The following is a 54,432-nucleotide window of genomic DNA, read 5'->3' on the forward strand; positions in this document are numbered from 1 at the left end:
ATGCGAGACAGTTCAAGCTTGATGGGAAACGGGATAGGGCCTATCCACGTGCGTTAAAAATGAGTAAAAACAAGTATCCCATTAAGTCTAAGAAAAATGCCGTTCACACTAAGTGAACGGCATTACGTTAACGCCGGTTTATCGATTACAGCCGTGCTTTAATGGCCGCGGTGATCGGGCTTTCGCCGTGACCATTAGCATCGGCCCAACTTATCACGTCGAGGCCATCGGATTCAGTCTGCACTAAGGTACTGGAAGATAATCGTTTCGCAATAAATTCACCAGTATCGTTTGCGCCAGATATCATCGCAAAACGCAGTAAACTCTCGCCATCACAGACAATACTCTCATAGATATTTCGCAATTTTATCCGGCTTTCTTTGAGCTTTTCTCGTAAACGACTACTGTCATCCATTTGCACATATTGGCAAATGTTACTAGCTAGCATGGTGTCAGCTTTCACTGGGAGGGCAAGGCTAGCCACCAGCAAGGTCGCCGTTAAGGTTACAGGTAAAACACGCATAGGATACTCCATTAATATTATGTCGCGGAGTATCTCAGTACTCCGTCCGCCAATGTCAGAAAAAATCAACGGCTACATTGGCAAACGGTAATTTAACATTTCCTTATCAGATTGATAAACTTATATTTTAAGCCATTTTCATTCTGATGTTGCTGCTCAGACTCCAGCAACCACTGCGACGCCTGCCAGTCAGGAAAGTGGGTATCGCCCTCGACATCAAGGTCAATCAAGGTTAAATAGAGCTTATCGGCTTGAGGTAAAAGCTGGCGATAAAGCTCACCACCGCCAATCACCACCAGTTCCTCACAATCGGCGACCAGAGCTTTGGCCGCTTCAACCGTACTGACGCGACTCACCCCAGGGGCTTGCCAACTCTCATTGCGGGTCATGACGATATTTAATCGACCAGGAAGCGCCCTGCCGATCGATTCATAGGTTTTTCTCCCCATTAAGATGGGCTTGCCTAGGGTCATGGCCTTAAAGTGCTGTAAATCCTCCGTTAAGTGCCATGGCATGGTATTGTCTTTGCCGATGACTCGATTATTGGCCATTGCCGCTATCATGGCTATCTGCACACTAAGCTCCTTAGATGATCGGTCGAGTTCGATAGTAGAGTAAACTGGGCAAGGCTAAGCCAACCGACAGTGCTCCAAGAATAAATACGGTTTTAAGCCCATTGGCAACCGAGGTGGCGATTAACTCAGGATTGACGTCGGCAGTCGCCGACAGTTGCACCAAAGCAATCACGGTATTAAACGCATAGGTGCCAGGGATCATAGGAATAATCGCCGCAACCGCATACATTAAGGGCGGCGCCAAATGTCGCTTTGCAAAGCCGATGGTCATAAAGCCAATTAACGCCGCAGCTAGAAAACTGGCCCATTCTATCGGCACGCCCCAATCGATCATTAAGGTGCGACTAGCATGGCCAATGGCACCGGCAATGGCGCAATAGCCCAAATAGCGTTTGGGCACATTGAAGACCATAGCAAATCCCACGGCAGGCACCGCCGAAAAGATGGCATCTTGCAGTAGTTGAGTCCAAATAGTCACAATAATAAGCCGCCCATTTGCATCGCCATCGTAATACCGATCACTGAAGATACTGTCAATAATGTGGCTTGCGCCCAGCGGGATATACCCACATTAATATGACCTTTTACCATATCAGAAATAGCATTAATCATTGGGAAACCAGGGACTAACATCAGCACACTTGCAGCCATGACCAAGGTGGGAGTTTGACTCAGAGGAAACACATAGGCTAGTTGCGCCACTAAGCTTATGACAAATGCCGTCACCGCAAAATTAACCAGAACATTAAAGTGGCGTTTGGCGAACCATAGACGCACGGCCATACCGATAGATGAGGCTAAAAACGTCATGACAAACGCCATGTTATCGCCCCCAAACAATTGGCAAAAACAAGCGCATGACAAGCCAATCATGGGGATAAGTGCCCAGGCGGGGTAGGTGCTGGGACGAATCGCGGCCACTCGACGCTTTACGTCATTGGCACCATAAATCCCTTTCTCTGTCAGGAGGCAAATACGCAGTAATTCACATACCACGGTCATATTGAGCCCATGCTCGCGTAAACGACGGGTAGTGGTGACGCAGCGCCCATGCACAAGACTGGTTAACACGAGGGAATTAGAGGAGATAGAAAGCTCGACACTTTCAAGCCCTAAGGCGTGCCCAAGGCGCTGACTAATATCTTCAACTAGTTCAGAATCAGCGCCATAGGCTAAAAGCAGTTGTGCAACGCGCACAACCTGCCGGGTAATATCGTTTTGAGTATCTGCGTACACTTTTCATCGACCTGGCAGGTTAGGACTAACGTTGGTAGATGACCTCTACATCGTAGTCATCTTCATCCCAATCTTCATCATCGAGATCATCTTCATCGATAATATCGAGATCTGATTGGTGATAGTTGTCCCACTTAAATTCAACTTCAGCATCGGGATCTTTGCGACGATCCTCGACTGGCAGCGTATTGATGTAATCCATCAACTTTAAGCTTAACTCTTCCGTACCGGTGCGCGTAAAGGCAGAGATAGTGAATACTTCACCTTGCCAATCAAGATCACGAACGATTTGATTAACCTTCTCTTGCAACTCTTCTTCGAGCATCAAGTCAGACTTATTCACCACTAACCAACGAGGTTTCTCAGCGAGTTTAGGCGAATATTTTTCAAGTTCCGCCACGATTGCGCGCGCAGATTCAACCGGACAGCTACCATCAATCGGCTCAATGTCCAAGACATGCAGCAGGATACGACAACGCTCTAAATGCTTGAGGAAGCGGATCCCTAAACCAGCACCGTCAGCCGCACCTTCAATCAGGCCAGGAATATCGGCAATCACAAAACTTTGGCCAGGGCGAGGATTAACCACTCCCAAGTTGGGAACCAAGGTCGTGAATGGATAATCAGCTACTTTTGGCTTAGCACGAGATACCGCACGGATTAAGGTCGACTTACCCGCATTAGGCATGCCCAGCAAACCCACATCAGCCAATAACAATAATTCTAATCTTAGGCTACGCACTTCACCTGGAGTACCTAAGGTCTTCTGTCTAGGAGCACGGTTAGTACTGCTCTTAAAGCGAGTGTTACCTAACCCGTGGAAACCGCCCTTGGCAACCAATAATTTTTGGCCATGGGTGGTTAAATCACCTAAGGCTTCTGCTGTTTCTTCATCAACAGCACGAGTACCGACAGGAACTTTTAAGAATAAATCTGCACCACCACGGCCGGTACAATCACAGCTGCTGCCATTTTTGCCACGCTCAGCCATATGGAATCGTTCAAAGCGATAGTCAATCAAGGTGTTGAGGTTTTCGTCGGCTTCTAAATAGACATTGCCGCCATCACCACCGTCGCCACCGTTAGGACCACCATCTGGAACATATTTTTCACGTCTAAAGCTAACACAACCGCTACCGCCGTCGCCCGCTTCAACTCTGATTACTGCCTCATCGACAAACTTCATATCTATTCCAATACCGTTAACTAGCTATGCATAAGGCGGTAATCCTGGCAGCGACATGAAAAGCCCATGCTGCAAAAACCACGCCTTTAAGTGACGGCCGCGCCGCCCACAATCACGAAATTATACTGCTATCTTGTCAGGAGCGCCAAAGCTATCGCTTTTTTTGACTCCAGCAAAACAAAAGCCCCACCAATGGCGGGGCTTCAATCGTTCAAGCAAATTCGACTATTAGTCTTCGATGCTAACAAACTTACGGTTGTTAGGACCTTTAACTTCGAACTTAACTTTACCGTCAGTCAGAGCAAACAAGGTATGGTCACGACCTAAACCTACGTTTACACCGGCGTGGAACTTAGTACCACGTTGACGAACGATGATGTTACCAGCCAAAACTGATTCGCCACCGAAGCGCTTTACACCAAGACGTTTGCTTTCTGAATCGCGGCCGTTACGAGTAGAACCGCCAGCTTTTTTATGTGCCATGAGTTAGACTCCTAATTAAGCGCTGATAGCAGTGATTTTAACTTCAGTGAACCACTGACGGTGGCCCATTTTCTTTTCGTGGTGCTTACGACGGTTAAATTTCTGAATGATAACCTTCTCGCCGCGACCGTGGTTGATAACGGTAGCAACAACTTTGCCACCAGCAACCAGTGGAGCGCCCACTTTCACGTTTTCGCCATCAGCAATCAGCAAAACTTGATCGAATTCGATAGTTTCGCCAGTAGCGACTTCAATTTTCTCTAAACGAACTGTATGACCTTCAGCAACACGGTGTTGCTTACCGCCACTTTGAAAAACAGCGTACATAGCTATTTTACTCCAAATCCTGACACGCTGGTCCCACTTTTAGGGACGGCAGGGTGCTCAAAAAACTTTATTGACAATGGGCGCGGAGTTTACGCGAAGAAGTGCCATCAGGCAAGTGTAAATTATGAAAGATTAAAAAAAGATCGCTTTAACTCTCACAATCCTGCTTCTACTACTGTCTAGTGCCCGCGTTTTTAGTTATATTTGCGCTATATAATAAAGCCTTTATAGGGCTGACCTTAATTTACACCGCCCTGGAACCTGAGTCTATATGGATTTACATGCCATCCGCGAGCTTGCTGAAAACGACATGCAAGCCGTTAACCAACTGATTTATAAACAGCTTGAGTCAGATGTTGCCCTAATTAATCAATTAGGGTTCTATATTATCAACGGTGGGGGCAAGCGATTAAGACCTTTACTCTCGGTATTGGCGGCTCGCGCCGTTAACTACCACGGTGAAGCTCACCTCAAACTGGCCGCCATCATTGAGTTTATTCACACCGCCTCATTACTCCATGATGATGTGGTGGATGAATCCACCATGCGCCGCGGTCGTAAAACCGCCAATGCCATGTTTGGCAACAGTGCCAGTGTGCTCGTTGGTGACTTTCTTTATACCCGTTCATTTCAGATGATGACCGAGTTAGATAATATGAAGGTGCTGACTGTGCTTGCCGATGCCACTAACGTATTGGCAGAAGGTGAAGTCTTACAGTTAATGAATTGCAACGACCCTAATACCACAGAACAAAGCTATATGCGGGTCATATACTGTAAGACCGCTAAGCTGTTCGAGGCGGCCACCCGCTTAGTCGCAGTATTAGCCGGCAGCGACCCGTCATGGGAAACCGCCTTAGGCGAATACGGTAAGTACCTAGGCACAGCGTTCCAGCTAACCGATGATTTACTCGATTACACCGCCGATGCCGAAGAATTAGGAAAAAATATTGGCGATGACTTAGCCGAAGGTAAACCTACCTTGCCACTGATTTATGCTATCAAGCACGGCAACCCTCAAGAGCAACAAATGATCAGGGATGCGATTGAACAAGGCGATGGCAGTCAAAATATCGATGCGATTATTGCGGCGCTTAACCACTGCGGAGCATTAGAGTACACCCACCAGCGCGCCGTTGAAGAGTCGCAAAAAGCCATTGATGCACTCAAAATACTACCTGATAGCGACTACAAAACTGCATTAGTATCGCTCGCCAAGCTGGCCGTTGCGCGTAATCACTAATCAAGACACATTGACAATCGCTGCTAAATTATAGGGCCACACGCTTATAACGTGTGGCCCTTTTGTTTGTTCATCGCCGCCACACTTAAGCGCTATACACGTAATGCAAAAGTTGTATTAATGTTGTTGAAATCATCACAAATTCATGGACAATGAGCAGACTATGTCGGGGCCATGAAGCACATAATGCCAACACTTACTCCCAATAACACCCGCGGTTTTACCCTGATAGAATTGGTCGTGGTGATCATTATTTTAGGGATCTTAGCCGTCATCGTTTCCCCTAAATTTATCAGTCTTGAACAAGACGCTCAGATTTCGAGTGTTAAAGGGGTAGGCGGCGCCTTCAAATCCGCGGTGGATATGGCTCATAGCGCATGGATAGCAAAAGGGGCTGTTGGCCCATTGGAAGATGTGCCGATTTATTCCGATAACCCTGACCGCTCAGGGACCATAGATATCAATGCCAATGGTTGGCCAGCACAGCATTATCTCGGCCCCGTTGAAACTAACCCAGTTCTAAACAATGTTGCAGACTGCCTTTCCGTATGGAAAATTCTATTTGCTGGCGCCTCACCCACGATGTCGCCTTCAGGTGACAGCAGCGAAACCGACTACAAAGCCAGTTATACCGCCCCCGGTCAATGTCGTTATAGCTTAGCTCGCGATAATAATTATTATATTGATTATAACTCCAATGACGGCAGCGTCGTGACCACCACGCCTGAATGATTGAGCCAAACTGACATCAACATCCTTATCTGCCACGGCCAGCGAGGTAACGGGGCCTCATTATACTTGCCAGTCAATGACGCTTTGCCCGCCCGCTTGCAATAATTGGTTAATGGTGGAAAAGTGCCGACAGCCAAAGAAGCCGCGATAGGCTGATAACGGTGATGGGTGCGGCCCAGTTAACACTTGATGATGAGCGGCGGTGATCACCTTACCTTTTTTAATGGCATGACTACCCCACAAGACAAATATAATGGCGTGTGGTTGCTGGTTGAGCAGCGTCATCACCTCGCCCGTGAATGTTTCCCAGCCGGCGTTAGCGTGAGAATGTGCTTTACCCTGCTCTACCGTTAAGACGGTATTAAGCATTAGCACCCCTTGCCGAGCCCACCCTTCTAAGAAGCCATGGCCGGGTATGGTAAAGTCGGCAATATCTGTGGCCAATTCCTTGTACATATTGACTAATGACGGCGGCGTTTTTACGCCAAGCTTGACCGAGAAGCATAACCCATGTGCTTGTCCTGGGCCATGGTATGGATCTTGACCTAAAATCACCACTCGTACTTGATCTAACGGTGTTAATTCAAACGCGCGGTAGACATCATTTGCTGGCGGAAAAATAGTTTTAGTTTGGCGCTCAACAGCCACAAACTGCTCGAGGGTTTTAAAATAGGCTTGCTGCTGCTCGGCGGCAATAAAGGTTGACCAATGGGTATAATTTGACATGCTAGCTCCGCGGCTTACTCTGATGGCGCAAGGGTAAGAGTTAAGTCGCTGTAGAGCAAGCCTAGGCGTTACTCTTGATGATAAACAGTTTCGCGTTCAAAAGAACATAGCCGCGGGCGCAGATGCAGACGAGTTAGGTGGACGAAACAAATCAAGATGGCAATACATAGCTTGTGGGCGATAATTCCAAACGGATTCAATTAAATCAGCAGTTAAACACTCATTAGGAGTACCACTAATAACCATGTTGCCTTGGTTTAACACCATAATTTGGTCAGCATATCGCGCGGCTTGATTAATATCGTGTAGCACACTTATCACGCAAAACTGCCTCTCTTTAGCTAAGGTCTGCAATAAGCCTAACACCCTGTGTTGCTGCGCTAAATCGAGCGCCGAGGTGGGCTCATCAAGCAATAACACCGCAGGCCTCGGTGCTTGCGTTAATTGCACTAGTACTCTGGCAATATGCACCCGCTGTTTTTCACCACCGGATAATGCGGGATAGCTCTGCTGCGCCAAATGCGTTAATTGCAATTGCTCGAGCATGGCAGTAACGCACTCCTCCCCCGCCTTCATATCTAGGCTCAAGGGATAAAGCCCCATGGCAATTACTTGCTGCACAGTAAAAGGAAAACTCAGACTCGCGTATTGCGGCAATACCGCCATTTGCCGCGCAAGCTCAAGGCGCGACCAATTTGTAAGCTCTCGATCATAAAGACTTATCTTGCCAGTATGCACTCTTGTATCTTGGCTAATACATTTTAATAAACTCGATTTGCCCGCACCATTAGGCCCAAGCAACGCAGTAAAAGATCCATAACTAAAGCGTGCATTGATATCGCGCAAAATAACCTTACGGCCTTGCTGCACACTTAACTCTGTAATAGTTAAACACTGATGTTGAGCCACCACATACTCCTTAGCCGAGTGCGATGCGCATCGGGTAAAATTCAATTACGCTAAAATCATTCGTTCTACAGCATTCTTGCTAAATCATTCTTTCTCAATAAATGTTTCTACACCAATCGATGGCGCTGCTTGAGTAGCAAGTAGATAAAGAATGGCGCGCCGATTAAGGCAGTAATGAGTCCTACGGGCACTTCCGCGGGGGCCATCAATACTCGCGAGCCAATATCCGCTAAGGCTAACAATATCGCGCCGAGCACAGCGCTCATGGGCAGTAACTGACGATGATCTGGCCCTAATAGCATTCTGACTATGTGCGGCACCACTAAGCCGATAAAGCCAATAATACCGGTCGCAGCAACGCTGACACCGACACCTAAGGCGCACAATAAAATCATGCGGTACTTTAAGCGCTCCACATCGATGCCTAAATGGCGCGCCTCAGCCTCGCCTAACAACAAGGCATTAAGCGCGTTCGCATGGCGTTGAAATTGCCAAGATAAAATGACTAAGACAGCAAAAGTGAGCCACACATAATCAAAACTCGCGCCAGCAATGGAGCCCATTTGCCAGAGACTTAAATCCCGTAAGGCGCTATCGCTAGCAAGATAAGTCAGCACCCCAATGCCAGCACCAAATAAGGCAGATACCGCAACGCCTGCCAGCAATAACATCACCACAGAAGTACCATCGCGACTTGCCGCCAATTGATACACCAATAAGGTCGTGCCTAATCCCCCCGCAAATGCTGCCATGCCCAGTAAAATTGTGGGCGCCACAGGCAAGAGTACTATGCAAATAGCCGCCCCTAACGCAGCGCCTGTAGATACCCCAATAATGCCAGGATCGGCTAATGGGTTACGAAATAAGCCCTGCATCACAGCGCCCGCTTGCGCCAACATGGCGCCAACTGTCATTGCCAGCAAGGTTCTTGGCAAACGTATGCTATCAATCACCACTTGCTCATGGGGCGCTATGGCAAACGCATCCATAGCGGTCAAACTATGGAGCAGCGCTTTTAATGCTGAACCAAAACCTATGGCTAGTGGGCCAACACTGATAGAAATAATGCTGGTAATCACTAACAGCACTAGTGCGCTATTTCGATAAAAAGAATAATTAGCCACTACGGAAAATCCTTAATCTGGCTTGAATGCTTAAGTGCCTAAATACAAGCTCTGGCAAAGCAGTTAATTTAGGTCGATTAATTGTTCCGCTAACTCATTGGCCGCTTGTAAGCTGCTGATCCCCAAACCGCCAATTAAGGCATGACTATTGATGGGATACACAGAGCCTTGCAACACTGCCTTGGCATGCTGCAACAATGGCATTTGTTGCAGCAATAATTGCTTAGCATCCATTGGCGTTTCATCGCGCACGCTTACAATAATCACATCAGCATCAAGCGCTAAAATCCCTTCTTGTGACACACTTTTATAGCCCTCAAAATCCACTGCATTCTTGCCACCGGCTAAATTAATAATCACATCACCGGCCGACCCTTTACCGCCGACTCGCGCGGGTCGCTCTGGCATCATTAGCATAAATAGAACCTTAGGCGCCGCGGGGGCTACTTGCTGCTGTTTTTGCTGCAATTGGGCAAAGTCGATATCAAGTTTGGTTTTAAGTTGTTGAGCCTGAGTTTCACTGCTGAGAAATCGCCCAAGCGCATCAATATTACTCAGCAAACTTAAATAGTTAGTGGGGATAGGCAATTGCACGACATTTACCCCAGCGGCGCGCACTCTATCTATGGTGGTTTTAGGCCCCATTTCTGCGGTTCCAATCAATACGCTAGGTTGCAACGCAAAAATACCTTCGGCCGACAAGGCCCTGTGATAGCCCAAAGTGGTTAACGACAAATCAGCAGGTGCTTCGCTACTGGCATCAATGGCCACTAACTGTGAACCTGCATCGAGCGCTAAAATTAATTCAGTCACGCCCGCGCCCGCCGCCACAACCTTGGCATTAGCACTAACTTCAGTGCTGGCAGCAATAGCTGCAACACACATCCACGATGACAAGCACAATACACTCACCAACAACCTCAACATAGTTATCTCCTTGTTAGCCAAAACGAGCGCACTCGGCGCTTATGGCTCCATTAAAATTTGGGTTTGACTAATTTTTTGTGCCTGTAACATGGCAAGCAATTGCAGCAACAACTGCACTTCAGCCTGCTTGTCGGCGGCAACTATCACTTCAAGTTCTGGCTCCAAAGTTAAGCGCCGCACAACTTCAGCACTAAAATCACTAAAGGCTTCATACCTGTGGCCATCAATCGCCCAGTACGGCGCCTTTGCCATCACATTCACACTGATATTGGGCTTAGGCGCTAATATTTGCGCCTGCTCGCCACCGTTCGTGGGGACATCAACTGGCAAAGCTAATAATTGGGTGTTGGCGGTCAGCATCAGAAACACTAACAAGATGAAAATGATGTCGATAAGCGCGGTTAAATCTATGCTGAGTTCTTGATTATCAGCGTCTTTATCAAGCTCTATCACTGCGCGCCTCCGTGATATACAGCAAGATCTGGTGTTAACCCCGCCTTGCTATGCACGCCATCAAGCCATAAATTAAGCTCAGTTAAGCCATGCCCGGTGCGCCGACATGTATCGACCACCCAAATATTCATGATTTGTGAAAACGTTAGAGCAGGCAGCGCAATCACTAAGCCTGCGGCCGTAGTATTCATGGCAAGGCCAAGACCTGCGCTTAACATGGCGGGAGTAATGGGGCCAGCGCTCTGGCCTAAACCCGCAAACATGTCAATGAGGCCAAGCACAGTCCCTAACAGGCCAAGTAAAGGACTGATGACACCAATGGCTTGTAGCACCTTGATACCAAACAATAATTGCCGCTGCTCTTTGGCTAGCCATAAGGTCATTAAGGCTTCGCGATCACGGCGGTGATGGGGTTTGCTATGCAGCAAGATTAGGCTGCCTCGAGCCAACATGTCTTGGCGCCTACTGGCGCAAGACTCAAGCTTATCAATGGCTAAACTTGAAACCTTAACCGCAATGATTTGCTGCAATTGCTGACGAAAAAATTGAGGTCGATGGCGTAAATTAACCAGCATAAATGCCAAGCGCTCAATAATAATGACCAAGGTCACTAAAGCGCAGCAGACTAGCGGCCAAGTAAGCACGCCTAGATTGAGATCAGCAACTAACATTGAATTTCCTTACTAATTTAGAGCGAAACGAACCGGCACTTCGACGCGAAACAAACCCGCGCTTAAGTGATTAGGTGCCAAAAAATGCCATTTTTTTACCGCGGCCAGTGCCGCCTCATCTAATACTCGATGACCACTGCTAGTCAGTACAGACAGCGATTGCGCTTGACCATAGTGGTTAAAGAACACTTCAAGCTGCACTGTGCCTTCAAGGCCACGCTTTCTTGCTAATTTGGGATACGTCGGCAGCGTTGGTTCACTGGCATAATCTGCCTGACTGAGTGACACCGGCGCCGCCTTTGATTGAGGCTGAGATAAATACTGAGGTTGCGCATTGGCGCGACGGTCTAACATTGAATTTGGCATGCGACTTGAGGCAGTTAACGGTTCAACCCAATTAACTTTTGCGGCCTCATTAAGCGCAAATGCACTCTCATTAAGCACTGTCGTATCCTCGTTATCTTGGACAGTTTCAGTCGCTGGCGCATTTTTACTGATCTGAACCTTAGGTCGATCGTCACTGGTGAATGGCTTTGATGGCACTGAGCGCTCAGAGGTAATTTCAGGCTTAGTTGCCGGCTTATGAACCCTTGTCTCGAGTGGTTTTTCTACCGTTTTACTCACTATTGAGCGGCTTGATGAGGTTGGTGCGCTTAACGCATGCGCATGCGAAACGGCAGCAACTATTGGTTCAGATGCTGTCTCAGATTTTACCTGAATCGTTGCCGCAGTTAACTGCAATTGCAATCTTTGGCTTACCTCATGGCCTAACCCAGATTTAATGACCATAGGCTCTGAGTGCTGGGCAAATGCGATAGCGCACAATGCCAGCGCCATGGGCGAACATAATAAATAGCGTTTAGGCGTCACAGCGCACTCTCCCAGCCAAAAATAACCAAGTATCCCTATCCGTGCTTTTAGGCATGCAAACTTCCATGCTAATCACCACTCCAAGTTGCTGCCACATGAGCTAAACCACATGAATTAATGCCGCGCTAGCAAGGACTCAAGTGTTAGTTTCTCAATCAAAATCAATCACTATCTCACCCTTAACAGCAGCTTATGCCCAAGCTTTCGCTAATTAAGATACTCAAGCATTAGCTTAAATGCAAATGCAAATGCAAATAATTATCATTTGATCTATTATTTGCATTAAAGTACAGTGCGAGATGTTCGAGTGAACACTGCCAATAACGCCCAGCCACTGTGGAACAACAAGGCTGAGGCTTATCGCTACTGCGCTGATTTTAATGATAAAAGGATATTGTACATGTCGGTAAAACCTCTGACCTTGGCCGTTTTAGCAGGACTTAATCTCATCCCTTTGGCTCATGCCACCAGTCCAAATCAAACACTGACTGAAGTCTTAGTCAGCGCAAGTCGCATTGAAGAGCAAGCCTCAGATTCAAGTCGCTCGGTCGCTGTGATAGATGAGCAAGAAATCGCAGTGACTCAACCTCAGTCTGTTCCACAAGCGCTCACAGGGGCTGCCAACGTCAATGTGACCAATGGCCCAAGAGCGAGCAGTCAAGGCGTTGAAATTCGTGGTATTGGCGGTGATAGAGTGCTGCAAACTGTTGATGGCACTAGGCAAAACGCCAGTTCAGGCCATAGAGGCACCTACTTTTTAGATCCAGAAATGCTCAAATCCATCGAAATCATTCGCGGCCCGGCCAGCAGCCTGTGGGGCAGCGGCGCCATTGGCGGCGTAGTGGCGCAAAATACCCGTTCAGCTAAAGATTTTTTAGAGGACGAGCAATCATTCGGCGGGTATATCAAGCAAGGTTATGAAGCCAATGGTGATAGAACCAAAACCAGCGGTGCACTCTTTGGACAAGATGATGCTTGGGATTGGTTAGTCAATGGTGCTTACTTTGATGGGAATAACATTGATTTAGGTAATGGCCAGCAATTACAACACAGTGGTAATAATGGTTATTCGTCAATGGCTAAACTTGGCTGGCAAGCCAATAATCTTAATCGCCTGCAATTAACGGGGCGCGTTAATCAGATTAATGAACTGGTTCCAAGTAACCCTGGTGCAAACGTTGGCCGCAGCGTCCCCTTAGTGCAGCGCAAAACTGACGATAAGCACCTTAGTCTTGATTATCAGTTCCAATCCAGCAGCAGTGCGTTACTCGATGGCAATGCCAAGCTGTATTACAACCAAGCTAAGTATGATGAACAGCGCATCTCGCTTAAACAAACCGACAACACTGACTATCAAACCTTAGGCCTTAGCTTGGTAAATCGCTCACGCTTTGGCGAGCTAGCCTTTATTTACGGTCTTGATGGCTATCAAGATAAATTATTGACAGTGCGCGATGATAGCGGCCAAGTAGGCCAGCGCCCCGATGATATTGACGCCAACGCTAAGGTTTGGGGTAGCTTTATTCAGGCCGATATTCCGCTGTTTAAGCTGGTCACCTTAAGCCCAGCATTAAGATACGATAGCTTTCACAACACCAGTGACAGCTTAGATTTATCCAGTCGTGATGATAAATGGTCGCCCTCGGTGGGGCTTACTTGGAAAACCGCTCAATGGCTCACGCTAAGCGCTCGTTACGATCAGGCGTTTCGCTCCCCGAGCATGACAGAGATGTTCTCAACCGGTAGCCATTACTGCATACCACCCATCCAGGGGTTTTTACCCAATGGATTATGTAACCGCTTTAAAATCAATCCCGACCTTCAGGCCGAAACCGCGCGCAATAAAGAGTTAAAAATGCAAGTGCAGTTAAACGAGCTCATGGGTGATGATGACTTAAGCTTGAGCCTTAACTTATTTCGCAATGACATCGATGACTTCATTATTCAGCAAGTTGAAAATCCACTCATGGGCATACCAGGCTTTGAGCAAACAACCACTTGGAATAACGTGCAAGACGCGAAATTACAAGGTTTTGAATTTAATGCGCGCTATCGCATCTTGCAAACACGCCTAAGTCTCGACTATGGTCAAACTCAAGGCACAGATGACGCCACCGGCGAATATCTAGAGAGCATTCCGGCGAATAAGCTCACCATCGATTTAAGCCAAGGCCTGTGGAGTAACGATATCACTCTTGGCACGCGCTACATGTATACCGCAAGCCAAAATAAGCTGCCAAGTGCTTCAAACCACACTGACTTTGACGCTTATGGATTATGGGACGTCTATGTCGCGTGGGAGCCATCAAGTGGCAGCTTAAACGGTTTACGTCTTGATGCTGGGATAGACAATTTAACCGATGAGTATTACCGCCAAGCATGGCAAACCTTGTACTCCCCAGGCCGTAATGTCAAATTATCCGCGCGCTTTACTTTTTAAGGCTCACTATGAATATGATCAACCACCACATAATGGCCACCTTGCAGACAGAGCCTCATACAAGCCCAAGTGATCTCGCCCAACAGCTTGAAGTCAGTGAACTCTTGATTTATCAGCATTTACCGCCTGAACAAGTGCATTGGCTGCCAAGCGCGCTAGCGCAAAAGTTACTTGAAGCCCTGCCAGAGTGGGGCAACTTAATGACCATAGTGCAGCTCGCAGGTAATGTTTTTGAATTTAAAGGCCCTTTCCCTAAAGGCAAACTCGGGCACGGGTATTTTAATCTCTACAGTAAGCACGATGGCATGTATGGCCACTTGTTACTGTCAAGCTTTGCCGCCATTGCGCTCGTAAGCCGCCCTCTTCGCGGGCGAGCAAGCCATGCCATCTGCTTTTTTGCGGCCAGTGGCGATGTCATTTTCAAGATTTATTTAGGGCGAGATCAAGCGGGAGAAATATTCCCAGAACAAGTACACAATTTCAATCAACTTAAACAGTTAACCGCAGACTGTTCAATCTAAATCATAGCAACTGACGGCTCGCCGCAGTGCAGGACAAATAGAGGCCACAATGACAACCCGTATTGAACAACGCATCGATGAACAGCAGGCTGAAAACCACAAGCAAGAACGTTTAGCCAGTAAGCTATTGCCTGAAATTAATCAATTTAAACACAGCCGCCATACCTTGCAGCTCGCCACTTGCGATCAACATGGTTTACCTAACGCAAGCTATGCGCCTTTTGCATTGGCAGATAAAGGTTTTTATATTCTGGTTAGCGATATGGCGCGCCACGGCATGAATCTAAAGCAATCATCCTTAGTGTCTGTCATGCTGCTTGAAGACGAAAACGAAGCCAAAACCGTATTTGCGCGCAAGCGTCTTACCTTTGATGCTCATGCCAAATGCATTGGCCGCGATAACCCTGATTTTAACTTAGGGGTTGCCGCCTTAACCGCGCGATTTGGCGACATGAGCGCAGAACTTGCCGCCCTGGCCGATTTTAATCTTTATCAATTAAGGCCGCAGCAAGGTCTGTACGTTAAAGGCTTCGGCCAAGCATTTAAGCTAAGTGGTGATGAGTTATTAGAAGTGAGTTGGCAAAACGCAGGTCAACATGGCGTAGCGCAATCCCTTAGCCCAGCGTAATTCATACCGATAGCGCTAGAGCCTAGACCCGTGCTGATACCCGTGGTGGCTCTCGCGTTATTCCTGTCATGGCACTGTTGCTATGCGCCCGCCCTTCTTGCACACTGATGCATTATCCATCATCTGAACATAATGAAAACACTCACGCCTAACCGCGCAAACTAGTGTCATAATGCCTTTGTGTAACAAGCCATCTATGTTTAACAAGCTCTCTGTGTTCAATAACGTAGCCATCTGCAACCCTATTCACCTAAACACGCCCAGACGTCAGTTAAGTGCCTGCACTATCGCCAAGGAGACCGAATGAGTGAATCGAACCACTTAAGCTCAACAGAATCAGTCAAAGTAAGCGCGCCCACTACGGGGCAGAATAAAACAATAAATCAACCACCTGACACTGCGCGCATTCCCCTTAAAAACACGTCTGCGGTACTGCGTTGGATTGCAGCATTTCTGAAGCCTTATCGTTATAAAGTCATCGCCGCCTTAGTGTGTTTATTGATTGGTTCACTGACTTGGTTATCTCTCGGCCAAGGTGTGCGACTGCTGGTCGATGAAGGGTTTACTCAGGGGGCCAGTCAGCAACTCAATCGAATTATGCTGGCTCTACTCGCCATCATCACCATCAGTAGTATTGCGGTTTTTTGCCGATTTTATCTGATGAGCTGGCTGGGTGAACGGGTCAGTAATGATATCAGATGTTTGGTTTACCAGCGCTTGTTATCCTTACCCCCCGCATTTTTTGCCAAGGCGCGCACCGGCGAGGTGATATCGCGTTTCACCGCGGATACTACCTTAATCCAAACCGTCATTGGTTCGAGTTTTTCCATGGCCTTACGTTCCAGTGTCACCGTGATGGGCGGCATCATCATGATGGCCTTTACTAGTTGGCAACTAACAGGCTTGGTGTTGCTGGCGGTCCCCATAGTGTTAGGTCCAATAGTACTGCTGGGACAGCGGGTTAGAAACTTATCACGCACCAGCCAAGATAAAGTGGCCGATCTCGGCGCTTATATCGACGAGACCTTGCACGAAATTCACACGGTGCAAGCCTATGGGCATGAAGCCATAGATAAAGCTCATTTTACCGGACAAACCCAAGCCATCATGCAGGCAGCCTCCGCCCGCATTAAATACCGTGCCTTTTTGATTGCCATCGTGTTGTTTCTATCAATTGCGGCAATTGTCTCTGTGACTTGGTTCGGCGCATTTCAAGTGATGAATGGCGCCATCAGTGGTGGGGATTTATCAGCCTTCTTATTTTATGCGGTGATGGTCGCCGCAGCGATGGCAACCATTAGTGAAGTGTTTAGCGATATTCAACATGCCGCCGGCGCCGCTGAGCGCTTAATTGAATTGGCGCACACCCAAAGCGAACTGGTAGAACGAGCTCAACCTCAAGCCTTGCCTGCAAATACTCCACTGGATATTGGATTTGATAATGTAACATTTAGCTACCCAGGCCAAGCAAACAATCAAGTATTTAATCAACTGAGTTTAACCATCAAGGCTGGTAAACGGATTGCTTTAGTGGGCCCAAGCGGTGCAGGGAAAAGTAGCTTATTTAGCTTGTTGCAGCGCTTTTATGATATCCAACAAGGCAGTATTACGTTAGCAGGGATACCTATCGACGCGCTCAGCTTATCGACCTTACGCCAACAGTTTGCCTTAGTGCCGCAAGATCCAGTGATATTTGCCACCAGTGTGCTCGAAAATGTTCGCTATGGTCGCCCAGATGCCACGGAAGATGATGTCATACATGCCTGTATTGCTGCCCGAGTCGATGAATTTATTGATGAATTTAATGAAGGGTATCAAACCTATTTAGGCGAGCGCGGCATCCGATTATCCGGTGGCCAAAAACAACGAATTGCCATCGCAAGAGCGCTACTGGCCGACCGCCCTATTTTATTACTTGATGAAGCCACCAGTGCCCTCGATGCCATCAGTGAAATCAAGGTCAAACAAGCGCTTGATGAGCTGATGCTAGATAAAACTAGCATCATCATTGCTCACCGCCTAAGCACAGTGATTAATGCCGATTGCATTATTGTGCTGGAGCAGGGCCACATTGTTGCCAGTGGCACCCATCACGAACTGATGCAAAGCTCGCCCTTGTATCATGACTTTGCTAGCTTACAATTATTAGATGAACAGCATCCCGACTATCAAGCTGCCGCAGGCCTTGCCAGCGCCCGCCAGTGAGACAGCATGCCAGCAATACTCGAGATTTCAAAGCTTCAGTCAGGGTTTGAAGATCCCCTCACAGCCTAACGGCTAAGTTATGTGCTGGCAGGCATTTAACCCTCATAGGGGACTCTGGTTGCGGTAAAACAAGCTTGCTTAAAGTGCTGGCGGGCTTAGCGCCTCCGGCGACAGGCACAATCACTTGGCAAGGACAAACCATCACCTCGGCCAACGTCAATTCTTGGCGCCAATGCTGCAGTTACCTGCCCCAGCGCGCCGAGTGTAGTAATGACAGTATTATCAATAACATTCTCTGGCCATGGCAGCGGCTCACATTGCCTTCCCCCAGCCTTAGTCGTATTGAACAAGCGTTGCGACCTTTGCGGCTTGCGACGCTTGATTTGCGCTAAACGCTTTATCTTTGATGACTACCAACGGTTACGCATTCACTTGCCAAGCCGTTAATCCTAAGCCTATGCCTTAACGGCAGATCACTTGGTTTCGACCGGCTTTTTTCGCTTGATATAATAATTGGTCAGCCACCTTCATCACCGCTTGCGGGGTGTTAGCCGCGCTATGGTCGGCCACACCAATACTGATGGTGACATGCACGGGTTCCATAGTAACGCCCTGGCCGCGCTTCTGTTTACCTTTAGTATCATCCGGTCCACGTTCGGCGTATTCGCGAACCGATAAGGGATAATCTGCAATAGCTTGACGCAACTCATCAAGGTCAGCCACACAATCTTGAGCCCGGCGCCCCTTAAACAACAGGGTAAACTCTTCGCCGCCATAGCGATAAACCTTGGCCCCCATGCCGCAATGTTTACCCATAATGCTCGCCACTAACTTAAGCACATCATCCCCCATGTTGTGGCCGTAGGTATCATTAAAGGATTTAAAATGATCCACATCCATCATCGCCAGCGAATATCGCCGCCCGAGGTGTTTCATTTCATTCTCAAGGGCTCGCCGCCCTGGAATGCCCGTTAATCCATCTATAAAGGCTAACTCTAACGAACAACCAATAAGATTAGTCAGCAGCAATGCCCCAGCCAAGCCCATCGTCAAGGCGGAAATAAACGGTTTATCGACCGCTATCATAAATAACAGCACAGCCAAGATACCATACAGTACACTTTGGTCAGATGACGCACGGCGCACTAATAAGCTCATGGCGGCGATACAAGCACAGGCGCTCGCAACTAACATAACCAACACCGGAGCCGATGATAGGTTGGGTATATGGAGCAAATAAGTTTGCCATAGCAAGGAGTCCGTCAGCGGGTAGCTGGCAAGCAACCATTTGCAGATGGCCAATTGACTTGCCAATAACAGCACATACAAACCACCGATAATCGAGAAGATACGGCGCTCAGGATAGATAAGAATGACCAGTAAATTAACTGGCACCAATAAACCTAATAAGACATATTCTAGCCGCACCGTACCATGGGATAAGGGCAATTGTAGTCGCCATTGGATCATGGCGTACACCGTCATTAATAGCAGGGTCACCCAGCCGGTGCGCAGTTGATTAAAGAATTGACTCAGCATCAAGGCTAAGCCCAAGGTGACATAGGGCAACCATACCAGCAAGTCACCATAAGGCAATACCCAATTCGCTAAGTGCTCGTAACCTAAAAATAAACCGCCAAAAAATATAAAAGGGATCCACACCTTCACACTGGGGTTGCGCAAAAAATCAAATAACACAATTTGGCCTTTTATTATGATAAATCCAAGCAGCGATGGCGACAGCGGCTATCGAGGGTTGCAAGCAAGGCTCCCTTTGATACGGCATAAAAAAAGCCAATAAATATCGGCTTTTTGACAGGCATATTGGCAATTAGCCGTTAGTGAGCGGTCGCCAAAAAATTACGCCAGCTCACCAGTGCGGTGGCGAAATCATCTAAGCCACAACTACCACTCGATTCGGCATCATATAAACTCATGCCATCTTCTAAGTCGTAGTCTTGATTAAAGCCAATCACATTGGCAAATATCCGCACTTGCTCAAAATCCATTTCTAAAGTGAACTCACCGCCGACTAACTGAAAATATCCCGCTTGACCTTCTTGCAAGGTGGAAATGACATTCATCAGCTCGGAGATAATATCTTCATCCTGCCCGAGTTCTTCGGTGAACCAGCGACCTAATACTTCATGATCCATACTGAAAATAGCCGTGGCAGTTCCATCGAGGGAATTACGCCGAAATTCATACTCCATTGGGGATCTCTTAACCTAGGTAACTTAAGAGTCAATTCTAACTCAAAGCCATCAAAAATTCCCATTGTTCCCCCCTAAAAACATAAGATCCAATCAATAGAAGTTAATTTGCATCAAACCTATATCAGGGTAACAATAACTCCAGTCAGAGTTATTGGAGTTTCAATATCATGCACCACGAAACCGAGTTCGCGTATCTATTAAGTCCTGATGGTGCTCGCAAGATCACAATAGCTGAAGCCCTGAGTTGGCAACCTTCGTCTGCGCACGATAAGCAACAATTATGGTTACATTTAAATTATCAAACCCCTGAGTGTAAACATCACTTAAGCCGCTTAGGACTGACGGCGGGCGATATTAGGGTGCTGCTGTCGATATCACCTCGGCCACGGGTACAAAGCACGAGCAGTCGTTTACTGATTTGCCTGCGCGGGATCAACCTTAACCCCGGTCATGATCCCCAAGATATGATTGCCATCCGTATCTACCAAGATAAGCATAGGTTGATCAGTTGCGGCCAACGGCAATTAGCGTCGGTTAAGGCGAGTATCAACTTGCTGCCCGAACTTAATCCCTGCGAGATCACGCCGCTGCTGATGACCTTGTGCGATCAACTCACTCAACGACAAACACAATATGTCGATAGCTTACAAGATAAGCTTTCCCAGCTAGAAGATTTACTGTCTCTCAATCCCAACGACAGCCTGCATAATGATCTCAATGACTTACGCCGCCAAGCCCTTGCCTGTCGACGCTACCTTGCGCCGCAACGAGAAGCTCTAGCTCGCTTAGGTAACTGTGATTTTCCGTTGGCTCAAACCGAACGCAACCAACTTAAAGATCTTAACGACAGCCTAGTTCGCATGATTGAAGATCTCGACCTTATCCGAGAGTTGGTTAAAGTTAACCAAGATGAACTCGCCAGTATCGCCGCTGGAAAACTCAATCAAAGGCTGTATTTTTTGTCCATCATTACCAGTATTTTTATGCCATTAGGGTTTTTAACTGGCTTACTTGGAGTCAATATTGGCGGGATACCGGGCACAGAGAATCACTGGGCATTTGCGGCGTTTTCGGGAATTCTCGGGCTATTGCTGATCGTACAACTTTGGCTCATCATTCATTTCAAGTGGCTGAAATAGCTTGCTAAATTTCAGCCATAAAAAAGGCGCCGAAGGCGCCTTTTTTATCATTTAGCCAATTATTGAGCCGCTGGTGCTTCTGGCGCTTCGGCCTTATCCACACCTAATAATTCAACTTCAAATACTAACGTTGAATTTGGTGGGATAGTGCCAGTATCGCGATCGCCATAAGCTAACTCAGCAGGAATAACGAACTTAAACTTAGAGCCTACGTTCATCAACTGAACACCTTCAGTCCAACCTGGGATCACGCGATTGAGTGGGAACTTAATTGGCTCACCACGATCGTAAGATGAATCAAACTTAGTGCCATCAGTCAAAGTCCCTAAGTAGTTCACTTCAACGGTATCTTCAGCACTTGGCATCGCGCCATCACCTTGAACCAGCACTTCATACTGCAAGCCAGAGTCGGTAACTTTAACACCCTCTTTTTTAGCGTTTTCCGCCAAGAATGCTTGGCTATCAGCCGCAGCCTTTTCTGCTAACGCTTTGGCTTCAGCCATGCGCTTTTCATTAAGCTTTTCATCTAAGCTTTGCAACACCGTCTGCATTTCTTCTTCGGTCAGCTTTAATTCATTGCTGAGGCCATTGCTAAACCCTTCAATGATTAATTGCTTATCAACTGGCATACCTAAGGTTTCTTGCTCAGCAATGTGGCCTGACATATAAGCACCAATGGAAGCACCAATGCTATATGATTCTTTTTGTTCTGGAGTAGTCAAAGTCGTGGAGGTGGTTGCTGCAACCGCTTGGGTGTCTTGTTCTTGATTACAAGCAGTTAAACCCGTCAGCGCGAGCGCCACCAACGAATACTTAAAAATTGATTTCATTAATTGCTTCCTCAGCTTGATGTTGCCATCAAAATTAGCGTAAATGTTCTTAGCGAATCCACTTTATACTAGTTATTAACGATATTCCAATGTCTATTAGAAAGCGCAAAATAACATAAGGATTTGTTTGCTATGGTTTATGGGACAAGAAATTTAAGGATGAGTTCATGCACAAGTTTCTTTTGATGTTTTTTTGCGCACCACTATTTTTTTTGCTTCTGGGTTGTCAACCCCAGTCAATCGGCGAATACCCATTGACGTCGCAATCACTCTACGCTGCGACACTCAGTGACGATGGCCGCTACGCCATCACCAGCACAGCCGATGAGGGCTTACAGTTTTGGAATGTTGGCCTTAAAAAAGCCATGTTTCGTTGGCACCATGGTGATGATAGCAGCAATATTATTGCCACCGCCATTTCTGCCAACAGCCATTATGCCGCTTCATTAGCCCGTCATTCCGTCGCGTTATGGCGCATCGATGATGGTCAGTCTATCGGTTGGTGGTCGTTACCGGCTTCTGGGCAAAGTATCAGTGTTGCCGACAATGGCGCCCTGTTAGTTGGCTTAAGCAATGGCTCAGTAATGGCCATGGCGCCCCAGCAATCACAACTTATCGAGTTTCTCGGCCACAATGACAGTGTCAATGCAGTGGCGATTAGTGCCAATGGCAAGTTAGCACTAAGTGGCGGTGATGATAGGCAAGTGATTTTATGGCACACCGCCAATGGTCAACCCATGGTCAAGCGCCATCTTGATAGCCGCGTGACCATGGTAGCATTGAGCCATGATGGCGAGGTTAGTTTTGCCAGCGACGCCCAAGGACAAGGTAAAATTTGGCATCAACAGGCGCAAGACGCCAGCACAGAGTTAACCATCAATCAGCGTTACCTCAATTTTAGTACCGCCCGCTTTAGTCAACACAATCGCTGGCTGCTGACCGGTACCCCCGCCAGACAAGTCATGGTATGGTCGGTTGCAACCGGAAAAAAATTGGTCGATTGGAAAGTAGCCCAAACGAAAAACGCCCAAATGAAGGGTGTCGTTGTATACTCTGTGGCGAAGCAAGCTGGCAATACGATTGTCAGCCTCAGCAGTAATGGCCTGGTCGAGACCTGGCCGAGTGTTCCCGAGTAATCATTTGATGGATCCCCAGATGCAAGATCAAATAGAAGAATTGCAAACCAAACTCGCGTTTGCCGAAGCCAGCATTGAAGAGTTAAACCAAGAAGTCATAAAACTGGGCGACATTGTTGCAAGGCAACAACATCAATTACTTTTAGTGGTCAATAAATTACGTGACATGGAGCCAAGCAATATGGCCTCAATGTCTGAAGAAACCCCGCCGCCCCATTATTAAGGATAAGCATGCCGACTGCGCTCACTCCGCCATTGAGACACCCCTTAGCGCTAGGTGTCGCCAAACCAAGGCGTCAGGCTGTGCGGTCGGCTTGGCTCGATTATCGCGCGCGAGCTAACTCTTGGGTTACCAAGCTTAGTGGCGCCCATATTGAAATCCATGGCTGGAGTTGATGCATGAGGCTTTATCTAAAATATGCAGGATTGGGATTACTGCTATTTGGCGTGCAAGGGTGTGCCTTTAATAGTTTATTCTCCAGCTACCCAAGCCAAATGGTTGAAGTAAAACAAGCGCTAAACAGTCCAACACCAAGCCTAGCCGTCGCAAGTTTACAGTCTGGGTTGCGCGGAGAAGATCAACTGCTCTATGCCCAAGAAGCTGGACGCGCCGAGCAAATTGCCGGTCACTTCGCCGCAAGTAAAGGCTACTACCAAATCGCCATCAAAGATTATCGGCATTTTGATGATAAAGCCGTGATCAGTGCCAGTGATATCGCCGCGCAATCCTCGAGCTTATTGCTTAATGACAATGTCATTCCCTACCGAGGACCGGGATATGAGCGCATCATGTTGCATCAGTATCAGGCACTCAATTATTTATTTCTTGGCGATAATCAAGGCGCATTAGTGGAGGCTCGCCGCGCCAATGAATTGCAGCAACAAGAGCAACAGCGCTACGAAGCCAGCAACAAGAGCATTGCCAAACTCGCCAATGGCACAGTCGATAGTCAAATCAATCAACTCGATGCCCGCAGCGATGGCTTAGCGAGTTCGTTTCTCAATGCCTACAGCTATTATGTTACTGGGCTTTTATATGAGTTATTAGGCCAAGCCAATGATGCCTTTATCGATTACCGCAAGGCGGCACAAATCATGCCGGGTAATCCTTATATTGAACAAAATTTAGTGCGCCTCGCCCAACAATTACATATGCCGCAATATCAAGACTTCGCCAAACGCTTCGGCGCGGCCAAGCTACCTCAGCCCACTCAGGGACAAGTCATCGTTTTAATTGAACAGGGATATGTGCCAGCTAAACAAAGCTTTACGGTACCATTTACCATAAATGGCAATATCCAAACCGGATCATTGCCGACCTACCTAGGGCCAAGACCACTGATAGCGGACGCCAGAATTCAAGGACTGGGTCAACCACTTACCGCCGCGCCACTGGCCAATATTGATGCCCTAGCAAGTACAGCCCTCAAAGAACAAATGCCGGCTATTTTAGCTCGGCAAGCGGCTCGCATTTATGCCAAATCCGAGCTAAATCAAGCGACTAATCGCAATAACAACAATGATGTTGGCGCTATCGCCATGCAAGTATTTAATGTGATCACCGAACAAGCCGACAAACGCAGCTGGCTAACCCTGCCGCAAGAGGCACAATTGGCGCAAACCTACCTTGAAGCGGGACAATATCCGTTACAAATTAATCGCGGCCAAATTACGCCTATTGAGGTAAAAACAGGTAAAACCACCCTAGTTTGGGTAATTGAGACTGGTAATTACCAACGAATATATTCAATAATCATCTAATCAGTTAACAATGGGACATGTTATGAAAGCAATCAAAGGTGTATTTCTCTTAGCAGCGGTCATCGGCCTCAGTGCGTGCCAATCCAAAGTGGAATACGGCAATGCCACCGCCGTAGAGACAGTCAATGAAAACTTTGGCTCCACCGATTTACAAGCCATCACGACGAAGATGGTCGATAGCATGTTGAGCTTTCCCCCTGTAGTTGCTTTGACGGCCAATGATCGTCCCATTATTTTTGTCGACAGCATTAAAAACAAAACCTCAGAGCATATTGATACCGAATCGGTAACAGATTCAATTTCAAATCAATTATTGCGTTCAGGCAAGTTCCGCTTTATCGACATGACTCGAGTTGATTCGGTGCGTAAACAACTCGATTATCAAAATAACTCGGGCATGGTTGATCCATCAACGGCGATCAAATTTGGCCGTCAAATTGGGGCGCAATACATGTTATATGGCAATTTATCCAGCATAGTTAAGCAAGATGGCAGCACCCGTGATGTTTACTATAAAATGACCATGCGCTTAATGGATCTTGATACAGGTCTGATTGAATGGTCGGATGAAAAAGAAATCCGCAAAACAAAATCGAAATCCTTTTTAGGACTCTAAGTCGACACAATTAATCGGCGGGGCTTGGCCCCGCTTTTTTAACGGCAAAATTTAACAAAAGATAGGATGATGTGGTGACTCTAATGGGTAGAGCCAGTGTTTGGCTTGTGTTGTTTCTATTACTGACCGCGTGTCAATCGACGACGCCATTGATAACCACCAATAGCAAATCCGAAGCGCAAGCATTAGCTCAGCGATTAGCTGCTATCCATTACGACTATCATGTGCAACTCACTGATGATAATGGCTTTGAGGTCAAAGCAACGCTCGATTTTACCCTCGACAATACCCTGCAAGACTTGCCACTGAACTTACAACAAGCCCAAATCAGTCGGGTGATGATCAATGGTCAGCTCTTGTATCCTGACTATAACGGCGACATTATCCGCTTGCCGGCGCGCCTATTACACCAAGGTAATAATCAAGTACAGCTGAGCTACCGCGGCCAATATAGGCAACAGGGGCAAGGCCTGATCCGCATTGTCGATCCCAAGGATCAGCAAACCTATATTTATTCTCGCTTTGAGCCTCACGGTGCCAGTCACGCCTTTGCCTTGTTTGATCAACCCGATCTCAGAGCCGAAATGAGTCTCATTGTCACGGCGCCAGTCAACTGGCAAGTCATCAGCTCCACCATGGCAACCAAGGATAACCAGGCGAGCCCAACATGGCAATTTACCAAGACGCCACCGCTGAGCCCCCATCAATTGGCCTTATTTGCTGGGCCATTTCGCCACTGGCAACACCAGCAGCAAGGGGTTAATTTCCGCTTATTTGCCCTCGATAGCACCCGCGAAGATCTGGGTTATGAGCGCTGGCTGCAGCAAACTGCCAACAATTTACACTTTATTAGCCAACGGCTGAATGCCCGCTATCCGTTCAGTAAATTTGATCAAATTTTATTACCCGGACTCAATGTTCCTACCATGTCCCAAGCTGCCGCAGTCAGCGTAACCGATAGCCTGCCTCTCGACGCGGATGCCATCAGTCAGCATATGCAAAATAGCCAACTGTTAGCTAAACAATGGTTTGGCAGTTTAATAAGCTTGCCTTGGTGGGATGATGTAAACCTCCACGCCGGCCTTGGATTGTATTTGGCCAACACCACTGCGATTGACGCAGGAATTGAGCCTGCCGCCTTGCGGCAATACCAATTTCTTAAGCAAAAACAACCGGCATACCAATACCAGCTCCAACATCAAGCGCGCAATAGTCACAATGTCGCCACCAGTGAGTTTCATACCCAACAAGCGTTAGCTGCCAAAGCCGCAGTGACACTCAAGCAAATCGAAACCATCCTTGGGGAAAATCGATTTAGACAAATATTACAAGACTTTATCCAGCGCTATTCGTGGCAGTCTGCCGGTCATAAACAATGGATAGCACAGTTAAAATCGGCTGCGGTGGCCGACTTTTGGACTGAACACGAACAGCGGCCCCTGAATCGACTGCGGGTCGATTGGCAATGTCAACAAGCGGTGCTCAAGCAGCTGACACTTCATCAGCAACACCCACAAAAACAATCACTTAATCTAGCCCTATTTTATCAAGACCGCCATGGCATCCACTTGGATAAGTCCATCACCGCCACGATTGATAAGCAAGTCAGCGTAATCAAAGCCGCAAAATTTAGCGTTTGCCCCGACTTTGTCTACCCCAATTATCAAGACACAGCCTATAGCCAAGTCGCGCTAGATCCCAAGTCACTGCATGCCGCGATTCGCCACCTAAGCCAAATTGCATCGCCCTTAATGCAAATGATGCTATTAGAAGATATCTGGCAAGCTAGCTTACGAGACGAATTGCGCATTGAAGATTATCTCGGCATGATCATGCTTAACCTGCCGGAGATCTCAGCGCCCGCGGTGCAGCGCTTAGCGCAACAGCAACTCGCTCAGCTCCATCAGCTATTGCGCCTGATGCCCCCCTCTCAGGCGAGCCAACGCCTGTACAATGCCCTAGAAGAATTCAGTGTACAATTGGTCTATCAGCAAGGTTATGATTCCATCTGGCTCGACAGTTACCTCGCGTTTGCCCAATCGCCCCAAGCCATGGATCATCTCCACTATTTGCTGCAAGGCTTTGGCTGGCCACTGACCCAAGCTCAGCGCTGGCAAGCCATTATTCGCCTGAATCAATTTGATGCTAACCATCATCAGGCTTGGCTCAATAGCGAAACCCGCAATGACCCAAGCCTAGTCGGGCAACAGCAAGCCCTGATAGCTCGCTTAGCAAATCCCAATGCGGCGCATAAACGCCGCTTCTTGAGTGAGCTGAATCATGCTCCCGCCAACGCCAATACCGCGCTAATCAGTCAATACCTCTACCCCGGCCAGCAACCACTGGCCCAAGCCGTGAGTTTTGAGCAAATTTGGCAACTGTTGCCACAACTAGTTGCGCAAGATCCACAGCGAGCCGATATGCTAGTCAATGGGCTGATAGTGTTACCTTGTACCCAGCAAAATATAGAAATGGTTGCGCAAGCATCAGCGGGACTAAGCCCGAGTGTACTCCAAGATACGATGGCTAATCATGTATTGTTTATGCAGCAATGCCATCGAATGGAGCGCCAACTTAACCAATGACATTGCCGAATCAATGCCGACAATCAATGACGATAAACGGTCGCATAAGCAAGTACAGAAGCTTGCTTGTATCACCGCCATGGGCAGAATAATCAATGTCTTACAGCTTTACCTGCTGACGAGTGAATACAGTTAACAAACTCCGGCGGGCGTGAATTAATCTTGTTTGAATTGTTTGATGGGCTGGACTTTGTGATCAACCGTCGGTATTTCATTGTCTTCGCTTGGATATATATCTCCCACTGTTTTCCAGTGAGTTTTCGGGAGTTTAAAAAAATAAAAACTCTCGCGGTTAGCATCGGTGACAAATCCCATCCCAAATTGGGCCACTTCAAAATGGATATCCGTGACATAGTCTTGGGCAAATCGCTGCCTATCGGTGAGTTCTAAAATATCGCTGCGCGTTAAATAGACCCCCTCTTGATACTGACTCAGGCGCTCTAGCAGCCAACGGGCAAATTCTTTCGCACTTTTCATGAACAATTCCTCTTGATTGCCATCATTCCAGCCATCGTCGGGGTTATACCTAGATAACAGTTATAGCAAATATCTCTATTGCTGCGATGTTTACTCAAGTCGATGAAATTAACATTCGCTGGAAATTAACCCTTATTCATTCCCCTATACACGCGATAATTCTTGATAGAAGATACTCGTAACTGATTGTTAGAAAACACTTATCGTATTTTTCTCGTGAGGGCGGTTCCCTTGAACTCCTTTAAGCAATCGTGTTCACAAAATTTTGGGCTAAAATTAGCTCACTCCTCTTACAAGGACACCAATGTGACCATGTTACTTTCTGCCATCAATGATATTTTCACTACTCTGGCGGCGATGATTTGGCAAATCTATTGGCCCCTGGCCTTGGGATTGATGCTATCGTCACAGATGAGAAACTTGGTACCTGTGGATACCGTCTCCAAACATTTAGGACGCACCACCCCCAAGAGTTTACTGTTAACGACCCTGCTCGGTATGCTGTCTTCGTCATGCTCGTATGCCGCGGCATCATTATCACGCACCCTGCTGATTAAAAAGGCAAGTTTAGCCAATGCCATGGCTTTTTTAGTGGCGAGTACCAACCTGATCTTAGAAATGTTTATTGTGTTGGTTTCTTTACTCGGCTGGCAATTCCTCGTCGGAGAAATCGTGGGTGGATTATTACTGATTGTGATTGTCGCGATGTTATTTAGCCGCTTTTTCCCTGCAGCATTAGCGCAGCAGTTACGAGATAAGATTGCGCCCGCCGCAAGTGCAACGATCAGTGAGATGAAATGTAGCAGTGAGATGAAGTGTGGTGGCCACGTGAAACATAGCGCCGAAATGACCTGCGGGGCGAACATGAAGGCCCCCCCTGCATCTCCCCAAGACACCGCCATCACTACCGCCGAGGCGGCATCAGCTAAGGTATCGCCCCCGCTTGGCGAGATGAAATGTGGAGCGTCTATGTCCCATGACCATGCCGACATAGCAGCGAGCCCAATGCCAGCTCACGCCAGTCACCATAGCCCCGAGATGAAGTGCGGCGCCACTATGCATCAAGATAAAAGTGCCTTAGTTCGCGGCGCCGGCTATTTTCACATGGATATTGCCATGATAGGCAAAGAGATCCTCATTGGCGTGGTCGTGTCATCGGTGCTGATAGCCCTAGTACCCATGAATTGGTGGCAAGCACTGTTCATCAGCGATAGCAGCGTATTACCCGCTGGGCTTCACAGTGTGGTCGATGTATTCATTGGCATTTTTGTCGCTGTGATAGCTTATGTCTGCTCGGTAGGTAACCTACTCTTGGCGGCGGCATTGTGGCATGGGGGGATCAGTTTTGGCGGGGTGATGGCCTTTATTTTGGCCGATGTATTAACCATACCGATGACGCGGGTGTATCAAAAATACTATGGTAAAGCGCCCGCAAAACGCATGGTACTCTTATTGTTTTGCGCCATCGCAATCACGGGATTAATCCTCAACGCTCTGACCGCTGGCATGGATTGGCAAGGCTCAAGAGCCGCCTTATCACAACTAAATCAAGATGTTTTTGGACTGAACTTCACTAGCCTGATGAATATCATCGTGGTGCCGTTATCATTCATTTATTACCACATTGGCAAAAAAGCCAATGCCGGCATGTCGATGTAGCTGTAACTGAAGCTCTAGAACTAACAAGGCCACCCTTAGGTGGCCTTGTTGTTAATTTGTGCAGATTATTTAAACAAGTGCTGAATATTCTTTAAGTCACCCTTACCTTCGGCCAACTCTTGAGGGGTCAGACCCGCCACTTCATGAGGGAAAACCAACCATTCATCCGATTCATGAATAAAGTAGTCGGGCTTCAAGTTCACCTTGGTATTACTTGGCTTGTAATAAGGGCAAGCAATGCGAACTTCTTTAGGCATATTTAAGCGCATGAGCTCTTGCAGCTTTTCCATTAAAGCATCGACGCTACGGCCCGAATCAAACACGTCATCAACGATCAGCAAGCTATCGTTAGCATTGGCATTTTCAATAATGTAATGCAGGCCATGCACTTTAATTTCTTTACTCTGCATGTCAGAGCTTAAGCCATAGTAAGAAGAGGTGCGCACGGCGATATGATCGGTTTCGACTTGTTTAAAATCGAAATATTCTTGGACGGCGATCCCAATCGGAGCGCCACCGCGCCAAATACCCACGATAAATTGCGGACGAAAACCACTGTCATAAACTTGCGCGGCTAAACGGAATGAATCTTCCAATAATTCTTGTGCGGTAATAAAACGTTTATCTGACATGAGGTTCTCTTCTTATTAGTCGAATTGAGCCGGCAGCTTAACGCCCAAAATACAGGCTAGCTACAACACTTAAAATAATGGTAAGTGTAGGCTGCCACCGGATTTTGGAGGCGAATTCTACGGTAATTTAGCCTAAATTGCTGCATATTATCATTAAGATTTGTGAAGAAGGCGTGTAAAAAAGCCGACAATAGTCGGCTTAATAACGATATCGAACCTCAAAGAGACTATTGAGCTAATAAGCCAGCAGCACTCCAACTCATGGTTTGGCCACGTTCCGACAAGGTTTGATACTCGCGACTGGCGAGGCTATCGACAAACATCCATTCAGTCGTGACCTTATCCGGCGTAAACATCACTACCATCAAGCCGCGGTCATGTAGATTGCAATATTGCAGGTCAGTGACTAAATCGGTCACCGCCGCTTCAATCGCAGGTATTTGATTACTATCTAAGCTGAGGTAATACTCGAGACCAGGGGAGCTGACGCTGCTAGTGGCAAATTCCACCCCTACCCTGTTGCCATTGATGTCATGCAATTGATTGGCCCACGCATTATGGGTATCTCCCGCCAACACCACCAAATCCTTAGCGCGACTCCTAGCCGTCGCCATAATGACTTCACGCTCATAAGCGTAGCCGTCCCACGCATCAAGGTTATAAGGAATCGAAGGTAATTGCAGCAAGGCCAATGCTTCAGGGGTTAACTGCGCTTGATTCACTTGCAAATACGCTAACTCTTGCGCGGTTAAGCTAGGATCACCCGCTTGTGCTCTTGCCGCTAATTGCGCTAACTGGGCTAAATGGGCAAACTCTGGGATCGTTAATTGTTGCGTTGCAATCGCTGCCGGCAACAACATCCGCCCCATCAATACCTGCTGCCCCAAAACCTGCCAACGCCCTGTGGCAGTCAGTAATTGCCCTTGCAACCACAACAACTGGGTTTGCCCCAGCATGGTACGATTAACATCACTCACTGCCGCCAGAAAAGCATCGCCATCGAAGGCGCCGGTTGCAGCATCGATAAACTGAGTGTAATCATAAGGTTGATCGCGACCCACATGGCGGGTATCAAGCATATGCAAATCCACCAAGTCACCAAAATTAAAGCTGCGGTAAATCTCTTGCCACTCACCTTCTCGCCACGGACGAATAGGCAACCATTCAAAATATGCTTGCAATCCGGCGAGTTTACGAGCGTCAAAATCACCTTCACCCTCGTTATGATTTTCAGCGCCAGAGTGCCATGCATCGTTAGCAACCTCATGGTCATCCCATACACAAATAAACGGCACCGCAGCGTGCAAGGCTTGTAAGTCTTGATCGCCCCGGTATTGGCCATAGCGTTGGCGGTAATCATCAAGACTTAAGATTTCGCCTGGCGGTAGGACTTCACGGTCAAGTTCAGCGGCATGGTCGCTAGCGTACTGGCCACGACCATATTCATAGATATAGTCACCTAAATGGATCACTGCATCGAGATTGGCTTGAGTGGCGGCCATATGGTAGACATTAAAAAATCCGGCGGGATAATTTGCACAAGACAAGACCGCTAAAGTAACCGAATCGACAGCGCCCGTCGGCAAGGTTTTAGTGCGCCCGAGCGCCGAGACCGTATCGCCAACCATAAAACGATAATAATAGGTGTGTCCCGCCTCCAAGCCTTGGGCATCAACCTTGACGGTATAGTCACGTCTGGCATCAGTCAACATACTGCCCTGATGGACTAAGTCACTAAAGCCTTGATCTCGCGCCACTTGCCAACCAACCTTCACTTCACCTTCTCGCTCTGGGGTCACACGAGTCCATAAAATCACGGCGGATGGGGTTGGATCACCACTGGCAACCCCATGAAGAAACCTCGCGGGATTGTTAGGATCATTACTACTATTACAGCCCATCAAGCCATAGGAAATAACGGCAGCACCGATCCCTTTGGCTGAAAGAGCAAGAAAATCTCTGCGACTCACATGCCTGTGTTTCATATTATTATCCTTGTGTTTTCAGGTCATTCCAGCAGTAGTGTGCAACCGTTAGGTTACAATTTTGTTATTAAACTGCCAGTTTTTGAGTCCTTGCACAAGTATTGCACTGAGGTCAGATGTTGAGCGCCATGACGCAATGATTTAGCTAGCCTAAGCAATAGGCAAACAAGGGCGCGCCCAGTACCATGCCGACCCCGGTGAAAATCATGGTCAGGCTGGCAATCACCCCTTCCTGCTGCCCTATTTCAGTCGCTTTAGCAGTGCCGGCCCCATGACATGATGCTCCTAACGCCATGCCTTTCCCCAATGACGAGTTAAGCTTCATCAATTTAAACATCGGCTCGCCAATCAACATGCCTATCACTCCTGTCGCCAACACTAACATGGCGGTCAAGGCTGGGATCCCGCCAAAACTGGTGGTGGCTGCCAAGGCAAATGGTGTCGACACTGAGCGCGCTAAGGCACTATGAGAGAGCTCTGGCGGTAAGGTAATGAATTGACTCAAGCCCCAAGTGGACAACAGCCCCAAGAGTAAACCAAACATGCCACCAAAGGTTAATGTTAGTGGGTATTGAACTATCATATGGCGTTCACGATAAATGGGTAAAGCAAAGGCAATCACCGCTGGCGCCAACAGGCTGGAAAAATAATGGCTGTACTGACTGTAACTTTGCAATGGAATATCGAGCCCTAATACCAGCAAGATCAATAGCAAAGGGGCTAAAAATATCGGGGCGAAAAACCAGATCTTACAATTTCGATAGAGTATTTTTGTGCCATAATAGCAAGCTAGGGTCAACAAAACACTGCCCCAAGCAAAGACATAATCCATGATTAACGACTCTCCAACCGAGCTTGCTTAGCTTGGTTATATCGCTGCTCCAGGGTAAAGAGCTTATCCACCATCCACCCCGTGCCAATCATGACACACGCGGTGCCAATCACCACCAGCAACAATAACTGCACCCCATAAGTTTCAAGCAAGCTTTCAAAATGGAGCACCGACACCACAGGCGGAATAAAAAATAACAACAAATCTCCAATAAGCCAGGCAGCCCCTAACTGAATCGCACGCTCCGGCATCGATTGTGTCCCAAGCAGAATGAGCACCAGCGCCAACCCCAACACACTGCCGGGTATAGGCAAGCCTAACCACAATGCCAACTGATCGCAGCCGAAGGCCAGCAACATCAAAGCGCCAACCTGAATAATGAGTAAGCAGCAGCGACTAATAGCTGCTCGCCATTGAATGCGGGTCATGACGACTCCAAACCATAAACATTGGTGGCAAGTGTACGAACTTTTACAGCATAGAAAAATTGAATAATACGCATGACATTCATGCCAATAAAGCATCCAGCCTCAGTGACAATCCAGGGCGTAAAATTAATCGAAATATCTACTCTAGGCTCGCATCCAAGTCTGCCAATATCGACCTAAATATGATAAAACATCAAGCCTTACCCCCTTGGAGAATGTCCATGTCTCACCTGATCGATGCCGTCAAAAATCGTTATACCACCAAAGCGTTTGATAGCAGCCGCTTATTGACTGAGGCGCAATTAGCCGACATCAAAACCTTGCTGCAATTTAGTCCATCTTCTGTCAATTCTCAGCCATGGCATTTCATCATAGCCACCACAGAATCAGGCAAACAGAAAATAGCTAAAAGTACTGAAAACTATGGATTTAATACTCCAAAAATTCTCAATGCTTCCGCGGTAGTGGCCCTATGCACCAAAACCACCTTAGATGATGGCTATTTACAATCATTGCTCAATCAAGAGCAAAAAGATGGCCGCATTAGTGATGAGGCCAGTAAGCAAGCCATTGCGACCGGCCGTGCCTTCTTTGTCGGCATGCATAATAACGAACTCAAAGACTGTCAGCATTGGATGGATAAACAAGTCTACTTGGCATTAGGCACCTTATTATTGGGCGCGGCCGTGATGGGCATCGATGCTTGCCCGATTGAAGGGTTCGACGCTAGCGCACTAAATCATGAGCTTGGATTACGTGACAAAGGCTATGGCGCAACCGTGTTGGTAGCTTTAGGCTATCGGAGTCCCACTGATTTTAATGCTAACTTGCCTAAGTCACGTTTAGCCCAGACAACAATTTTTACCGAGATCTAGCTCGACAAGTCATTTCTCCACCTTTTTACTGATTTGCGCTTGCCAAAGCCTATGGCATAGTTAAAACATCTCGTTTGATAAGGTGATAACTATGCTATTGGACCCATCCCCGCAGATGTTAGTCCCGCAAGGGGAACAGCCTCAGGTGGAGAACCCCTTGATCTGGCCATTGCTGAGTTTACTCAAAGCCTCTGATCAACATTGGAAAATCCATCTTCTAGCATTAGAACTGAGCCAGCAAGGCCTGCTGGATGAGCTCGATACTGACCCTCAAAAAAATCTATTCAAACGCAATTTCCTAATGATGAATGCCTTGTTTGAAATACAAAGCATGTTGTTGCCCACTCATTGGCTCCACATTCAAGCCATGGATATTCATTTATCGACTCAGGTACCCAATAACCCTAAGCTCGCACTCGCCCAAGATAGCAACCTTCGCGACTATTATTCCGACTGGAATCACTATGACACTTGCGCTAATGTAGTGAGAGAAATGCTGGACTCGTTTTGGAGTAAATACCAAAACTTCATGGGCTTTAATCAGGCGCAATTAGACAAAACTGAAGCATTAGCGGCATTAGAGCTGCCACCCACCGCCAGTGCTCGTGAAATCCGTAAACAATGGCGCAGATTAGCCCTGCAATGGCACCCAGATCGCCAGCAAGGAGATGCCGCCCGCTTTCGCCAAGTGTGTGAAGCTTGGCAAAGTTTACGAGACGTTATCGAACGCAATTAGCCCAATTCAATGAAGCTTTTAGCAGATGGCTAATTAAGTCATGCCAAAACTTCAAGCAGGCTCACATAAATCGCCCAGTAACTCGACACCGATTAAGCGATAATTAAGCCAAGCAACCTAACCTGACTTTATCAAGGCTTAGGCCTCTTTTGTGTCAATTCTGAGGACATTATGATTAAGAAGTTAGCCCTAGCACTTACGCTAGCCATCTCGCCATTAGCCACTTACGCCGCGGATTTTGTTGAAGGCACCCACTACACCCAGATCACCAACCAGCCGGCGTCTGCCGAGCCAAAGTTGACTGAGTTTTTCTCTTTCTATTGCCACAACTGTTTTGCCTTTGAAACTCAATACATGCCAGTGATCAAGCCAAGATTGGATAAGTCTATTCAGTTTGAAACCAAGCACGTAGACTTTATGAACTCTGAGATTGGCACTGAAGTGATGCGTGCACTGGCCGTTATTCACCAACTAGATCAGTCTGAAAAATTAAATATTGCCATGTTTAACGCCATTCAAGGCGAAGACGCCGCCAATGGCCACGATCACAGCGCACCAGGCCATAAGCATGAGCCTAGCATCACCAGTCGCGATGACATTAAAAAAGTGTTTGCCGAGCATGGGATCAGCGCCAGTCAGTATGATGCATTAGCTGACAATGCCATCACCAATGAAAAATTGGCTTTATGGCGTGCAGAGCAAAACAAATTTAAAATCCAAAGTGTGCCAGCCTTCATTGTTAACGACAAATATGCGGTTAACTTAGGTCAAATGCGCACGTTAAGTGAGATGGTTGAACTGATTAATTACTTATCGACCAAGAAATAAGTGCCATACTCATAAAAAAAGCGCCAATGGCGCTTTTTTTATGGCCTGATATTACCGCATCATATCAATTACATGCAGCATGGCGCATAACATATGCACGATTAACCCCACCCCAAATGCCCACGCCATATCAATATGCCATCCCCGCCAAAACAAAGCGTCACTGCCACCTTGTTGAACAAACCACATGGCACCAGTCAGGCAGGTGCCGACTAACAACAGCATTAACCCGCCTTCGATAACGCTGATCAATCCTGCGCCACCGGCGACGGGTAATTTTCCTCGGCATAAGTTACGGCAATCTCGGCCAACATCTTGCCACTGCCCCCCAAGGTAGGGGAAATATAAACGCCAATGACCTTGGCGGCAGTTTTTAAGTAAAAATAACGCCGCTAGAGGGAGCATGGCTAAGCCTAAATACACATGGCCGATATCCCACCAACTGGCACTAGCTCGTAATTGCCGGCCAATAAGGACCCACGGGCTAGTGACAATCAGCCACAATGACCCCAAGATCAGCAATAAATGTAACCGCTGTTGCAATTTTTCCCACATACACAGGCCTTATCTTATGCTTGCAAAAAGCGCACAGCCAAGGCGCTAACTTTATCCCAATCGGTGAAGGTAATATCGGTATCTGCGGCCGTAGGTCCCTTGGTTACCCACATGATAAATCGGATGATATTTCTATCTACTACGCCATAACCAGGATAATTCAAACGACCGCCAAAGACTTCAAGGATTGGCGGCTGCCAATTAATTTGGGTTAAAAACGTTTGCATATACGCATTGGTTTCTGGCGTATTTTTACCCGGTTTACGCGCCACTAAACTGACCGAAAAGAAACCGCAAATTTTCTGCTGCAACAACTCACGATGTTGGATCATAAATGACACTACATTGGCCTGATGCTTACCATGACGAATGCTAGCGCCAATGAGTACTTTATCAAACTCGGATAATTCTGGTGCCTCTGTTAGCCCAGCTAAAGTCACCTCTTCGCCCATGGCAACCAGTTGACTCTGGATACGCTCACAAATAAGGCGCGTATGGCCATGAACGCTTGAACATAAAATCAGTGTCTTCACTTTGCTGTCTCTACCGGTAAAAAAAGCTCTCGCCATCATTATGCCAGTGTAAAAGATAGTATGGATCTTGTATTTGAGAGAGATCACGCCATCAAGGCTAATTAACCGAAAACCCAACAAAACGTAAACTATTTCACAAATTCTATGAATAACAATATGCTATTAAGTGTAAGCAACAGACTCACAGCATGGCTGTGAGCTCGACGCCTCCACTGCCAGAGCGTTATTTGACCATGTTATCTTTAGCGAGTGAGACTCAATGACCAGTAAGCCAATCGCACCGCCACCTCAGGATAAACACGCTTCGGCTCGTCAAAAAACCTTGTTGATAGGACGCCACCTAGGTCTGGCCAGCGACAGCCACTATCAGGCCAGTGAAGCCAGCTTGAGTGAGCGCAGCACTAAACGCCAACAAATACTGGAAGACCAATACCAGCAAAATCTTGAAAGCATATACAAAATCTCCCTAGCGCTGACACCATCTGATGTAACGGGCACCGAACTCGACAGCGACTGGACCATGCAATACCTGCAACTGGCCAAACAAATTAACCATCGCAAGATGCAAGAATTATGGGCGAGGATCCTCGCCAGTGAAGTCGTCAAACCCGGTCATTTTAGTATTCGCAGCTTACAAGTGCTGCAACAATTAACCCAACGTGAAGCGATCATTTTAGAACGCGCTAAATCCTTGTCGGGATACTTAAATAATGATCAACACTTACTTCTGCTAAGTGGTTACCGAAATACTGGAGGGCTAAGGCAGTATTGGCGTAAACCCATCAACACCGGCCTGCCTTTGAGTCAGTTTGGATTACCATACTCTGCCATTCTGACCCTGCAAGAAGCCAATATCTTGCATAAGAGTGAATTTGAAACGGGACTGCTTGATCCCAAGCAAGCCATCTCTTGGCATAATCAACAAGCGCAGTCGCAATGCCGGCCCAAGAGCGCTAAGTTAGTGTTCACTTACTACCGATTCACCCCGATTGGTGACGAGCTCGTACAATTAGTTAGTAGCCGCCATGATAGTCAATATTGGCAAGCCATGCGGGCACTGTTCAAGCGAGATTTTGCTTGGTTAGAATAACTCAGGTCTTGTGGGTTTAGACAACCAGCCCAACGCACGTATCATGGCAAGTCAATGTATTAACGACAACAGATACGCTCCCCCTAGTGCAATTTAATAATGTGGGTTTAGACAACCAGCCCAACGCACGCATCATGGCAAGTCAATGCATTAACGACAACAGATACGCTCCCCCTAGTGCAATTTAATTGCTCTGATGGTAAGGCTTTATAACCAAGAAGCAGCGTAATTTATAGTTAACACATTGATTCAATACAAGGCTATAAGCCAGGGCAAGATCATGAACATTTTTCGCCCAATTCTAGGTCAAATTTGACCTGACGAGCCGACTGTGATCTTATGCTCCTCTTTTGAGGAGTGGCCATGAATTTAGATACCATCAAAGCGCATTTCACCATCATCCGCGACGAGCGACAAAGCGCAAAAATAGACTATCCACTGTTCGATATTTTATTTGGTTCAATCTGTTCCGTGATAGCTGGAGGCCAAGGTTGGACTGACATTCGCGAGTACGTTCTTGGCCACCATGAGTGGTTGACGTGGTTTAATTGATACGACTACCCCAGTTAAGAGATAATTGATTTAACTGGAGATTGAAATGAAAACACGTAAATCCTATTCAAAAGAATTCAAGCTTGATGCCATTGCACTGGTAAGAGAGCAAAATTACAGTATTGCTGAAGCCGCTAGAAATTTAGAGCTCACTCCTCAACTACTTGGTCGCTGGATAAAAGAATCAGAAAATGATGATGGTCATGCATTTAGAGGCAATGGCAAGCTAACACCTGAGCAAGAAGAGATCCGCAAGCTAAAGGCACAAGTAAAGCGCTTAGAAATGGAGCGTGAGATATTAAAAAAAGCGACGGTCTTCTTTGCCAAAGAAACGAAGTAAAATACGCGTTTATTGCCCAAAATAAGAAGATCTGGCCGGTGATATTAATGTGTCACGTGTTGGGTGTGAAAAATAATAATTACTATAGCTATCAAAAGCGCAAGTCTCAGGTACCTATTGATACTGAGCATCAAGAAATGTTGCAATGGGTGAAAAATATTGCCGACTTTAGTGATAATACCTATGGGCAACGACGTATTCAGAAGGCTTTGAATTCACTTGATTATCCTGTTGGACGTAAGAAAACCGCTCAATTGATAAAAGAAGCAAATGTTTGGGTACGTTATAAAAAGAAATACAAAGCCACAACGAACAGCGACCACAAGAAACCTACATATGATAATGAACTTAAACAGGATTTTGATGTTGAACGACCTGAGCAAGCGTGGGTACAGAGTAAATTAGACAGCTAAATTAGACAGCCACCCATTCCTAATCAACAAAATCTACCGTTTTTGCTAATGGCATCTTATGTGTGTATCGCTTGAGCCGACTACGAAGAAATTTATGTTGTCATTAAGTTAAATTCAAACTGTTCGAGGCTAATTTACGGATAAATGCTGGAGATTGGCCACACTTTCTTGGCTCATAGCTTAATGAGATAGGATCTTGGGGGTATTGGATTTATTAAATTTTGTCAGGGCTTAAATACTGACAACTTTTAGCAAAGTGTCGTCGCCGCTTTTGTAAATGTTCACAAAATAGTGTGAGCTCTGGCGTAGTGCCCACCGGGCCATGAAATAGCTTGCCAAATTCGGTGATAAGTTTACACCAGCGCTCTGCTGGCATGTTGATACGATTAAGTACGCGACTGCTGCCCTCTCGTATCGAACCTCGCTTGTCATCACGGATGATTCGCCCTGTATCTTCAATGAGTTCAAGATAATCCTTGAACTCAAAATTAAGACCGATGGGCTGGCCTGCGTGCTCATCGCCTTGAAATGACAGTAAAGCTTGGGGTTCTTCGCCCTTGAGCGCGGCGTGTATTCGCAGTTGAATGCTGGTGAAATCTGATTGCTCTGGGGTAGCGGCTTCGTTTGCCCTTATTGGGTTTAAGTCCACATAAGCCATGCAGGCAAGTACTGCTGCTTCATCCAATAAGGCTTGTGATTTAAACCTGCCCTCCCAGAATCGGCCCGAGCAACCATCTTCCTGATTGGCTTGTCTGGCGATAGGTTCGTTTAAACAGCGCATAAACCAAGAGATATCACACAAGCGACTGCGATATATGGCGATGGCATGTTTAAGTCGTATCACATCATGAGGAGCCACTAGCTCGCCTTGGGCAAATTTTTGCGTTAAGTCATCCCCTTTAAACAATTGATGCCATTGCTCGACCACTTGTTTGTCACTCCAAGCATTGGCGCTATCAATGTCGACTCGCAATACCAAATGCAAATGATTAGACATCACCGCAAAGGCCGCCACATCAATGGCAAACACTTGGGCGAGCACTTGAATGCGCTCAGTCACCCAATCTCGCCGGTAGTCGTAGTTTTTACCTGAGAATTTATCATCCCCGCACAAGAATGCGCGGCGGACAACACGGCTACAGCAGTGGTAATAAGGCGTGTCTTCAATACTGATTTGGGTTCTTCTTAGGCGCGGCATAACAGGCTCCAACATCAACAACACCCATCAGCATAGTAGAAAAGACTAAGCCCCTCCATTTGCAATTAGCTTTTTAACAAGGCCACCCATGATATATGTGAGCCATAAAAGATGGGAGCTAGGTAAAAGGGCCGACTGAATAATTATTTTAAATGTGTGGCTTGCTAAATGATCGATGCCATTGATCAGCAACAAATTCAATATCAACAGTATTTCTGACAGTCAGGTTGCGGCATAATGGCCTGATTTACACAATAGAGTGGTCAACAATGGATAACCAGCAAGAAAGTTACATGACTGAAGAAACGCTGATTGAAACCGTCGAAAATCAGATTGCTGATGGTGAACCGAAGAAGGTAAAAGAAACTTTAATGCGTTTAGTCATGACCGGCACCCCTAGAGAAGAAGCCATTCAATGGATGGCTTGCGCCCTGGCGATTGAAGTCAGTGATGTGATGCTAAATGACGCCTCATTTAATGAAACCCGTTACAATAAGCATTTAAGTGCCTTGCCAAATTTAGATTGGATGGAAGATTAATTCCAACTATGTGCTTTAGGCTTAGTTATCGCTGCCCAGCAGCCATTCTTGCTAAGCCTAACTTGCCTCATGGCAATATGAGCTCAAAAGTACCTCATTGCTGCCCCTTATTTTACCAATAGACACAGTCGCCATTTGCTTATCTCATGTTGGGCGGCACAAATCCACATGTTGGATGGCAGCAATCCCCATCTAGACAGTAGAAAATACTATGGCAACCCTTTGCTATATACCACTGAAAAAGGATGGGTGGCCTGCGTATTGCGCCCTTACGTATTGAACCGAATAGGGATGCTTGGCTATGAAGGGAAACTGACAACGAATTAAGATGGGTTGCCATTCATTAATGAAGGGTGGCCTCAATAGACTTTCTTACGTATTGAACCGAATAGGGATGCTTGGCTTTGAAGGGAAACTGACAACGAATTAAGATGGGTTGTCATTCATCAATGATGGGTGGCCTCAATAGAATTGCCTCAATAGAATTTTCACTAATAATGGGTGGCTTCAATAGAATTCTAATAATGGGTGGCTTCAATAGAATTGAGATGAAAATTACAATTGCCTCTTCTCATGACTCTCGAATTGCCATGGCCTTGAGCAAACCATGCATGGCAATGGGGTTTCTATCCCCCAGACTAGATCCTTATAATACCAACCGCTTTTGTCACCTGAGCCAACAAAAATATCTATCATCATTCAATGACCTATATCTCCCATCGGGATTTAAGCGCTTAACGGCTGCAATGGATTGAAGCGTCACTCAAGGCTAAGACTTACTGCTATGCCAATTAACCACGCTGATGATGAGGTTTTATAATATCCAGCGCGCTTAAGTAAGTCATCAAGGTATCAATTTGTTGGGACAACTCACTTTTACTGGTATCTATGGTGAGCTCTGCGGCCAAAGGTGCTTCATAAGGGGCTGAGATACCAGTGAAATTTGCAATCTCACCGCTGCGGGCACTGACATATAAACCTTTAGGATCTCGCGCTTCACACACGGCCAGAGGCGTCGCCACATGAATTTCAATAAATTGTCCCTCGGGGACGCTAGCACGGATGGCGTCACGCTCGGCCCGGGTTGGTGAAATAAAGGCTGATAGCACCACTAAGCCCGCATCCAACATCAACTTGGCGACTTCGCCAACCCGTCGTAAATTCTCATCGCGCTCTGCGGCGCTAAAGCCTAAATCTTTGCACAAACCATGACGGACATTATCGCCATCGAGCAAGTAGGTGTGATGGCCTGCAGCAAACAGTGCTTGCTCTAACGCCCCTGCTAAGGTGGATTTACCCGCGCCAGAGAGACCGGTAAACCATAAAATCACCGGTTGCTGTTGTTTTTGATTGGCACGTTCCTCGGCCGTGACGAGATGTTGATGCCACACCAAGTCTTGTTCATTTCTCAAGGGCGCTAAAGGCGCAGGCTCAGTTAATTTCATATTTACCTCACATCAAAAAAAGGAAACCAAGCTGGTACTAACAGCAAGACTAAGACCGAGTACAATACCGATAAAGGCAAGCCCAAGCGCAAGAAGTCACTAAACCGATAATTGCCTGCGCTTTGCACCATCATGTTGGTTTGGTAACCATAGGGCGATATAAAGCTCGCACTGGCACCAAACACTACGGCCAAAATAAAAGGACGAGTGTCGACGCCATAACTCAGCGCAATGGCATAGGCTATAGGGAAAGCCAATGCGGCTGCCGCATTGTTTGTCATCAACTCCGTCAGTAATAAGGTTAATAAATACACTAAGATAAAGGCGCCCATTACCCCCATTCCGCCGCTGATAGCCAACACCCAAGTCGCCATGGTATCGGCTAAGCCAGAGCGCAACATCAAGTTCGCTAGGCTCAAGGCACTACCGACCACCAGCATTAATCCCAAGGGGAAACGACGTTTGATCTCATCAAAGCTGACCGCACCTATGCCTAAATAAAACAACAATAAGGCACTCAAGCCTTTGACTAAGGGCACGACAGCCAACACGCTCAAAGCTATCGTTAATGCAAAGCTGAGCAATACCCATAGATTGCGGCGACTATCTAATCGAACACTAATGTCTAAGCCACTGATGGCGAGAAAGTCATCCCGCAGTAGCGGCTGCTGGCTAAAGTGTGCTCCAGGCGCTAACACCAGCATATCGCCGGCCATTAATTCAATATCACCAAGCCCCCCTTTTAATGGGTTAGCTCCGCGGCGTATGGCCACCACGGCTGCATCGAAAGTCTCTCGAAATTTGGCTTGCTTCAGCGAGCGTCCCACTAAACTCGAGGTGGGTGATATCACGGCTTCGAGCAAGTTTTGGCCACGTGCTTGTTGCTTTCCAAACCATTCAAGGCCATCAAATTGCTCCAATATTGCCATGGCATCGGCAGCGCCAGAAAACCGTAATTTATCCTCGGGTTGTAATACTAATCCCGGCGGCACCGGACAAATCCGAATGCCTCCGCGTTCAAGTTCGACTAAATATAAGTGTTTTAGTGCACGCAAATGATTGTCTTGAATGCTTTTCCCCACCAAGTTACTGCCAGAGCTCACTTGCGCTTCAAGTAAATACCAACCTTGCTGCGTCGACGAGGTGTCCCTATCTGGCATAAACATCGCCAGCCACGCCAATAACAACACGCCAGCGATAACGATAATGGCGCCAATGCCAGTGAACTCGAAAAAACCAATTGCCGGCAATCCCGCGCCCACCACAAACGAGTTAACGATTAAGGTGGTCGAAGTACCAATTAAGGTTAAGGTTCCTCCTAAAATCGCTGCGTAAGACAAAGGCAATAACAACTTGGTCGGGGCATGGCCTGTGTTATGTCGCACTGCGCCGATTAATGATGCCACCACGGCAGTGTTATTAGTAAACGATGATAATAGTGCGGTTGAAAAACTTAGCCTCAGCAAGGTGATGGATAATGACCCTCGACCGATAGAGCGACTCAAGCGGGTTAATAATCGGGTTTTTTCTAAGGCTAAAGACACCAACATCAATAACATGAGCGTGACTAAACCTTCATTGGCGAAGTGGTTTAATAAGCCAGCCAAGCTGACATAACCCAGTAAATAACAACTGATCGCCGCCAAACTAAACAACAGGGCCGGCTGCGCCACCCCTTTGATGAGTCCGGCCACTAACATGACTAAGATCGCACCTAGGCCAAAGGGCTCTACCGTAACCCACCACTGTGAGGCAGCACTGACCCAGGTCGACATAATTAAGACTCCAGCGTTGTTATATCAATCGCTTGCCAATGCGGGTATTGCTGGCGGATCAGCGCATTAAGCTGACGTTCAAAGTCACTAAATTGCGGCTTCGCGGCCCCCTCGATTGGCGCCACCAACATAGCGGCTGCCACCGTGGCATTGGTTAAACGGTCAATCACAATCAAACTGCCACTGTGGCGCAGCTGTTGATAGGGATCAAAGGCAATGGTCTCGCTTAAACTTAGGCTCACACGGGCGATGCTGTTGAGCGCTAAGCTAGAAGCCGCTTGCTGTTGGTAGCTATTTACGTCCAATTGATAATCAATCGCGGTCACGCTGGCTTGAATCAGCTTATGACCCACTTTGACATCATAAAGCTTGCCTAACACTAGTGGCGCTTCATCCATCCACACCAGATCGGCACGGATCTCGCGAGCTAATTGCGGCGGAGCCTCCACCCCAGCCAGTAAATCGCCACGGGAAATATCAAGTTCATCATTCAAGGTCAAAGTAATGGCCTGACCGGCAACAGCCAGCGGTAAGTCACCATCAAAGGTTACAATTCTGGCCACCGTTGAGCGCTTACCCGAGGGATAGACCACTAGCTCATCACCGACACTTAACGTGCCACTTTGCAAAGTGCCCGCGTAACCGCGGAAATCCAAATTGGGTCGCTGGACATATTGCACAGCCATTCTCACAGGTTCGGTACGCAAGCTGGTACGAGTATCGACATTCTCAAGTAAGCTCAACAAGCTCTCGCCTTGATACCATGGCATATGCTGGCTTGGATTAACCACGTTATCGCCAACCAAGGCTGACACTGGGACATAGTCAATATTGAGTTCACCTAGGCTCGCGGCAAACTCATCGACTCCAGCAACGATTTGCTGATAACGACTCTGGGAATAATCGACTAAATCCATCTTATTGATGGCGACCACTAAATGCTTTATTCCGAGCAATGAGGCAATCAGGGCATGGCGGCGAGTTTGGCTTTGCACCCCGTAGCGAGCATCGATAAGCACCACGGCCAACTCGCAGGTCGATGCGCCGGTAGCCATATTGCGGGTATATTGCTCATGACCTGGGGTGTCAGCGATGATGAACTTACGCTTCTTGGTCGAAAAATAGCGATAAGCCACATCGATAGTAATGCCCTGCTCACGCTCGGCCTGCAGTCCATCGACCAATAAGGCAAGATCGAGGGTATCGCCGGTCGTGCCCAACTTAGCACTATCACTTTTCAAGCTAGCGAGCTGATCTTCATAGATCTGAGTGCTGTCATACAGCAAACGTCCAATCAAGGTACTTTTACCATCATCGACACTGCCACACGTAAGCAAGCGCAATAAACTTTTATGTTGCTGTTGTTGTATATATTGCTGTGTATTATTCATGACTTAGCCCTGCCTTAGAAATAACCCTGACGTTTCTTTAACTCCATCGAGCCGGATTGATCACTATCAATTAATCGTCCTTGGCGCTCACTCGACCGCGCCAACAGCATTTCTTCGATAATGTCATCTAAACTGGTTGCTGCAGATGGCATGGCTGCAGTTAAGGGATAACAACCTAAGGTGCGAAAGCGCACATTGAGGTGCAACACTTCATCGTCAACGGTCAGCGGCATGCGCTCATCATCGACCATGATCAACTGACCTTTACGCTCAACCACAGGCCTTGGCTGGGCAAAATATAATGGCACTATCTCGATGTTTTCTTGCTTGATGTACTGCCAAATATCGAGCTCAGTCCAATTTGACAGCGGGAAAACGCGAATGCTTTCGCCAGGATCGATAGCCGCATTGTAGGTTTGCCACAATTCGGGGCGTTGATTTTTAGGATCCCAGCGATGGTGTTTATCACGAAACGAATAGACCCGCTCTTTTGCGCGAGATTTTTCTTCATCTCGGCGTGCCCCACCAAAAGCGGCATCAAATCCATACTGATCAAGAGCCTGTTTGAGCGCCTGAGTCTTCATAATATCCGTGTGCTTGGCGCTGCCGTGATCGAACGGATTAATGCCTTGGGCCAACCCTTCTGGGTTAGTATGCACCAACAAATCCAAACCAAACTTGGCCACTTGTTGATCCCGAAAGGCAATCATTTCTTTAAATTTCCAGCCGGTATCGACATGCAGTAATTTAAAAGGAATTTTGCCGGGGTAAAATGCCTTTCGAGCCAAATGCAGCATGACAGATGAATCCTTGCCGATGGAATACATCATCACTGGGTTAGCAAATTCTGCGGCAACTTCGCGGATAATATGGATGCTTTCAGCTTCCAATTGTGCGAGATGACTGAGTTCATCTTGGACCATCTTGAATCTCCCTATTGGCGACTAAGGTTACGAGTTGGCAAGGGTGCCAATTAGTTAACTTGTTGATTAGATTTAGTACAACCTTGGTTGCGCCCCTCAAACCATGTGATCTCGCTAGCTAACTGGGTCACATCTCCCACGATCAGCAAGGCGGGGGTCGGAATGTTACTGATCTTGCCCGCGGCGATATCGGCCAACGAGCAAGCGTGAACACTTTGATTAGCACGACTGGCGTTCGCCACAAAGGCCGCCGCGGTCTGCGCTGAGCGGCCCGCGGCGATTAAGCGTTGAGCGATAACGGCGGCCTTCTCAACCCCCATATAAATTACTAAGGTCATTTGTGCCGAGCGGTATTCTTGCCAATCGAGAGCATCATCATCCAAACTGTGACCTGTGATAAAACTGACACTGCGGGCCAGCGCTCGGTGAGTTAGTGGGATCCCAGCATAGGCCGCCGCACCACTGGCTGCAGTAATCCCTGGTACCACTTGATAGCGAACACCTGCCGCCTTAAGGCTTAAACATTCTTCACCACCACGGCCAAAAATAAAGGGGTCGCCGCCTTTAAGTCGCACCACGTGGCGACGAGTAAAGGCCTTAGTGATCAGCAATTGATTGATTTCAGATTGGGTTGCACTGTGGCAACCAGCACGCTTGCCCACCAAAATTTGTTCGGTTGCGGCCGGGATCAGCGCCAAAATGTCCTCACTGACCAATGCGTCATACAATATGCAGTCTGCTTGCTGTAAGCACTTAAGGGCTTTAACCGTTAACAAATCGGCATCCCCAGGGCCGGCACCTACCAAACTAACAAGGCCAGGAATCGCTTTGGCATAAGCGAGTGTCACTATGTCATCTTGCTGCGCCATAGCGCCTCCGCAAACTAGGTTATTTAGTGCCTCACACTATAAGCGTAACTTTATAATTAGATAAATAGACAAACCGCAGAGCTTATACCAAAAGGTAATAAAGTTGTTGAGCATAAGTGAACAAGGGGTGCATTGGCTGGCCAGGGTGTTTAGAATTAACCGTCGAAACATGAATTCAGCGGGAAAACAGAATGAAACACGCTATCTTCCGGACGTTAATTTGGGCAGGGTTTACCAGTGCCATAATGGGGCTCGCCCGTGCCGATGACTCGTTACTAGAGCAACGAGTTCAGGAAGAATTAGCCACCTCTGATCTGCCGTTTGTGATCACCCCCCATAAGGTCAATTATCTATTACCTGTGACCTATAATCCCTCGCCCAATCTACAGCCATTTATCGCCGCCTCCGATCAACCAGACACGATTCAGTTAGACGATGTAGAAGCTAAATTTCAAATCAGTTTCAAATTCCCGCTTTGGTACAACATCTTTGGCGATAACGGCCATTTATTCTTTGCCTATACTAATAAGTCTTGGTGGCAGGTGTATAACAAGAATGCTTCGTCACCCTTTCGCGAAACCAATCATGAACCCGAAATGTTTATGATGTTTAATAATGATTTGCAGATTGGCCCATTAACCAATTCGCTGTGGGGGCTGGGCTTAGTCCATCAATCGAACGGTAAGAGCCGCGCTCTGTCGCGCAGTTGGAATCGACTCTATGCCACCATGGTATTTGATAGCGGTCCCTTTGCGATGGAGACCAAAGTCTGGTGGCGCTTACCTGAAGATGAAAAAGCCTATTTTGGCGATCCTAGAGGGGACGACAATCCTGACATTAGCGATTACTTGGGCCATGTTGAAATCACCTCTGCCTACGGTATTGAGCAGCATAGATTTAGCCTCATGCTAAGAAACAACTTCGCTAGCCCCAATCGCGGAGCGTTAGAATTGACTTGGAGTTATCCAATTCTCGGCAATCTGCGGTTATATGGACAATACTTTAACGGCTACGGTGAAAGTTTGATTGATTACAATGCTCATACCCAGCGACTGGGTATTGGTGTGTCGCTCAACGACATCCTCTAGCTGCAACCTTGACCGTTGCAGCAAGGTCAAGGGAAGGAAATGAAAGCTGGTTATCGATCCATTTATGTTATTTTTTTGACCATCATCGCCTTATGCGTGCTGCGCTTAGCCAGTTTTCATTGGCCACCGGCGCCGGCGCCTGAATATTTATCGCAATATCAAGTCGCTAAAGAATTAGCTGATATTGATAACGCGCTAAAGACACACTCAGCGTTTGTGGCAATCAACACCAACCAGCACTGGTTAACCCAATGGCAACGCTGGCAACCTAGCCTGCTCAACCTCAGCCAAGATGGGATCACCGTCACTGAGTACCAATTACGCCTCAGCCAAATACTCAGCCAACTCAACGACCCTAATTTACACCTAAGCGCCAACCATCAAGCGCCGACCAACATCAATAGCCCCACTTATCACGATTATCAACTCAGCTACTTTAACGGCCACTATGTGGCCAAACAAGCCAATGGCCGCTTACTGCACCCTAAAGCCAGTATCGTGACCCACATTGATGGCCTGCCTTTACGCCGGTGGTTAGCCCTGACTCGCAGCATCTTGCCGCATAGCCAACAACAAGATCAGGTTAAAATCGCCCAACTCCTGAGTCAGGCTCACAAACTGCGCCCCTTACTGGGGGTCAATCCCCACCAGCCGCTGCGCTTAACCTTGACCAATAGCCAAGGCGAGCAACACCACAACCACATCACAACTGAGCCAGTGCAGCTCGGCGCTGAGCAACCCATGCAATCGTTACTATTAAGCGGTTATCGGCAACTCAAACGCTGGGGGCAACCCGCCTTGCAAGGCGCTTGGTTTAATCAAGCCCATGCCAGTGAGGCCATCACCGCAATCGTCCCTGCAAACCAAGCTCTCGAATCAGGATTACCGCTACGATTGCAGGCCAACACTGTACCAATGGTATGGCCACAACAGCCACGCTTTCGCGCCGATATAACAGCCAGCACTCAGGTTCTCGACGGTGAGCATTGGTTACTGACCTTGGCCAATTTTGCCGAGCTAGAAGACCACGAGCTCCAGCATCAATTACGTCAAGCACTGCAATATTACCCCAATGTGATTATTGATATCCGCCATGGTTTTGGTCGCAGCCAAGCCTTGCTGACCTTGCTTAATCAACAATATGGGCCACAGCAGCCCCAGCTTATCGGCACCAGTCAGTATCGCCTTAGCGGTCATCGTGATGCCGAAAGCCTCAATCAACTGGGATTTGTTAAAACCTCAGCCGCCGCCAGCTCAACGATGCTAAGCCCGCCGCTGGCGCGTTATTTACCGGCCTCCAGCCGCCGTTCGCTAGCCCAAGCTCGAGTGATTCTTATCGCAGGACCGGAATGTATTCAAGAATGTGAATGGCTCTTAGTGGCCAGTCGCCACTGGTCTAGAGTTCATGTGATTGGTCAGGCGACCCAAGGTCGAACAGCCTTAACGAAGGGCTTTGCCCTGCCCTACTCGCAACTCACATTGAACCTGAGTACCAGTGTCGAGTTTGACGCTGATGAGCAAGCTATTTCGGCTATCGGCATTGCGCCGGTATCGGCTAAATTGCTAAGCCAAAGACTGGCCACACGCTTTAATTAATGCCCTACGCAGGCAGGCTCGAATAAATAGCCCCCATAAAAAAGGAGCCTAAGCGGCTCCTTTGTTGCAAACGCTGGAATTAATTAGCATTAGGCTCCATCAACATATGTGTATTGAAAACAATCCCTTGAGGCTCCACGATGATATCAAACGCCACCTGCATTGGTTGATGTTGCAGCATTTCTAAATCAGCAGGAATGGGTTCACCACTCATCTGCATGGCGATGGCCAATGGCTCATACAACATTTGGTAATCGGCACTCGCACTCATTACGCCATTAGAAACCAATGTTTGCTTCGCTAAGTCATCAGCCCACGCTTGGCCTTTATCACCACTATAAACAACCAAGTGTTCACCTTTAACCGCTAACATCACCGACAGAGGTAAGAAACTAGGTAAGCCAATGATGTCACTAATGTCAGTCGGGGTGCCATCGGCAGTCACTGCCAATGATGAAAACCGAGGTTCCATACTTTTCAGCAAGTTTATCAAGGTCATTGGGTTGGGCGTTGAGACACTGATGCCAGCATCCAGTTTATTAAGCTCCCCTTGTTCATTCATTTGAAAATCAAACAAGTTCAACGCAACACCCATCGCGCCATCCGCCATGCCGGCGCCCATGGTCATCATCGCCGGATTCGCTTCTTGCAGCGATACTTGCAATGTATTAATAAACTCACAACTGGCTTGCGGTTGAGTCAGCTGTTGCCAGATATCACTCACCGAACCTGACAATTTGGCGGTATTTAGCCCTAACGCCATTGAAAATACACGCCCATCAAGCGCGTCCATCCCTGTGGGAATAAAGCCCTGCAGACTCGCTAACGCAGCCATCATGACACTATTGTTGCTTTCAATCACGCTCTTGACCGTATACTCACTGCGGTTTGGTGTAATTGACATTTGGGTAATACCCATCACGGTTTTAGGCCAGTTGCTAGCGATTGCCGCAGCCTCAGCTTGACAGGTGGCAGTGCGTGCGTCAGCCATATCGCCGCCCTGAGCCATGACTATTTTATCGATTTGACTGGCAAGTATACTCTGATCTTTACCCGTGATAGCGTTGACGATAGATTCGTGATTCACAAACGTCAGGCTATCCGGTAAAAATCCGTGTTTTTCAATTAGCTCACCAATAAGATTGGTCGACGCCATTGAATGCTCAATCGGGGTCACTCCTAAGGCCATAGGTAATAAACTCGGATCCGCCTGAATAACATCTAACGTCATTGTCATCCAACCCGCTTGATAAGAGACCAGCAAGGATATTTCGTCATCTAACAGATAGCGACGAACTTCAACACCACCAATGGTACCCAGCTCCATGATGACATCGCTTTCAGCGGCCGCTAAATCTAGTTGTGCATTCATGGCCTCAGGATTAGCAATTTGCCACTTCATGACTGGCAACATGCCTAAAGTGTAAAAATACCCTTGGAGGCTGTCGCTCATACCAAAACCGGCCAGCAAGGCATCGGGATCATTGATGAGGCTAATGTATTGATCATAGAAATTAAGGACGAACATTTCGGCCTTAGTATCTCCCATGAATTCCGCTAACATATCATCTTGGTAGCTACCTTTAAGACTCTCAAGATAGACCTTCATAGGAAAGGGGCGTAATTGGCCAGAGAATACTGCCGTATCGGCCGGAATAGTCGCCAAAATACTCATGTCCCCATATCCCTCGTCAGTGCCTTTTTGGCTCATCCAATAGCCGACACCCCCAATAATAATTAGCAAAACCAAGGTTAACAGGTTCTTCATGTACTCTCCCACTGCGTGCTGTTATTAAAATATTTGGCTAAAAATACCACAACATCCCGCAATTTGTAACATTTGATCAACTTTTGGCTGAATATTATCCTGCCTTTAGATACCTTGGAGGATTAACGCCTGCTCTAAATCAGCAATCGTGACTTCTCGAGGCAATACAATCCCGGTCCTGACGCCAGCACCATACACTTTATTATAGGGAAACCCATGAGCCCCCTCTTGAGCTAAATAGGCGTTAATGGCCTCATCAGGTTCGGTCGCATCTGCGCGCATTAGAATGATATCGCTACGATGCAGCCGAGTCGCCACGGCTTCGCGCTGCCATACATTGGCTTTATTTTGCTGGCATATACTGCACCAGTCAGACGTAATATCGACGATAACGACATAGCCCGCATCCACTAATGCCGGAATCTTCTTGGCATGTAAGGGCTGCCACTGTAATTGGCGCCATGCATGATAATCTTCACCGTAGCTGACAAAATAACCCACGCTACCAATGCACACACTCGAGGTTAATAGGAAGGCAATCACCATGGTTGGCAGCGGGTGACCGCGGCTTTTTAACCGGATAAAATAGACTGATAGCCCAAGCAATCCGATCAGTAACACCAGTACCCCTATCTGTAACCCATTCATTTATAGTCCTTATTTTGTTGATACATTGCCAGAGGCGGTAGGAGTTTGTATTCTGCACCACTATTGTTGTTCCACCAACTAACAAAAAGAGATGTTATGGATATTTCGGCCATTCTCAGTTTATTGGCGATTTGCTTCCTCGGCGCCATGTCTCCAGGCCCCAGCCTAGCCATGGTGGTACGTCATACCTTAGGTAGTGGCCGACGCCACGGCATCATTTGTGCCTGGGCGCATGCCTGCGGGATAGGGATTTACGCATTAGTGACCTTATTGGGTCTGGCTGCTGTGTTAGCGCAATCACCGCAATTATTTACCGCCATCAGTATCATAGGTGCCATGTATCTCGCATATTTAGGGATCCAAGCGTTACGTTCAGAAGCGCAAAACCACAGCAAATGGCAAGCAGGTACGCCAACTCCAGGCTGGCAAGCTGCCCGAGATGGCCTAGCTATCTCTTTGTTTAATCCTAAGATTTTACTTTTTTTTATGGCGTTATTTAGCCAATTTGTCTTACTGGCTAAGGAGTTGGCAGGCCAAGCATTAATCGTGCTCACGCCAATGGTGATTGATGGTTTGTGGTACACCTTGGTGGCCGTTGCTTTATCGCACCCAAGGGTACTGGATAAGCTGAAAGCCAAGGCACACATCATAGATAAACTGAGCGGGGTGGTATTACTCTTTCTTGCGACGCGCGTAATCTATAGCCTATAAGTGACAAGCATTGCCACTTATAGGCCGAAGGCTAAGCTCACGCTTGAGCTTAGCCTTTATATATTTCAACATCCGCTTGCGCGTCTGTCGTTGCCACCGGGGGATTAGCAATATGGAAATCCAAATTATCGGTCAGCATTTCTTTATAATCATTGCCAAACCATTCGATAGCATTCTCTTTCTCGGCGCTTAAATCTGCTGATTTCAACGCCGCCTCGAAGGCATTAAAGCGGGCAGCAGCAAAACGTAACGCCGAGCCGACCTTACCCACATCCTGCTGTTGCTGCGCCAATTCATTGGCTAACGCAATAAACTGATCTGCCAGTTGATATAAACTTGCGGCTTGTTGCTGTGTATCGGCGTTGTTTCCTAAATCATTGAACTAATCATCAGAACCACGATCAGATCATTAGAACTTTGAGATGGGTGACGATGATGGGTAAGGCAAAGTACAAAATCAGCAACTGGAAGCAATATAACCAAG

At 47.3% G+C, this 54,432-nt stretch carries 55 protein-coding genes and 3 pseudogenes; 25 read left to right on the top strand and 33 right to left on the bottom strand.

The window, feature by feature from the left end; all coding sequences use genetic code 11:
- Nucleotides 1-145 precede the first annotated feature (145 nt).
- The 7 genes from KU855_RS09015 to rplU all read right to left on the bottom strand — a co-directional run bounded on the left by KU855_RS09015 (nt 146) and on the right by rplU (nt 4,330).
- A complete protein-coding gene (locus KU855_RS09015; protein WP_218529969.1) occupies nt 146-523 on the bottom strand; it encodes a DUF3718 domain-containing protein in 378 nt (125 codons plus the stop codon).
- Nucleotides 524-615: 92 nt separating this feature from the next.
- Nucleotides 616-1,098, bottom strand: coding sequence for a type 3 dihydrofolate reductase (gene folA / locus KU855_RS09020; protein ID WP_218529970.1), 483 nt, complete (start codon nt 1,096-1,098; stop codon nt 616-618).
- A 10-nt stretch (nt 1,099-1,108) separates the two neighbouring features.
- The gene (locus KU855_RS09025) at nt 1,109-1,582 is read right to left on the bottom strand and encodes a threonine/serine exporter family protein (protein ID WP_371316343.1); all 474 of its coding nucleotides are present in this window, start codon (nt 1,580-1,582) and stop codon (nt 1,109-1,111) included.
- The gene (locus tag KU855_RS09030; RefSeq protein WP_218529971.1) at nt 1,573-2,334 is read right to left on the bottom strand and encodes a threonine/serine exporter family protein; all 762 of its coding nucleotides are present in this window, start codon (nt 2,332-2,334) and stop codon (nt 1,573-1,575) included. The genes KU855_RS09025 and KU855_RS09030 overlap by 10 nt, the downstream gene beginning before the upstream one ends.
- A 25-nt stretch (nt 2,335-2,359) precedes the next feature.
- The gene (cgtA, locus tag KU855_RS09035) at nt 2,360-3,520 is read right to left on the bottom strand and encodes an Obg family GTPase CgtA (RefSeq protein ID WP_218529972.1); all 1,161 of its coding nucleotides are present in this window, start codon (nt 3,518-3,520) and stop codon (nt 2,360-2,362) included.
- Nucleotides 3,521-3,748: 228 nt separating this feature from the next.
- Entirely contained in the window at nt 3,749-4,003 is a 255-nt protein-coding gene (rpmA, locus tag KU855_RS09040; protein ID WP_025819415.1) for a 50S ribosomal protein L27, read from the bottom strand.
- A gap of 15 nt (nt 4,004-4,018) precedes the next feature.
- On the bottom strand, nt 4,019-4,330 hold the full coding sequence (rplU, locus tag KU855_RS09045) for a 50S ribosomal protein L21 (protein WP_140931205.1): 312 nt from the start codon (nt 4,328-4,330) through the stop codon (nt 4,019-4,021).
- A gap of 271 nt (nt 4,331-4,601) precedes the next feature.
- On the opposite strand from rplU, the gene ispB reads away from it, so the two are divergent.
- Nucleotides 4,602-5,573: an octaprenyl diphosphate synthase gene (gene ispB / locus KU855_RS09050; RefSeq protein WP_218529973.1), complete on the top strand. Its 972-nt coding sequence runs from the start codon at nt 4,602-4,604 to the stop codon at nt 5,571-5,573.
- 186 nt (nt 5,574-5,759) lie between these two features.
- Complete coding sequence (locus KU855_RS09055) at nt 5,760-6,305, top strand: prepilin-type N-terminal cleavage/methylation domain-containing protein (protein WP_256260945.1); 546 nt, start codon at nt 5,760-5,762, stop codon at nt 6,303-6,305.
- A gap of 60 nt (nt 6,306-6,365) precedes the next feature.
- Here the strand turns inward: KU855_RS09055 and ung are convergent, their stop codons facing one another.
- From ung to KU855_RS19055, 7 genes are all read right to left on the bottom strand, one after another.
- The gene (ung, locus tag KU855_RS09060) at nt 6,366-7,031 is read right to left on the bottom strand and encodes a uracil-DNA glycosylase (protein ID WP_218529975.1); all 666 of its coding nucleotides are present in this window, start codon (nt 7,029-7,031) and stop codon (nt 6,366-6,368) included.
- A gap of 96 nt (nt 7,032-7,127) precedes the next feature.
- Nucleotides 7,128-7,940 (bottom strand): heme ABC transporter ATP-binding protein, encoded by an 813-nt coding sequence (locus KU855_RS09065; protein WP_218529976.1) that lies wholly within the window; start codon nt 7,938-7,940, stop codon nt 7,128-7,130.
- A 107-nt stretch (nt 7,941-8,047) separates the two neighbouring features.
- Entirely contained in the window at nt 8,048-9,064 is a 1,017-nt protein-coding gene (locus tag KU855_RS09070; protein WP_218529977.1) for an iron ABC transporter permease, read from the bottom strand.
- Between the two features lie 63 nt (nt 9,065-9,127).
- Nucleotides 9,128-9,991 carry a hemin ABC transporter substrate-binding protein gene (locus tag KU855_RS09075; RefSeq protein WP_218529978.1) on the bottom strand — a complete coding sequence of 288 codons (864 nt, stop codon included), beginning with the start codon at nt 9,989-9,991 and terminating at the stop codon, nt 9,128-9,130.
- 39 nt (nt 9,992-10,030) lie between these two features.
- Nucleotides 10,031-10,444: a biopolymer transporter ExbD gene (locus KU855_RS09080; RefSeq protein WP_218529979.1), complete on the bottom strand. Its 414-nt coding sequence runs from the start codon at nt 10,442-10,444 to the stop codon at nt 10,031-10,033.
- The gene (locus KU855_RS09085) at nt 10,441-11,115 is read right to left on the bottom strand and encodes a MotA/TolQ/ExbB proton channel family protein (RefSeq protein ID WP_218529980.1); all 675 of its coding nucleotides are present in this window, start codon (nt 11,113-11,115) and stop codon (nt 10,441-10,443) included. Before KU855_RS09085 ends, KU855_RS09080 begins: the two co-directional genes overlap by 4 nt.
- 12 nt (nt 11,116-11,127) lie before the next feature.
- Nucleotides 11,128-11,985: an energy transducer TonB gene (locus tag KU855_RS19055; RefSeq protein ID WP_218529981.1), complete on the bottom strand. Its 858-nt coding sequence runs from the start codon at nt 11,983-11,985 to the stop codon at nt 11,128-11,130.
- A 400-nt stretch (nt 11,986-12,385) separates the two neighbouring features.
- Here KU855_RS19055 and KU855_RS09095 point away from each other — a divergent pair, with 400 nt between their 5' ends.
- The 5 genes and pseudogenes from KU855_RS09095 to KU855_RS19060 all read left to right on the top strand — a co-directional run.
- On the top strand, nt 12,386-14,425 hold the full coding sequence (locus tag KU855_RS09095) for a TonB-dependent hemoglobin/transferrin/lactoferrin family receptor (RefSeq protein ID WP_218529982.1): 2,040 nt from the start codon (nt 12,386-12,388) through the stop codon (nt 14,423-14,425).
- A gap of 8 nt (nt 14,426-14,433) precedes the next feature.
- Nucleotides 14,434-14,946 carry a heme utilization cystosolic carrier protein HutX gene (gene hutX / locus KU855_RS09100; protein ID WP_256260947.1) on the top strand — a complete coding sequence of 171 codons (513 nt, stop codon included), beginning with the start codon at nt 14,434-14,436 and terminating at the stop codon, nt 14,944-14,946.
- A 49-nt stretch (nt 14,947-14,995) separates the two neighbouring features.
- On the top strand, nt 14,996-15,574 hold the full coding sequence (gene hutZ / locus KU855_RS09105) for a heme utilization protein HutZ (protein ID WP_218529983.1): 579 nt from the start codon (nt 14,996-14,998) through the stop codon (nt 15,572-15,574).
- Between the two features lie 303 nt (nt 15,575-15,877).
- Nucleotides 15,878-17,779 carry an ABC transporter transmembrane domain-containing protein gene (locus KU855_RS09110; RefSeq protein WP_218529984.1) on the top strand — a complete coding sequence of 634 codons (1,902 nt, stop codon included), beginning with the start codon at nt 15,878-15,880 and terminating at the stop codon, nt 17,777-17,779.
- Nucleotides 17,780-17,856: 77 nt separating this feature from the next.
- Nucleotides 17,857-18,171: pseudogene (locus KU855_RS19060) on the top strand (ATP-binding cassette domain-containing protein); the annotation flags it as partial.
- A 70-nt stretch (nt 18,172-18,241) separates the two neighbouring features.
- On the opposite strand, the gene KU855_RS19065 reads toward KU855_RS19060, so the two are convergent.
- Together KU855_RS19065 and KU855_RS09125 are read right to left on the bottom strand one after the other, a co-directional pair.
- Nucleotides 18,242-19,477 (bottom strand): GGDEF domain-containing protein, encoded by a 1,236-nt coding sequence (locus KU855_RS19065; RefSeq protein WP_218529985.1) that lies wholly within the window; start codon nt 19,475-19,477, stop codon nt 18,242-18,244.
- Between the two features lie 140 nt (nt 19,478-19,617).
- On the bottom strand, nt 19,618-19,992 hold the full coding sequence (locus KU855_RS09125; protein ID WP_218529986.1) for a YacL family protein: 375 nt from the start codon (nt 19,990-19,992) through the stop codon (nt 19,618-19,620).
- Between the two features lie 170 nt (nt 19,993-20,162).
- Between KU855_RS09125 and KU855_RS09130 the strand changes: the two genes are divergently transcribed.
- Nucleotides 20,163-21,134, top strand: coding sequence for a CorA family divalent cation transporter (locus tag KU855_RS09130; RefSeq protein ID WP_218529987.1), 972 nt, complete (start codon nt 20,163-20,165; stop codon nt 21,132-21,134).
- Between the two features lie 59 nt (nt 21,135-21,193).
- Here the strand turns inward: KU855_RS09130 and fkpA are convergent, their stop codons facing one another.
- Nucleotides 21,194-21,964, bottom strand: a complete 771-nt coding sequence (fkpA, locus tag KU855_RS09135; RefSeq protein ID WP_218529988.1) for an FKBP-type peptidyl-prolyl cis-trans isomerase — start codon at nt 21,962-21,964, stop codon at nt 21,194-21,196.
- Between the two features lie 167 nt (nt 21,965-22,131).
- Here fkpA and KU855_RS09140 point away from each other — a divergent pair, with 167 nt between their 5' ends.
- From KU855_RS09140 to KU855_RS09165, 6 genes are all read left to right on the top strand, one after another.
- Nucleotides 22,132-23,100: a WD40 repeat domain-containing protein gene (locus tag KU855_RS09140; protein ID WP_256260948.1), complete on the top strand. Its 969-nt coding sequence runs from the start codon at nt 22,132-22,134 to the stop codon at nt 23,098-23,100.
- Between the two features lie 19 nt (nt 23,101-23,119).
- A complete protein-coding gene (locus tag KU855_RS09145) occupies nt 23,120-23,323 on the top strand; it encodes a SlyX family protein (protein ID WP_371316340.1) in 204 nt (67 codons plus the stop codon).
- An 8-nt stretch (nt 23,324-23,331) separates the two neighbouring features.
- Nucleotides 23,332-23,496, top strand: a complete 165-nt coding sequence (locus KU855_RS09150) for a hypothetical protein (protein WP_218529990.1) — start codon at nt 23,332-23,334, stop codon at nt 23,494-23,496.
- 3 nt (nt 23,497-23,499) lie between these two features.
- Nucleotides 23,500-24,861 carry a COG3014 family protein gene (locus KU855_RS09155; RefSeq protein WP_218529991.1) on the top strand — a complete coding sequence of 454 codons (1,362 nt, stop codon included), beginning with the start codon at nt 23,500-23,502 and terminating at the stop codon, nt 24,859-24,861.
- A 22-nt stretch (nt 24,862-24,883) separates the two neighbouring features.
- The gene (gene lpoB, locus KU855_RS09160) at nt 24,884-25,477 is read left to right on the top strand and encodes a penicillin-binding protein activator LpoB (RefSeq protein WP_218529992.1); all 594 of its coding nucleotides are present in this window, start codon (nt 24,884-24,886) and stop codon (nt 25,475-25,477) included.
- Nucleotides 25,478-25,560: 83 nt separating this feature from the next.
- Nucleotides 25,561-28,062 carry a M1 family aminopeptidase gene (locus tag KU855_RS09165; protein ID WP_218529993.1) on the top strand — a complete coding sequence of 834 codons (2,502 nt, stop codon included), beginning with the start codon at nt 25,561-25,563 and terminating at the stop codon, nt 28,060-28,062.
- A gap of 156 nt (nt 28,063-28,218) precedes the next feature.
- On the opposite strand, the gene KU855_RS09170 is transcribed toward KU855_RS09165, so the two are convergent.
- Nucleotides 28,219-28,539, bottom strand: a complete 321-nt coding sequence (locus tag KU855_RS09170) for a hypothetical protein (RefSeq protein ID WP_256260949.1) — start codon at nt 28,537-28,539, stop codon at nt 28,219-28,221.
- 312 nt (nt 28,540-28,851) lie between these two features.
- Between KU855_RS09170 and KU855_RS09175 the strand changes: the two genes are divergently transcribed.
- Entirely contained in the window at nt 28,852-30,198 is a 1,347-nt protein-coding gene (locus KU855_RS09175; protein WP_218530023.1) for a permease, read from the top strand.
- Between the two features lie 65 nt (nt 30,199-30,263).
- On the opposite strand, the gene KU855_RS09180 is transcribed toward KU855_RS09175, so the two are convergent.
- From KU855_RS09180 to KU855_RS09195, 4 genes are all read right to left on the bottom strand, one after another.
- Nucleotides 30,264-30,830, bottom strand: coding sequence for a phosphoribosyltransferase (locus KU855_RS09180; protein ID WP_218529995.1), 567 nt, complete (start codon nt 30,828-30,830; stop codon nt 30,264-30,266).
- 227 nt (nt 30,831-31,057) lie between these two features.
- Entirely contained in the window at nt 31,058-32,815 is a 1,758-nt protein-coding gene (locus tag KU855_RS09185) for an alkaline phosphatase (RefSeq protein ID WP_218529996.1), read from the bottom strand.
- A 145-nt stretch (nt 32,816-32,960) separates the two neighbouring features.
- Nucleotides 32,961-33,647: an LrgB family protein gene (locus KU855_RS09190; protein ID WP_218529997.1), complete on the bottom strand. Its 687-nt coding sequence runs from the start codon at nt 33,645-33,647 to the stop codon at nt 32,961-32,963.
- Between the two features lie 2 nt (nt 33,648-33,649).
- Complete coding sequence (locus KU855_RS09195; protein WP_218529998.1) at nt 33,650-34,075, bottom strand: CidA/LrgA family protein; 426 nt, start codon at nt 34,073-34,075, stop codon at nt 33,650-33,652.
- Nucleotides 34,076-34,296: 221 nt separating this feature from the next.
- Here KU855_RS09195 and nfsB point away from each other — a divergent pair, with 221 nt between their 5' ends.
- The 3 genes from nfsB to KU855_RS09210 all read left to right on the top strand — a co-directional run bounded on the left by nfsB (nt 34,297) and on the right by KU855_RS09210 (nt 36,514).
- A complete protein-coding gene (gene nfsB / locus KU855_RS09200) occupies nt 34,297-34,950 on the top strand; it encodes an oxygen-insensitive NAD(P)H nitroreductase (RefSeq protein ID WP_218529999.1) in 654 nt (217 codons plus the stop codon).
- Nucleotides 34,951-35,041: 91 nt separating this feature from the next.
- Nucleotides 35,042-35,686, top strand: a complete 645-nt coding sequence (locus KU855_RS09205; protein ID WP_218530000.1) for a DNA-J related domain-containing protein — start codon at nt 35,042-35,044, stop codon at nt 35,684-35,686.
- 171 nt (nt 35,687-35,857) lie between these two features.
- Nucleotides 35,858-36,514, top strand: coding sequence for a thiol:disulfide interchange protein DsbA/DsbL (locus KU855_RS09210; protein ID WP_218530001.1), 657 nt, complete (start codon nt 35,858-35,860; stop codon nt 36,512-36,514).
- A gap of 51 nt (nt 36,515-36,565) precedes the next feature.
- On the opposite strand, the gene KU855_RS09215 is transcribed toward KU855_RS09210, so the two are convergent.
- Nucleotides 36,566-37,069: a cytochrome b/b6 domain-containing protein gene (locus KU855_RS09215; RefSeq protein ID WP_218530002.1), complete on the bottom strand. Its 504-nt coding sequence runs from the start codon at nt 37,067-37,069 to the stop codon at nt 36,566-36,568.
- Between the two features lie 14 nt (nt 37,070-37,083).
- Nucleotides 37,084-37,602 carry a menaquinone-dependent protoporphyrinogen IX dehydrogenase gene (hemG, locus tag KU855_RS09220; protein WP_371316341.1) on the bottom strand — a complete coding sequence of 173 codons (519 nt, stop codon included), beginning with the start codon at nt 37,600-37,602 and terminating at the stop codon, nt 37,084-37,086.
- 259 nt (nt 37,603-37,861) lie between these two features.
- Between hemG and KU855_RS09225 the strand changes: the two genes are divergently transcribed.
- The 3 genes and pseudogenes from KU855_RS09225 to KU855_RS18860 all read left to right on the top strand — a co-directional run.
- On the top strand, nt 37,862-38,692 hold the full coding sequence (locus KU855_RS09225) for a TIGR03899 family protein (RefSeq protein WP_218530004.1): 831 nt from the start codon (nt 37,862-37,864) through the stop codon (nt 38,690-38,692).
- Nucleotides 38,693-39,055: 363 nt separating this feature from the next.
- Nucleotides 39,056-39,226, top strand: a pseudogene (locus tag KU855_RS09230) (transposase family protein); the annotation flags it as partial.
- Nucleotides 39,227-39,290: 64 nt separating this feature from the next.
- Nucleotides 39,291-39,976, top strand: a pseudogene (locus KU855_RS18860) (IS3 family transposase); the annotation flags it as partial.
- Between the two features lie 235 nt (nt 39,977-40,211).
- Here KU855_RS18860 and KU855_RS09245 read toward each other — a convergent pair.
- Nucleotides 40,212-41,195 carry a transposase gene (locus KU855_RS09245; RefSeq protein WP_218530024.1) on the bottom strand — a complete coding sequence of 328 codons (984 nt, stop codon included), beginning with the start codon at nt 41,193-41,195 and terminating at the stop codon, nt 40,212-40,214.
- A 293-nt stretch (nt 41,196-41,488) separates the two neighbouring features.
- Here KU855_RS09245 and KU855_RS09250 point away from each other — a divergent pair, with 293 nt between their 5' ends.
- Nucleotides 41,489-41,734, top strand: a complete 246-nt coding sequence (locus KU855_RS09250; RefSeq protein WP_371316342.1) for a hypothetical protein — start codon at nt 41,489-41,491, stop codon at nt 41,732-41,734.
- Between the two features lie 791 nt (nt 41,735-42,525).
- Here the strand turns inward: KU855_RS09250 and cysC are convergent.
- The 5 genes from cysC to cobA are packed head-to-tail and all read right to left on the bottom strand — an operon-like array spanning nt 42,526 to nt 48,137.
- Nucleotides 42,526-43,179, bottom strand: a complete 654-nt coding sequence (gene cysC, locus KU855_RS09255; protein WP_218530009.1) for an adenylyl-sulfate kinase — start codon at nt 43,177-43,179, stop codon at nt 42,526-42,528.
- A 2-nt stretch (nt 43,180-43,181) separates the two neighbouring features.
- Nucleotides 43,182-44,954, bottom strand: coding sequence for an SLC13 family permease (locus tag KU855_RS09260; RefSeq protein WP_218530010.1), 1,773 nt, complete (start codon nt 44,952-44,954; stop codon nt 43,182-43,184).
- 2 nt (nt 44,955-44,956) lie between these two features.
- Nucleotides 44,957-46,345, bottom strand: coding sequence for a sulfate adenylyltransferase subunit CysN (gene cysN / locus KU855_RS09265; protein WP_218530011.1), 1,389 nt, complete (start codon nt 46,343-46,345; stop codon nt 44,957-44,959).
- Nucleotides 46,346-46,359: 14 nt separating this feature from the next.
- Entirely contained in the window at nt 46,360-47,268 is a 909-nt protein-coding gene (gene cysD / locus KU855_RS09270) for a sulfate adenylyltransferase subunit CysD (RefSeq protein WP_218530012.1), read from the bottom strand.
- Between the two features lie 50 nt (nt 47,269-47,318).
- Entirely contained in the window at nt 47,319-48,137 is an 819-nt protein-coding gene (cobA, locus tag KU855_RS09275; RefSeq protein WP_218530013.1) for a uroporphyrinogen-III C-methyltransferase, read from the bottom strand.
- Nucleotides 48,138-48,382: 245 nt separating this feature from the next.
- On the opposite strand from cobA, the gene KU855_RS09280 reads away from it, so the two are divergent.
- Nucleotides 48,383-49,225 (top strand): phospholipase A, encoded by an 843-nt coding sequence (locus tag KU855_RS09280; protein WP_256260957.1) that lies wholly within the window; start codon nt 48,383-48,385, stop codon nt 49,223-49,225.
- Between the two features lie 39 nt (nt 49,226-49,264).
- Entirely contained in the window at nt 49,265-50,821 is a 1,557-nt protein-coding gene (locus tag KU855_RS09285) for a S41 family peptidase (protein WP_218530015.1), read from the top strand.
- Nucleotides 50,822-50,900: 79 nt separating this feature from the next.
- Here the strand turns inward: KU855_RS09285 and KU855_RS09290 are convergent, their stop codons facing one another.
- Both KU855_RS09290 and KU855_RS09295 read right to left on the bottom strand, forming a co-directional pair.
- Nucleotides 50,901-52,589, bottom strand: a complete 1,689-nt coding sequence (locus KU855_RS09290) for a hypothetical protein (RefSeq protein ID WP_218530016.1) — start codon at nt 52,587-52,589, stop codon at nt 50,901-50,903.
- A 105-nt stretch (nt 52,590-52,694) separates the two neighbouring features.
- Complete coding sequence (locus KU855_RS09295; protein WP_218530017.1) at nt 52,695-53,237, bottom strand: thioredoxin family protein; 543 nt, start codon at nt 53,235-53,237, stop codon at nt 52,695-52,697.
- Between the two features lie 96 nt (nt 53,238-53,333).
- On the opposite strand from KU855_RS09295, the gene KU855_RS09300 reads away from it, so the two are divergent.
- Nucleotides 53,334-53,948, top strand: a complete 615-nt coding sequence (locus KU855_RS09300; RefSeq protein WP_218530018.1) for a LysE family translocator — start codon at nt 53,334-53,336, stop codon at nt 53,946-53,948.
- A gap of 49 nt (nt 53,949-53,997) precedes the next feature.
- On the opposite strand, the gene KU855_RS09305 is transcribed toward KU855_RS09300, so the two are convergent.
- The gene (locus KU855_RS09305; RefSeq protein WP_218530025.1) at nt 53,998-54,273 is read right to left on the bottom strand and encodes a DUF3144 domain-containing protein; all 276 of its coding nucleotides are present in this window, start codon (nt 54,271-54,273) and stop codon (nt 53,998-54,000) included.
- Nucleotides 54,274-54,432: the final 159 nt, after the last annotated feature.

The sequence above is a fragment of the Shewanella sp. NIFS-20-20 genome (assembly GCF_019209865.1).
Taxonomy (GTDB): domain Bacteria; phylum Pseudomonadota; class Gammaproteobacteria; order Enterobacterales; family Shewanellaceae; genus Shewanella.

Coding starts and splice junctions, on each gene's coding strand:
- KU855_RS09015 (WP_218529969.1), bottom strand. CDS start 523: ATGCGTGTTTTACCTGTAACCTTAACGGCGACCTTGCTGGTGGCTAGC.
- cgtA (WP_218529972.1), bottom strand. CDS start 3,520: ATGAAGTTTGTCGATGAGGCAGTAATCAGAGTTGAAGCGGGCGACGGC.
- rpmA (WP_025819415.1), bottom strand. CDS start 4,003: ATGGCACATAAAAAAGCTGGCGGTTCTACTCGTAACGGCCGCGATTCA.
- rplU (WP_140931205.1), bottom strand. CDS start 4,330: ATGTACGCTGTTTTTCAAAGTGGCGGTAAGCAACACCGTGTTGCTGAA.
- ispB (WP_218529973.1), top strand. CDS start 4,602: ATGGATTTACATGCCATCCGCGAGCTTGCTGAAAACGACATGCAAGCC.
- KU855_RS09055 (WP_256260945.1), top strand. CDS start 5,760: ATGCCAACACTTACTCCCAATAACACCCGCGGTTTTACCCTGATAGAA.
- ung (WP_218529975.1), bottom strand. CDS start 7,031: ATGTCAAATTATACCCATTGGTCAACCTTTATTGCCGCCGAGCAGCAG.
- KU855_RS09075 (WP_218529978.1), bottom strand. CDS start 9,991: ATGTTGAGGTTGTTGGTGAGTGTATTGTGCTTGTCATCGTGGATGTGT.
- KU855_RS09085 (WP_218529980.1), bottom strand. CDS start 11,115: ATGTTAGTTGCTGATCTCAATCTAGGCGTGCTTACTTGGCCGCTAGTC.
- KU855_RS09095 (WP_218529982.1), top strand. CDS start 12,386: ATGTCGGTAAAACCTCTGACCTTGGCCGTTTTAGCAGGACTTAATCTC.
- hutX (WP_256260947.1), top strand. CDS start 14,434: ATGAATATGATCAACCACCACATAATGGCCACCTTGCAGACAGAGCCT.
- hutZ (WP_218529983.1), top strand. CDS start 14,996: ATGACAACCCGTATTGAACAACGCATCGATGAACAGCAGGCTGAAAAC.
- KU855_RS09110 (WP_218529984.1), top strand. CDS start 15,878: ATGAGTGAATCGAACCACTTAAGCTCAACAGAATCAGTCAAAGTAAGC.
- KU855_RS09125 (WP_218529986.1), bottom strand. CDS start 19,992: ATGGAGTATGAATTTCGGCGTAATTCCCTCGATGGAACTGCCACGGCT.
- KU855_RS09130 (WP_218529987.1), top strand. CDS start 20,163: ATGCACCACGAAACCGAGTTCGCGTATCTATTAAGTCCTGATGGTGCT.
- fkpA (WP_218529988.1), bottom strand. CDS start 21,964: ATGAAATCAATTTTTAAGTATTCGTTGGTGGCGCTCGCGCTGACGGGT.
- KU855_RS09140 (WP_256260948.1), top strand. CDS start 22,132: ATGCACAAGTTTCTTTTGATGTTTTTTTGCGCACCACTATTTTTTTTG.
- KU855_RS09145 (WP_371316340.1), top strand. CDS start 23,120: ATGCAAGATCAAATAGAAGAATTGCAAACCAAACTCGCGTTTGCCGAA.
- KU855_RS09150 (WP_218529990.1), top strand. CDS start 23,332: ATGCCGACTGCGCTCACTCCGCCATTGAGACACCCCTTAGCGCTAGGT.
- KU855_RS09155 (WP_218529991.1), top strand. CDS start 23,500: ATGAGGCTTTATCTAAAATATGCAGGATTGGGATTACTGCTATTTGGC.
- lpoB (WP_218529992.1), top strand. CDS start 24,884: ATGAAAGCAATCAAAGGTGTATTTCTCTTAGCAGCGGTCATCGGCCTC.
- KU855_RS09165 (WP_218529993.1), top strand. CDS start 25,561: ATGGGTAGAGCCAGTGTTTGGCTTGTGTTGTTTCTATTACTGACCGCG.
- KU855_RS09170 (WP_256260949.1), bottom strand. CDS start 28,539: ATGAAAAGTGCGAAAGAATTTGCCCGTTGGCTGCTAGAGCGCCTGAGT.
- KU855_RS09175 (WP_218530023.1), top strand. CDS start 28,852: ATGTTACTTTCTGCCATCAATGATATTTTCACTACTCTGGCGGCGATG.
- KU855_RS09180 (WP_218529995.1), bottom strand. CDS start 30,830: ATGTCAGATAAACGTTTTATTACCGCACAAGAATTATTGGAAGATTCA.
- KU855_RS09185 (WP_218529996.1), bottom strand. CDS start 32,815: ATGAAACACAGGCATGTGAGTCGCAGAGATTTTCTTGCTCTTTCAGCC.
- KU855_RS09190 (WP_218529997.1), bottom strand. CDS start 33,647: ATGGATTATGTCTTTGCTTGGGGCAGTGTTTTGTTGACCCTAGCTTGC.
- KU855_RS09195 (WP_218529998.1), bottom strand. CDS start 34,075: ATGACCCGCATTCAATGGCGAGCAGCTATTAGTCGCTGCTGCTTACTC.
- nfsB (WP_218529999.1), top strand. CDS start 34,297: ATGTCTCACCTGATCGATGCCGTCAAAAATCGTTATACCACCAAAGCG.
- KU855_RS09205 (WP_218530000.1), top strand. CDS start 35,042: ATGCTATTGGACCCATCCCCGCAGATGTTAGTCCCGCAAGGGGAACAG.
- KU855_RS09210 (WP_218530001.1), top strand. CDS start 35,858: ATGATTAAGAAGTTAGCCCTAGCACTTACGCTAGCCATCTCGCCATTA.
- KU855_RS09215 (WP_218530002.1), bottom strand. CDS start 37,069: ATGTGGGAAAAATTGCAACAGCGGTTACATTTATTGCTGATCTTGGGG.
- KU855_RS09225 (WP_218530004.1), top strand. CDS start 37,862: ATGACCAGTAAGCCAATCGCACCGCCACCTCAGGATAAACACGCTTCG.
- KU855_RS09245 (WP_218530024.1), bottom strand. CDS start 41,195: ATGCCGCGCCTAAGAAGAACCCAAATCAGTATTGAAGACACGCCTTAT.
- KU855_RS09250 (WP_371316342.1), top strand. CDS start 41,489: ATGACTGAAGAAACGCTGATTGAAACCGTCGAAAATCAGATTGCTGAT.
- cysC (WP_218530009.1), bottom strand. CDS start 43,179: ATGAAATTAACTGAGCCTGCGCCTTTAGCGCCCTTGAGAAATGAACAA.
- KU855_RS09260 (WP_218530010.1), bottom strand. CDS start 44,954: ATGTCGACCTGGGTCAGTGCTGCCTCACAGTGGTGGGTTACGGTAGAG.
- cysN (WP_218530011.1), bottom strand. CDS start 46,345: ATGAATAATACACAGCAATATATACAACAACAGCAACATAAAAGTTTA.
- cysD (WP_218530012.1), bottom strand. CDS start 47,268: ATGGTCCAAGATGAACTCAGTCATCTCGCACAATTGGAAGCTGAAAGC.
- cobA (WP_218530013.1), bottom strand. CDS start 48,137: ATGGCGCAGCAAGATGACATAGTGACACTCGCTTATGCCAAAGCGATT.
- KU855_RS09280 (WP_256260957.1), top strand. CDS start 48,383: ATGGGGCTCGCCCGTGCCGATGACTCGTTACTAGAGCAACGAGTTCAG.
- KU855_RS09285 (WP_218530015.1), top strand. CDS start 49,265: ATGAAAGCTGGTTATCGATCCATTTATGTTATTTTTTTGACCATCATC.
- KU855_RS09290 (WP_218530016.1), bottom strand. CDS start 52,589: ATGAAGAACCTGTTAACCTTGGTTTTGCTAATTATTATTGGGGGTGTC.
- KU855_RS09295 (WP_218530017.1), bottom strand. CDS start 53,237: ATGAATGGGTTACAGATAGGGGTACTGGTGTTACTGATCGGATTGCTT.
- KU855_RS09300 (WP_218530018.1), top strand. CDS start 53,334: ATGGATATTTCGGCCATTCTCAGTTTATTGGCGATTTGCTTCCTCGGC.